Source organism: Salinivibrio sp. EAGSL, assembly GCF_013366455.1.
GTDB classification, from domain to species: Bacteria; Pseudomonadota; Gammaproteobacteria; order Enterobacterales; family Vibrionaceae; genus Salinivibrio; species Salinivibrio costicola.
Genome location: NZ_JABWMG010000022.1, coordinates 1 through 57582 on the forward strand (window position 1 = coordinate 1; position 57582 = coordinate 57582).

General features: G+C 50.7%; 52 protein-coding genes and 1 pseudogene. 23 read left to right on the forward strand and 30 right to left on the reverse strand.

Annotated features, from left to right (window positions below; genetic code table 11):
- From tuf to rpoC, 9 genes and pseudogenes are all read left to right on the forward strand, one after another.
- Window positions 1–211 (forward strand): annotated as a pseudogene (tuf, locus tag HLG76_RS12750) (elongation factor Tu); the annotation flags it as partial.
- 222 nt (window positions 212–433) lie between these two features.
- On the forward strand, window positions 434–805 hold the full coding sequence (gene secE, locus HLG76_RS12755) for a preprotein translocase subunit SecE (RefSeq protein WP_025744448.1): 372 nt from the start codon (window positions 434–436) through the stop codon (window positions 803–805).
- Between the two features lie 11 nt (window positions 806–816).
- Complete coding sequence (gene nusG / locus HLG76_RS12760) at window positions 817–1362, forward strand: transcription termination/antitermination protein NusG (protein ID WP_025744447.1); 546 nt, start codon at window positions 817–819, stop codon at window positions 1360–1362.
- Window positions 1363–1484: 122 nt separating this feature from the next.
- On the forward strand, window positions 1485–1913 hold the full coding sequence (rplK, locus tag HLG76_RS12765; RefSeq protein ID WP_025674743.1) for a 50S ribosomal protein L11: 429 nt from the start codon (window positions 1485–1487) through the stop codon (window positions 1911–1913).
- 4 nt (window positions 1914–1917) lie between these two features.
- The gene (rplA, locus tag HLG76_RS12770; RefSeq protein ID WP_175993791.1) at window positions 1918–2622 is read left to right on the forward strand and encodes a 50S ribosomal protein L1; all 705 of its coding nucleotides are present in this window, start codon (window positions 1918–1920) and stop codon (window positions 2620–2622) included.
- A 227-nt stretch (window positions 2623–2849) separates the two neighbouring features.
- Entirely contained in the window at window positions 2850–3338 is a 489-nt protein-coding gene (gene rplJ / locus HLG76_RS12775; protein WP_025744445.1) for a 50S ribosomal protein L10, read from the forward strand.
- Between the two features lie 57 nt (window positions 3339–3395).
- On the forward strand, window positions 3396–3764 hold the full coding sequence (gene rplL / locus HLG76_RS12780; protein ID WP_077669672.1) for a 50S ribosomal protein L7/L12: 369 nt from the start codon (window positions 3396–3398) through the stop codon (window positions 3762–3764).
- Between the two features lie 230 nt (window positions 3765–3994).
- On the forward strand, window positions 3995–8020 hold the full coding sequence (gene rpoB / locus HLG76_RS12785; protein ID WP_175993792.1) for a DNA-directed RNA polymerase subunit beta: 4026 nt from the start codon (window positions 3995–3997) through the stop codon (window positions 8018–8020).
- Window positions 8021–8103: 83 nt separating this feature from the next.
- Window positions 8104–12318 (forward strand): DNA-directed RNA polymerase subunit beta', encoded by a 4215-nt coding sequence (gene rpoC, locus HLG76_RS12790; RefSeq protein WP_077486505.1) that lies wholly within the window; start codon window positions 8104–8106, stop codon window positions 12316–12318.
- 143 nt (window positions 12319–12461) lie between these two features.
- Here rpoC and HLG76_RS12795 read toward each other — a convergent pair whose 3' ends face one another.
- The gene (locus tag HLG76_RS12795; protein WP_025744442.1) at window positions 12462–12947 is read right to left on the reverse strand and encodes an Rsd/AlgQ family anti-sigma factor; all 486 of its coding nucleotides are present in this window, start codon (window positions 12945–12947) and stop codon (window positions 12462–12464) included.
- A 144-nt stretch (window positions 12948–13091) separates the two neighbouring features.
- Here HLG76_RS12795 and nudC point away from each other — a divergent pair, with 144 nt between their 5' ends.
- Together nudC and hemE are read left to right on the forward strand one after the other, a co-directional pair.
- The gene (nudC, locus tag HLG76_RS12800; RefSeq protein WP_077669671.1) at window positions 13092–13862 is read left to right on the forward strand and encodes an NAD(+) diphosphatase; all 771 of its coding nucleotides are present in this window, start codon (window positions 13092–13094) and stop codon (window positions 13860–13862) included.
- Window positions 13863–14030: 168 nt separating this feature from the next.
- Entirely contained in the window at window positions 14031–15179 is a 1149-nt protein-coding gene (gene hemE / locus HLG76_RS12805; RefSeq protein WP_254877696.1) for a uroporphyrinogen decarboxylase, read from the forward strand.
- A gap of 31 nt (window positions 15180–15210) precedes the next feature.
- On the opposite strand, the gene HLG76_RS12810 is transcribed toward hemE, so the two are convergent.
- Window positions 15211–15825: a uracil-DNA glycosylase family protein gene (locus tag HLG76_RS12810; protein WP_077577035.1), complete on the reverse strand. Its 615-nt coding sequence runs from the start codon at window positions 15823–15825 to the stop codon at window positions 15211–15213.
- A complete protein-coding gene (locus HLG76_RS12815; protein WP_175993793.1) occupies window positions 15826–16731 on the reverse strand; it encodes a D-2-hydroxyacid dehydrogenase in 906 nt (301 codons plus the stop codon).
- 91 nt (window positions 16732–16822) lie between these two features.
- On the opposite strand from HLG76_RS12815, the gene HLG76_RS12820 reads away from it, so the two are divergent.
- A complete protein-coding gene (locus HLG76_RS12820) occupies window positions 16823–17413 on the forward strand; it encodes a YjaG family protein (RefSeq protein WP_077461884.1) in 591 nt (196 codons plus the stop codon).
- 58 nt (window positions 17414–17471) lie between these two features.
- Here the strand turns inward: HLG76_RS12820 and HLG76_RS12825 are convergent, their stop codons facing one another.
- Window positions 17472–18560, reverse strand: coding sequence for a CNNM domain-containing protein (locus tag HLG76_RS12825; RefSeq protein WP_021024120.1), 1089 nt, complete (start codon window positions 18558–18560; stop codon window positions 17472–17474).
- Window positions 18561–18783: 223 nt separating this feature from the next.
- Between HLG76_RS12825 and hupA the strand changes: the two genes are divergently transcribed.
- Both hupA and HLG76_RS12835 read left to right on the forward strand, forming a co-directional pair.
- A complete protein-coding gene (gene hupA, locus HLG76_RS12830; protein ID WP_021024119.1) occupies window positions 18784–19056 on the forward strand; it encodes a nucleoid-associated protein HU-alpha in 273 nt (90 codons plus the stop codon).
- 60 nt (window positions 19057–19116) lie between these two features.
- Entirely contained in the window at window positions 19117–19791 is a 675-nt protein-coding gene (locus HLG76_RS12835; RefSeq protein WP_077461886.1) for a DUF1481 domain-containing protein, read from the forward strand.
- A gap of 147 nt (window positions 19792–19938) precedes the next feature.
- On the opposite strand, the gene purD is transcribed toward HLG76_RS12835, so the two are convergent.
- Complete coding sequence (gene purD, locus HLG76_RS12840) at window positions 19939–21234, reverse strand: phosphoribosylamine--glycine ligase (protein WP_175993794.1); 1296 nt, start codon at window positions 21232–21234, stop codon at window positions 19939–19941.
- Window positions 21235–21255: 21 nt separating this feature from the next.
- Window positions 21256–22845, reverse strand: coding sequence for a bifunctional phosphoribosylaminoimidazolecarboxamide formyltransferase/IMP cyclohydrolase (purH, locus tag HLG76_RS12845; protein WP_077679095.1), 1590 nt, complete (start codon window positions 22843–22845; stop codon window positions 21256–21258).
- A 261-nt stretch (window positions 22846–23106) separates the two neighbouring features.
- Between purH and zntR the strand changes: the two genes are divergently transcribed.
- The gene (gene zntR, locus HLG76_RS12850) at window positions 23107–23541 is read left to right on the forward strand and encodes a Zn(2+)-responsive transcriptional regulator (protein WP_021024114.1); all 435 of its coding nucleotides are present in this window, start codon (window positions 23107–23109) and stop codon (window positions 23539–23541) included.
- Between the two features lie 89 nt (window positions 23542–23630).
- Here the strand turns inward: zntR and fis are convergent, their stop codons facing one another.
- From fis to HLG76_RS12895, 9 genes are all read right to left on the reverse strand, one after another.
- A complete protein-coding gene (fis, locus tag HLG76_RS12855) occupies window positions 23631–23927 on the reverse strand; it encodes a DNA-binding transcriptional regulator Fis (protein WP_021024113.1) in 297 nt (98 codons plus the stop codon).
- Between the two features lie 22 nt (window positions 23928–23949).
- Window positions 23950–24915: a tRNA dihydrouridine synthase DusB gene (gene dusB / locus HLG76_RS12860; RefSeq protein ID WP_175993795.1), complete on the reverse strand. Its 966-nt coding sequence runs from the start codon at window positions 24913–24915 to the stop codon at window positions 23950–23952.
- Window positions 24916–25144: 229 nt separating this feature from the next.
- Window positions 25145–26032, reverse strand: a complete 888-nt coding sequence (gene prmA / locus HLG76_RS12865; RefSeq protein ID WP_077677616.1) for a 50S ribosomal protein L11 methyltransferase — start codon at window positions 26030–26032, stop codon at window positions 25145–25147.
- A 127-nt stretch (window positions 26033–26159) separates the two neighbouring features.
- Window positions 26160–27503: an acetyl-CoA carboxylase biotin carboxylase subunit gene (accC, locus tag HLG76_RS12870; RefSeq protein ID WP_021024109.1), complete on the reverse strand. Its 1344-nt coding sequence runs from the start codon at window positions 27501–27503 to the stop codon at window positions 26160–26162.
- Between the two features lie 10 nt (window positions 27504–27513).
- Entirely contained in the window at window positions 27514–27975 is a 462-nt protein-coding gene (accB, locus tag HLG76_RS12875; protein ID WP_021024108.1) for an acetyl-CoA carboxylase biotin carboxyl carrier protein, read from the reverse strand.
- Between the two features lie 25 nt (window positions 27976–28000).
- Entirely contained in the window at window positions 28001–28456 is a 456-nt protein-coding gene (aroQ, locus tag HLG76_RS12880) for a type II 3-dehydroquinate dehydratase (RefSeq protein ID WP_077461892.1), read from the reverse strand.
- Window positions 28457–28726: 270 nt separating this feature from the next.
- On the reverse strand, window positions 28727–30676 hold the full coding sequence (acs, locus tag HLG76_RS12885; RefSeq protein ID WP_077577051.1) for an acetate--CoA ligase: 1950 nt from the start codon (window positions 30674–30676) through the stop codon (window positions 28727–28729).
- A 229-nt stretch (window positions 30677–30905) separates the two neighbouring features.
- On the reverse strand, window positions 30906–31529 hold the full coding sequence (locus HLG76_RS12890; protein WP_077577053.1) for a 3'-5' exonuclease: 624 nt from the start codon (window positions 31527–31529) through the stop codon (window positions 30906–30908).
- A 1-nt stretch (window position 31530) separates the two neighbouring features.
- Window positions 31531–33327, reverse strand: coding sequence for a DUF294 nucleotidyltransferase-like domain-containing protein (locus tag HLG76_RS12895; RefSeq protein ID WP_175993796.1), 1797 nt, complete (start codon window positions 33325–33327; stop codon window positions 31531–31533).
- Between the two features lie 197 nt (window positions 33328–33524).
- Between HLG76_RS12895 and HLG76_RS12900 the strand changes: the two genes are divergently transcribed.
- From HLG76_RS12900 to HLG76_RS12910, 3 genes are all read left to right on the forward strand, one after another.
- Window positions 33525–34700, forward strand: coding sequence for a 3-phenylpropionate MFS transporter (locus HLG76_RS12900; protein ID WP_021024103.1), 1176 nt, complete (start codon window positions 33525–33527; stop codon window positions 34698–34700).
- Between the two features lie 130 nt (window positions 34701–34830).
- Window positions 34831–38280: a hybrid sensor histidine kinase/response regulator gene (locus tag HLG76_RS12905; protein ID WP_175993797.1), complete on the forward strand. Its 3450-nt coding sequence runs from the start codon at window positions 34831–34833 to the stop codon at window positions 38278–38280.
- Window positions 38280–38504, forward strand: coding sequence for a hypothetical protein (locus tag HLG76_RS12910; RefSeq protein WP_077461897.1), 225 nt, complete (start codon window positions 38280–38282; stop codon window positions 38502–38504). Before HLG76_RS12905 ends, HLG76_RS12910 begins: the two co-directional genes overlap by 1 nt.
- A 58-nt stretch (window positions 38505–38562) precedes the next feature.
- Here the strand turns inward: HLG76_RS12910 and HLG76_RS12915 are convergent, their stop codons facing one another.
- The 8 genes from HLG76_RS12915 to HLG76_RS12950 form a co-directional block, all read right to left on the reverse strand.
- Window positions 38563–39075 carry a hypothetical protein gene (locus HLG76_RS12915; RefSeq protein WP_236719544.1) on the reverse strand — a complete coding sequence of 171 codons (513 nt, stop codon included), beginning with the start codon at window positions 39073–39075 and terminating at the stop codon, window positions 38563–38565.
- Between the two features lie 70 nt (window positions 39076–39145).
- Window positions 39146–40873: a sodium:solute symporter family protein gene (locus HLG76_RS12920; protein ID WP_077679091.1), complete on the reverse strand. Its 1728-nt coding sequence runs from the start codon at window positions 40871–40873 to the stop codon at window positions 39146–39148.
- 12 nt (window positions 40874–40885) lie between these two features.
- Complete coding sequence (locus tag HLG76_RS12925; protein ID WP_021024098.1) at window positions 40886–41152, reverse strand: DUF4212 domain-containing protein; 267 nt, start codon at window positions 41150–41152, stop codon at window positions 40886–40888.
- Window positions 41153–41332: 180 nt separating this feature from the next.
- Complete coding sequence (locus HLG76_RS12930; protein WP_021024097.1) at window positions 41333–41965, reverse strand: MarC family protein; 633 nt, start codon at window positions 41963–41965, stop codon at window positions 41333–41335.
- 35 nt (window positions 41966–42000) lie between these two features.
- The gene (locus HLG76_RS12935; RefSeq protein ID WP_175993804.1) at window positions 42001–42633 is read right to left on the reverse strand and encodes a response regulator transcription factor; all 633 of its coding nucleotides are present in this window, start codon (window positions 42631–42633) and stop codon (window positions 42001–42003) included.
- An 88-nt stretch (window positions 42634–42721) separates the two neighbouring features.
- On the reverse strand, window positions 42722–43237 hold the full coding sequence (locus HLG76_RS12940) for a thioredoxin fold domain-containing protein (RefSeq protein ID WP_175993798.1): 516 nt from the start codon (window positions 43235–43237) through the stop codon (window positions 42722–42724).
- Between the two features lie 133 nt (window positions 43238–43370).
- Window positions 43371–43514 (reverse strand): type B 50S ribosomal protein L36, encoded by a 144-nt coding sequence (gene ykgO, locus HLG76_RS12945; protein ID WP_077461903.1) that lies wholly within the window; start codon window positions 43512–43514, stop codon window positions 43371–43373.
- Complete coding sequence (locus HLG76_RS12950; RefSeq protein ID WP_021024093.1) at window positions 43511–43780, reverse strand: type B 50S ribosomal protein L31; 270 nt, start codon at window positions 43778–43780, stop codon at window positions 43511–43513. Before HLG76_RS12950 ends, ykgO begins: the two co-directional genes overlap by 4 nt.
- A 254-nt stretch (window positions 43781–44034) precedes the next feature.
- On the opposite strand from HLG76_RS12950, the gene HLG76_RS12955 reads away from it, so the two are divergent.
- Window positions 44035–45345, forward strand: a complete 1311-nt coding sequence (locus HLG76_RS12955) for an anaerobic C4-dicarboxylate transporter family protein (protein WP_077577070.1) — start codon at window positions 44035–44037, stop codon at window positions 45343–45345.
- Between the two features lie 75 nt (window positions 45346–45420).
- On the opposite strand, the gene aspA is transcribed toward HLG76_RS12955, so the two are convergent.
- Window positions 45421–46884: an aspartate ammonia-lyase gene (gene aspA / locus HLG76_RS12960; RefSeq protein WP_175993799.1), complete on the reverse strand. Its 1464-nt coding sequence runs from the start codon at window positions 46882–46884 to the stop codon at window positions 45421–45423.
- Between the two features lie 294 nt (window positions 46885–47178).
- On the opposite strand from aspA, the gene HLG76_RS12965 reads away from it, so the two are divergent.
- Complete coding sequence (locus HLG76_RS12965; RefSeq protein WP_021024090.1) at window positions 47179–47700, forward strand: FxsA family protein; 522 nt, start codon at window positions 47179–47181, stop codon at window positions 47698–47700.
- Between the two features lie 95 nt (window positions 47701–47795).
- Here HLG76_RS12965 and HLG76_RS12970 read toward each other — a convergent pair whose 3' ends face one another.
- The 4 genes from HLG76_RS12970 to HLG76_RS12985 are packed head-to-tail and all read right to left on the reverse strand — an operon-like array spanning window position 47796 to window position 52585.
- Complete coding sequence (locus tag HLG76_RS12970; protein WP_175993800.1) at window positions 47796–49754, reverse strand: acetoacetate--CoA ligase; 1959 nt, start codon at window positions 49752–49754, stop codon at window positions 47796–47798.
- A gap of 9 nt (window positions 49755–49763) precedes the next feature.
- Window positions 49764–50384, reverse strand: a complete 621-nt coding sequence (gene maiA / locus HLG76_RS12975; RefSeq protein ID WP_175993801.1) for a maleylacetoacetate isomerase — start codon at window positions 50382–50384, stop codon at window positions 49764–49766.
- Window positions 50385–50444: 60 nt separating this feature from the next.
- Window positions 50445–51431, reverse strand: a complete 987-nt coding sequence (locus tag HLG76_RS12980) for a fumarylacetoacetate hydrolase family protein (protein WP_175993802.1) — start codon at window positions 51429–51431, stop codon at window positions 50445–50447.
- 14 nt (window positions 51432–51445) lie between these two features.
- Complete coding sequence (locus tag HLG76_RS12985; protein WP_074214047.1) at window positions 51446–52585, reverse strand: homogentisate 1,2-dioxygenase; 1140 nt, start codon at window positions 52583–52585, stop codon at window positions 51446–51448.
- Between the two features lie 232 nt (window positions 52586–52817).
- On the opposite strand from HLG76_RS12985, the gene HLG76_RS12990 reads away from it, so the two are divergent.
- Window positions 52818–53306: a MarR family winged helix-turn-helix transcriptional regulator gene (locus HLG76_RS12990; protein ID WP_254877697.1), complete on the forward strand. Its 489-nt coding sequence runs from the start codon at window positions 52818–52820 to the stop codon at window positions 53304–53306.
- Here HLG76_RS12990 and HLG76_RS12995 read toward each other — a convergent pair.
- Entirely contained in the window at window positions 53276–54625 is a 1350-nt protein-coding gene (locus HLG76_RS12995; protein WP_077577082.1) for an MATE family efflux transporter, read from the reverse strand. The two genes, HLG76_RS12990 and HLG76_RS12995, sit on opposite strands and share 31 nt — an antisense overlap.
- A 219-nt stretch (window positions 54626–54844) precedes the next feature.
- On the opposite strand from HLG76_RS12995, the gene HLG76_RS13000 reads away from it, so the two are divergent.
- Both HLG76_RS13000 and groL read left to right on the forward strand, forming a co-directional pair.
- Window positions 54845–55135 carry a co-chaperone GroES gene (locus HLG76_RS13000; protein WP_021024083.1) on the forward strand — a complete coding sequence of 97 codons (291 nt, stop codon included), beginning with the start codon at window positions 54845–54847 and terminating at the stop codon, window positions 55133–55135.
- Between the two features lie 43 nt (window positions 55136–55178).
- A complete protein-coding gene (gene groL / locus HLG76_RS13005) occupies window positions 55179–56825 on the forward strand; it encodes a chaperonin GroEL (protein ID WP_021024082.1) in 1647 nt (548 codons plus the stop codon).
- A 77-nt stretch (window positions 56826–56902) separates the two neighbouring features.
- On the opposite strand, the gene HLG76_RS13010 is transcribed toward groL, so the two are convergent.
- Window positions 56903–57235, reverse strand: a complete 333-nt coding sequence (locus tag HLG76_RS13010) for an SMR family transporter (RefSeq protein ID WP_077461911.1) — start codon at window positions 57233–57235, stop codon at window positions 56903–56905.
- Window positions 57236–57582 lie beyond the last annotated feature (347 nt).

Consider the following 57582-nt stretch of genomic DNA (forward strand, 5'->3'; position numbering starts at 1 on the left):
AGGTTATCGTCCACAGTTCTACTTCCGTACAACTGACGTGACCGGTACTATCGAACTGCCAGAAGGCGTTGAGATGGTTATGCCTGGTGACAACATTAAGATGGTTGTAACGCTTATCGCGCCAATCGCGATGGATGAAGGCCTACGTTTCGCTATCCGTGAAGGTGGCCGTACTGTAGGCGCTGGTGTTGTTGCCAACATCGTTGAATAATGATTTGACGAAACACTAGTAAAAAGGGCATCATTTGATGCCCTTTTTCTGCGTTTGACACTCCTATTGGCGTAATTTTCGCCACTCATGGTCGGTCAGCGCGGACTTTAGTGATCGTATCACCCTCTAACGAGAGATAAGATCACCACGTGCCTTGCAGAATACTGACCGTATGCTGTTATAGGCACTGCCGTCTATGTAGACTTGTTACAGGTAGAATGTATGAAAGCGAACGCTGAGACCCAATCCGGTTCGATGGACATCCTCAAGTGGGGTGTTGTTTTTGTCCTATTGGCCGCAGCCGTGGTAGGGAATAGCCTGTACAGTGATGTGTCTGTAGTAGTGCGAGCTGCTGCTGTAGTGGTGCTGGTTGCCGCTGCTGGCGGTGTGGCTGCACTCACGATGAAAGGAAAAGCTGCGATCACGTTTGCACGCGAATCGCGTATGGAAGTGCGTAAAGTCATTTGGCCTACGCGCCAAGAGACTTTGCAAACCTCTCTCATCGTTCTGGCTGTTACTGTCGTTATGGCGCTCATCTTGTGGGGCGTTGACGGAATTATGGTCCGTCTAGTCCGCCTAATCACTGGCGTGTGAGGTAAAAGTACATGAGCGAAGCTCCCAAAAAACGTTGGTATGTGGTTCAGGCTTTCTCTGGTTTTGAAAGCCGTGTGGCGCAATCATTGCGCGAACATATCAAGATGCACGAAATGGAAGACTATTTCGGGGAAGTATTGGTGCCAACCGAAGAAGTGGTTGAAATGCGCCAAGGTCAACGTCGTAAAAGCGAACGTAAATTCTTCCCAGGTTATGTGCTCGTCCAAATGGTGATGAACGATGAGTCGTGGCACCTAGTACGTGGTGTGCCACGTGTGATGGGCTTTATCGGCGGCACCTCTGATCGCCCAGCTCCAATTTCTGATAAAGAAGCGGACTCTATCCTCAATCGCCTTGAAAAAGCGAGTGAGTCTCCGGTGCATAAAACCGTATTTGAAGCAGGTGAAGTGGTACGCGTTACTGAAGGCCCATTTGCAGACTTTAACGGCGTGGTTGAACAAGTCGACTACGATAAAAACCGCCTTAAAGTTTCAGTGTCTATCTTCGGCCGTGCAACACCGGTAGAGCTTGAATTTGGCCAGGTAGAAAAAACCTGATCAAAAAAGCACCGCTAACGGTTGGCAAGGGCGCGAAATTTGACTATAATTTCGCGCCCTTTTGTTAAACGGGAAGTCTGTCGCAAGATAGACGTTAGTACCCAAAATTAGGTAATTGAATAATGGCTAAGAAAGTACAAGCTTACATCAAGCTGCAGGTTGCAGCGGGTGCAGCTAACCCATCGCCACCGGTTGGTCCTGCTCTAGGTCAACACGGTGTGAACATCATGGAGTTCTGTAAAGCGTTTAACGCGAAGACTGAATCTATCGAGAAAGGTCTACCAACTCCTGTTGTTATCACTGTATATAGTGACCGTTCTTTCACCTTCGTAACCAAGACCCCACCAGCGGCGATTCTGCTTAAGAAAGCAGCCGGTGTTAAGTCTGGTTCAGGTCGTCCGAACACTGAAAAAGTGGGTACCGTTACTGACGCTCAGATCCAAGAGATCGCAGAAACCAAAGCGGCAGACATGACGGGTGCGGACGTCGAAGCGATGAAACGCTCCATTGCGGGTACTGCCCGTTCAATGGGCCTGAACGTAGAGGGTTAAGACAATGGCTAAAATGACTAAGCGCATGCGCGTAATCCGCGAAAAAGTTGATGTGACCAAAGAGTACGACATCAACGAAGCCGTTGCTCTACTTAAGGAACTGGCGACTGCAAAATTTGTTGAAAGTGTTGATGTTTCTGTCAACCTTGGCATCGATGCACGTAAATCAGACCAAAACGTTCGTGGTGCAACTGTACTGCCGAACGGTACTGGCCGTGAAATCCGTGTTGCAGTATTCACCCAAGGTGCGAATGCAGACGCTGCGAAAGAAGCGGGTGCAGATATCGTGGGTATGGAAGATCTTGCTGAGCAAGTGAAGAAAGGCGAAATGAACTTTGACGTTGTCGTCGCTTCACCAGACGCAATGCGCGTTGTTGGCCAGCTAGGTACTATCCTAGGTCCACGCGGCCTGATGCCAAACCCGAAAGTAGGTACTGTAACTCCTAACGTTGCTGAAGCGGTTAAGAACGCGAAAGCAGGTCAGGTTCGTTATCGTAACGATAAGAACGGTATCGTTCATACTACTATCGGTAAAGTAGACTTTGACGCTGACAGCCTAAAAGAGAACCTTGAAGCGCTGTTGGTTGCACTGAAGAAGGCGAAGCCAACTTCAGCAAAAGGTACTTTCATTAAGAAAGTTAGCCTGTCGACCACTATGGGTGCTGGTGTTTCATTAGACCAGAACTCTTTGGACGCAAGCGTTAACTAATTGCGACAAGCGAGCGAGTAGTTTATACTCTCTCGCTTGGCAATTTTATGGCTGAGTTTGCTGCGGCAAACTTCGTCCAAGACCGTAGGTGTTCATAGCGAACTTAATCTCTCCTACGTAGACGGTGCCAGAACATGATAGATTTTCGTCTTTCTTGGATCTGCACCGTAAAAGCTCTCTCTACGCTATGTGGGGAGTGGTGTTAAACAATCCAGGAGCAAATCCAAATGGCTTTAAACCTTCAAGACAAAAAAGCAATTGTTGCTGAAGTCAACGAAGCTGCCAGTGGTGCCCTGTCTGCAGTAGTTGCTGATTCTCGCGGTGTAACCGTGGATGCGATGACTTCTCTACGTAAACAAGCGCGTGAAGCGGGCGTTTTCATGAAAGTTGTTCGTAATACACTGGCTCGCCGTGCAGTTGAAGGCACAGACTACGAGTGTCTGAAAGACACTTTTGTTGGCCCAACTCTGATTGCGTTTTCTAACGAGCACCCAGGTGCTGCTGCGCGTCTTTTTAAAGACTTCGCTAAAGAAAACAACGAGTTTGAGGTTAAATCTGCTGCATTCGAAGGCGTGATCACTGACCCAGAGGTATTGGCGACACTGCCAACGTACGACGAAGCAATTGCACGCCTAATGATGGGCTTGAAAGAAGCTTCTGCCGGCAAGCTGGTTCGTACTATCGCCGCTGTTCGCGACCAAAAAGACGCGGCCTAATTGCCCGCTTAATCTGGTTGCTTAATCCTTTTATTGTTGACTTTAAAGAGAATTGTTATGTCTATCACTAACGAGCAAATCCTAGACGCAATTGCAGACATGTCTGTAATGCAAGTTGTTGAGCTTATCGAAGCTATGGAAGAAAAATTCGGCGTATCAGCTGCAGCAGCAGTTGTTGCTGGTGGTGCTGGCGAAGGCGCAGCGGCTGAAGAGCAAACCGAATTTGACGTTATCCTGAAAGAAGCTGGTGCGAACAAAGTATCAGTAATCAAAGCGGTACGTGGCGCAACTGGTCTAGGCCTGAAAGAAGCGAAAGCGCTTGTTGACGGCGCGCCAGCACCTCTGAAAGAAGGTGTTGAGAAAGAAGAAGCTGAAGCGCTTAAAGCTCAGCTAGAAGAAGCTGGTGCTTCTGTTGAAGTTAAGTAATTTATACTTAATTTCCTAGCCTGAAAGGGCATTGGCTGGTGGCTAGAAAGCCACCGGCCTTTTTGCGCTGTAGGGCAGTAGTGAAATTTCCACCCCGTTTTATCACTGCTGACCATGCAAAAAGATCAAAGCACGCGCTTTGATTTTCCTACACTAAACGGTGGTTGTTTAGTCACTGTCCTTGTTTTATCGGACAGTTTGGGTCACTTATCAGCGAGCTGAGGAACCCTATGGTTTACTCTTATACCGAGAAAAAGCGTATCCGTAAGGATTTTGGTAAGCGTCCTCAAGTTCTGGACGTGCCATACTTGCTGTCGATCCAGCTTGAATCTTTTAAGAACTTTATCGAGCAGGATCCAGAAGGGCAATACGGTCTTGAAGCTGCCTTTCGCTCTGTTTTTCCAATTCAGAGCTACAACGGCAATTCCGAGCTGCAATACGTTAGCTATCGTCTCGGTGAGCCAGTTTTCGATGTCAAAGAATGCCAAATTCGTGGCGTAACCTATTCGGCCCCACTGCGCGTGAAACTGCGCTTGGTGATGTTTGATAAGGAAGCCCCGGCTGGTACCGTAAAAGACATCAAAGAACAAGAAGTCTATATGGGCGAAATTCCGCTCATGACTGAAAATGGTACCTTTGTCATCAATGGTACTGAGAGGGTTATCGTATCCCAGCTGCACCGTAGTCCGGGCGTCTTTTTCGACAGCGATAAGGGTAAAACCCACTCCTCAGGAAAAGTGCTATATAACGCACGCGTGATCCCATACCGTGGTTCATGGTTGGATTTCGAATTTGATCCTAAGGATATCGTATACGTTCGTATCGATCGTCGTCGTAAGCTGCCGGCTTCTATTATTCTGCGTGCGCTGGAATATACAACTGAAGAGATCTTGGATCTATTCTTCGAAAAAGTCGTTTTCGAAGTGAAGGGCAAATCTCTGGTGATGGAGTTGGTGCCTGATCGTCTACGTGGCGAAACGGCAAATTTCGACATTGAAGCCAACGGTAAAGTTTACGTTGAGCAAGGCCGTCGAATTACCGCGCGTCATATCCGTCAGTTGACGAAAGATAACGTTGATCACATCGAAGTGCCGGTGGAGTATATTGCGGGCAAGATTTCTGCACGTGAATATATCAACCAGGAAACTGGCGAAGTGATTGTCTCGGCTAACCAAGAGTTAAGTCTGGAGACACTGGCGCAGTTGTCGCAAGCAGGTCACAAACGTATCGAAACCCTGTTCACTAATGACCTGGATCACGGCCCGTACATGTCAGATACCCTGCGTATCGACAATACAACGGATCGCTTGACGGCGTTAGTTGAAATTTACCGCATGATGCGTCCTGGTGAGCCACCAACGCGTGAAGCGGCAGAGCAACTGTTCGAAAGTCTGTTCTTCTCAGACGATCGCTACGACCTATCATCTGTGGGTCGTATGAAGTTTAACAGCTCTCTGGGTCGTGATGATCTGACTGGCCCAGGCGTTCTGAGCAAAGAAGACATTATCGAGGTGATGCGTAAACTCATCCATATCCGAAATGGTATTGGTGAAGTTGATGACATTGATCACCTGGGTAACCGCCGTATTCGCTCTGTGGGCGAAATGGCAGAAAACCAGTTCCGTGTAGGTCTAGTACGTGTAGAGCGTGCAGTAAAAGAGCGTTTGAGCTTGGGCGATCTCGACAGTGTGATGCCACAAGACTTAATTAACGCTAAGCCTATCTCTGCGGCAGTTAAAGAGTTCTTTGGCTCTTCACAGCTGTCACAGTTTATGGACCAAAACAACCCGTTGTCAGAAGTGACGCACAAACGTCGTATTTCTGCATTGGGTCCAGGCGGTCTGACGCGTGAGCGTGCAGGTTTCGAAGTGCGTGACGTTCATGCCACCCACTACGGTCGTCTGTGTCCGATTGAAACACCGGAAGGACCGAACATCGGTCTGATTAACTCACTGTCTGCCTTTGCACGTTGTAATGGCTACGGCTTCCTAGAAACACCTTACCGTAAAGTTGTTGACGGTAAAGTGACCGATCAAATTGATTATTTGTCAGCGATCGAAGAAGGTCACTACGTGATTGCGCAGGCGAACGCTGCGTTGAACGAAGATGGCTCCTTCACTGATGAACTGATCACCGCGCGTGAAACCGGTGAGTCAGGCTTGCACCCACGTGATCATGTCCAGTACATGGACGTTGCGACCAACCAGGTCGTATCGGTGGCAGCCTCACTGATCCCGTTCCTTGAGCATGATGATGCTAACCGTGCCTTGATGGGCGCGAACATGCAACGTCAGGCAGTGCCGACACTGCGCGCGCAAAAGCCGCTCGTGGGAACAGGTATCGAGCGTAATGTGGCGGTTGACTCGGGTGTGACAGCGGTAGCGAAACGCGGTGGTACCATTCAGTCGGTCGACGCATCACGTATCGTGGTGAAAGTGAATGAAGATGAGTTGGTATCAGGCGAAGCGGGTATCGACATCTACAGCTTGGTGAAATACACACGTTCAAACCAGAACACCTGTATTAACCAGCGTCCAACTGTGATGCCAGGCCATGAAGTCGCCAAAGGTGACGTCTTGGCTGACGGACCATCAACCGATTTGGGTGAGCTGGCACTCGGCCAGAACATGCGTATCGCGTTTATGCCGTGGAACGGTTATAACTTTGAGGATTCCATCCTTATTTCTGAGCGTGTGGCTCAGGAAGATCGTTTAACCACTATTCACATTCAAGAGCTTTCTTGTGTGGCGCGTGATACCAAGCTGGGCAGTGAAGAAATTACCGCGGATATTCCAAACGTGGGTGAAGCGGCACTGTCTAAGCTGGATGAATCTGGGGTTGTGTATATCGGAGCCGAAGTCAAAGGCGGCGATATCATGGTCGGTAAAGTGACGCCAAAAGGCGAAACACAACTGACGCCAGAGGAGAAGCTACTACGAGCAATCTTTGGCGAAAAAGCCTCTGACGTAAAAGATTCATCATTGCGTGTTCCTAATGGTGTATCTGGCACGGTTATCGATGTACAAGTCTTTACCCGCGATGGCGTTGAAAAAGACAAACGTGCACTCGAAATCGAAGAAATGCAGCTGAAAGAAGCCAAAAAAGACCTAACCGAGGAGTTCTCTATCCTTGAAGGTGGTCTGATGGCACGTGTTCGCACACTGCTTTCTCAAGCCGGTTACACTGATAGTCAATTAGCCAACATGGATCGTCAGACCATGTTGACGCAGACACTAGACGACGAAGCCCAGCAAACGCAGCTAGAGCAGCTTGCCGAGCAGTACGACGAAATCAAAGCTGACTTTGACAAGAAATTTGACACCAAACGTCGCAAGATCACCCAAGGTGATGACCTTGCGCCAGGCGTGTTGAAGATCGTTAAAGTGTACCTTGCGGTTAAACGTCGCATCCAGCCAGGTGATAAAATGGCTGGTCGTCACGGTAACAAAGGTGTTATCTCGAAGATCAACCCGATCGAAGATATGCCTTACGACGAATCTGGTGAACCCGTCGACTTAGTGCTGAACCCGTTGGGTGTACCTTCGCGTATGAACATCGGTCAGATCCTAGAAACACACTTGGGTCTGGCAGCGAAAGGGATTGGTGACAAGATCAACCGCATGCTCAAAGAGCAGCAAGAACTAGCGAAATTCCGTGAGTTCTTGCAGAAGGTTTACGATCTCGGTGATACCCGTCAGAAAGTGGACATTAGCCAACTGACTGACGAAGAAGTACGCACCTTAATCGGAAACCTGCGTGATGGTCTGCCGACAGCGTCTCCTGTCTTTGACGGTGCGCCTGAACCAATTGTTAAAGAACTACTGAAATTGGGTGATCTGCCTGAGTCTGGTCAGCTTGACCTGTACGATGGCCGCACTGGTGAGAAGTTTGAGCGTCCGGTAACCGTGGGTTACATGTATATGCTGAAACTGAACCACTTGGTTGACGACAAGATGCACGCCCGTTCAACCGGTTCTTACAGCTTGGTGACGCAGCAACCGTTGGGTGGTAAGGCACAGTTCGGTGGTCAGCGCTTCGGTGAGATGGAAGTTTGGGCTCTGGAAGCATACGGTGCTGCCTATACCCTACAAGAAATGCTCACCGTGAAGTCGGATGACGTTAATGGCCGTACTAAGATGTATAAAAACATCGTAGATGGCGACCATCGTATGGAGCCGGGCATGCCGGAATCTTTCAACGTATTGCTGAAAGAAATCCGCTCGTTGGGTATCAACATCGAGCTGGAAGACGAGTAAGCCTCGAGCTACTCTCTCCGGTAAGAATATGAAGGCGCTGCCTGTCAGCGCCTTTATGGGTCAACTCCTCACAGGAGCCGATTGTGAAAGACTTACTTAAGTTTCTGAAAGCACAACATAAGACCGAAGAATTTGACTCGATCAAAATCGGTCTTGCCTCACCGGACATGATTCGTTCATGGTCGTTTGGTGAAGTGAAAAAGCCAGAAACCATCAACTACCGTACCTTTAAGCCTGAACGTGACGGTTTGTTCTGTGCACGTATCTTTGGCCCGGTCAAAGACTATGAGTGTCTTTGTGGTAAGTATAAGCGCCTCAAGCACCGCGGCGTCATTTGTGAAAAATGTGGCGTTGAAGTCACTCAGACCAAAGTGCGCCGTGAGCGCATGGGTCACATTGAGCTTGCTTCTCCTGTTGCCCACATTTGGTTCCTGAAGTCGCTGCCATCGCGCATCGGCTTGTTGATGGACATGCCACTGCGTGACATCGAACGTGTGCTTTACTTTGAGTCGTATATTGTTATTGAACCAGGCATGACCAGCCTAGAGCGCGGTCAGATGATGTCTGAAGAACAATATTTAGACGCACTCGAAGAGTGGGGCGACGAATTTGACGCGCGCATGGGCGCAGAAGCAGTCAAAGCACTGCTAGCGAACATGGATCTGTCGGTTGAGACAGAGCAAATGCGTGAACAGCTCGAAGAGACGAACTCTGAGACCAAGCGTAAGAAGATCACCAAGCGTTTGAAGCTGGTTGAGTCCTTCTTACAATCAGGTAACAACCCTGAGTGGATGATTTTGACCGTGCTGCCCGTGTTGCCGCCCGATCTGCGTCCATTGGTCCCGTTGGATGGTGGTCGTTTTGCGACCTCGGATCTCAACGACCTGTACCGCCGTGTGATTAACCGTAACAACCGCTTGAAGCGTCTACTTGATCTTGCTGCGCCAGATATTATCGTGCGTAACGAAAAGCGTATGCTGCAAGAGTCTGTCGATGCCATGCTGGATAACGGCCGTCGTGGTCGCGCCATTACCGGCTCGAACAAGCGTCCGCTGAAATCACTGGCTGACATGATCAAAGGTAAGCAGGGGCGTTTCCGTCAGAACCTGCTGGGTAAACGTGTTGATTACTCTGGCCGTTCGGTGATTACCGTGGGTCCATACTTGCGTCTGCATCAGTGTGGTCTGCCAAAGAAAATGGCACTAGAGCTGTTTAAACCGTTTATCTACGGCAAGCTTGAGACTCGTGGTCTAGCGACCACTATCAAAGCCGCTAAGAAGATGGTTGAGCGCGAAGAAGCGGTCGTATGGGATATCTTGGATGATGTCATCCGTGAACACCCAGTGATGCTTAACCGTGCACCAACACTTCACCGTTTGGGTATCCAAGCGTTTGAACCTGTGCTTATCGAAGGTAAAGCGATCCAGCTGCACCCGTTGGTGTGTGCGGCGTATAACGCTGACTTCGATGGTGACCAAATGGCTGTTCACGTGCCGCTAACGCTGGAAGCTCAGCTCGAAGCGCGTGCGTTGATGATGTCAACCAACAACATTCTGTCGCCAGCGTCTGGTGACCCTATCATCGTTCCGTCGCAGGACGTGGTATTGGGTCTCTATTATATGACCCGTGAAAAGGTCAACGGCAAAGGCGAAGGCATGTACCTGGCTGGTCCAGGTGAAGCAGAAAAAGTATACCGTACCGGTCATGCTGAACTGCACAGCCGTGTAAAAGTACGTATCAAGCAAATCGACATCGATGAGATGGGTACACGCACGGAAAAAGTGTCCTTGGTGGATACCACCGTGGGCCGCGCCATGCTGTGGACCATTGTTCCTGACGGCTTGCCGTATGACTTGGTGAACCAGCCATTAGGTAAAAAGCAAATTTCTAACTTGCTAAACACCTGCTACCGCAAGCTGGGTCTGAAAGATACCGTTATCTTCGCTGACCAAATTATGTACACAGGTTTTGCGTATTCAGCGCTGTCGGGCACGTCTGTCGGTATCGACGACATGGTGATCCCACAAGCGAAGTACGACTTGATCGAAGCTGCTGAAGCTGAAGTCGCGGAAATTCAAGAGCAGTTCCAGTCAGGCCTAGTGACGGCCGGCGAGCGCTATAACAAAGTGATCGATATCTGGGCGGCCGCGAACGAACAAGTTGCCAAAGCGATGATGGATAACCTGTCTACCGAGACAGTGATTAACCGTGATGGCGAAGAAGAAACGCAAACATCGTTTAACAGCGTCTACATGATGGCTGACTCAGGTGCACGTGGTTCTGCCGCGCAGATCCGTCAGCTAGCGGGTATGCGTGGTCTGATGGCGAAGCCGGATGGCTCCATCATCGAAACGCCAATCACGGCGAACTTCCGTGAAGGTCTGAACGTACTTCAGTACTTTATTTCAACGCACGGTGCCCGTAAGGGTCTGGCGGATACGGCACTGAAGACCGCGAACTCAGGTTATCTGACGCGTCGCCTGGTCGATGTCGCGCAAGACGTGGTTGTGACCGAAACCGATTGTGGCACCCAAGGCGGTATCCACATGATGGCGGTTATCGAAGGTGGTGACGTTAAAGAAGCCCTGCGTGAGCGTGTTCTAGGCCGTGTTGTGGCAGAAGATGTGCTCAAGCCTGGCTCGGAAGAAGTCCTGGCACCACGCAACACGCTGTTGGACGAAAAATGGTGTGACATTCTTGAGCATCATTCCGTCGATAAAGTGAAAGTGCGTTCTGTTGTAACCTGTGAAACCGACTTTGGTTGTTGTGCCAACTGTTATGGTCGTGACCTGGCACGTGGTCACCTGGTTAATCACGGTGAGTCTGTCGGTGTTATCGCAGCACAGTCTATCGGTGAGCCTGGTACACAGCTGACCATGCGTACGTTCCACATCGGTGGTGCAGCATCGCGTGCAGCGGCAGAAAACAACATCCAGGTGAAGAACAAAGGTTCTATGCACCTGCACAATGCTAAATCTGTTACCAACAGCGACGGTAAGCTCGTGATTACCTCGCGTGCGACAGAAATGACCATTGTTGATGAGTTTGGCCGTACCAAAGAAAGCTACAAAGTGCCTTATGGTGCAATCCTTGGCAAGCAAGACGGCGAAGCCGTGGCAGCCGGTGACGTAGTCGCTAACTGGGACCCACACACCATGCCAATCATCACTGAGGTAGAAGGTAGCCTTCGCTTCGTGGATATGATTGATGGCGCGACCATGCAACGTCAAACTGACGAGCTAACGGGTCTGTCTTCTATCGTGGTCATGGATGCCTCAGAGCGTCCAACATCCGGTAAAGACAAGCGTCCTGCGGTGAAGCTGGTGGATGCGCAAGGTAATGATGTGATGGTGCCGGGTACTGATATGCCGGTTCAATACTTCTTGCCAGGTAAAGCCATCGTGCAACTAGATGACGGTGCGAGTGTTGGCATTGGTGACACCCTAGCGCGTATCCCGCAAGAAAGCGGCGGTACCAAGGATATCACCGGTGGTCTGCCTCGCGTTGCTGACCTGTTTGAAGCGCGTAAGCCGAAAGAGCCAGCGATTCTGGCAGAGATCACCGGTACGGTGTCCTTTGGTAAAGAAACCAAAGGCAAGCGTCGTCTGGTTATCACACCAGAAGAAGGTAAAGCGTACGAAGAGATGATTCCAAAGTGGCGTCAGCTCAACGTCTTCGAAGGTGAAAAAGTCGAGAAAGGTGATGTGATCGCAGATGGTCCAGAATCACCACACGACATCCTACGTCTGCGTGGTATCCATGCGGTGGCGGAATACATCACCAACGAAGTACAAGACGTTTACCGTCTGCAAGGCGTTAAGATCAACGATAAGCACATTGAGACGATTGTTCGTCAGATGCTGCGTAAGGTGACGATCAAGTCTGCAGGTGATACTGAGTTCTTGGAAGGCGAGCAGGTTGAATACTCTCGTGTCATGATTGCTAACCGTGATCTTGAAATCGAAGGTAAGCAGCCAGCTACATTTGGCCGTGATCTCTTGGGTATTACCAAAGCATCGTTGGCGACTGAGTCCTTTATCTCAGCGGCTTCGTTCCAAGAAACCACGCGTGTGCTGACAGAAGCCGCGGTGGCAGGTAAGCGTGATGACTTGCGCGGTCTGAAAGAAAACGTGATCGTGGGTCGTCTGATCCCAGCCGGTACTGGCTTCGCGTATCACAAAGACCGTCAAGCTAAGCGTGCAGAGCCAGAGCAGCCAGTCGCTCCTCAGGTCGATGCAGAGCAAGCATCACAAGACCTAGCGGCGTTGCTTAATGCGGGCTTGAACGACGATAGCTAAGCGAGTGAAATAATTAGCGCGATAAGCTAAGTCGAATAAAAAGGCATCTCTTCGGAGATGCCTTTTGTTTTTGTGTTCATTCAGCGCACAAAAAACGCCGCATCTCAAGAGGCGGCGTTTCTATTGATATTAGGTGATGCGTTTTAGGCGCCCGGCGGGTGAGCCAGACTGTCAGCAATCAATCGAATTAAAGTATCTTCCAACTCAAAACGTTGCTCAAGCCACTCACCAATTGCAGACATATCTTGGTCAAAATCGGTGGCGTCATAATCTTCGTCGTCCAAGTCTACCGCACTGAATTTATCATTAAAGTCTAACAGAGGGTCTGTCGTATCAACGATGCGATAATAAAGGTTATCGGTCTCTTTCGTCGCCGCGAACCCTGTTGACTGCCAACGCTCCATGACCATGTTGTAGATCTTGAAGTGGCCGGTCGAGATATAGTCGACAAGATGATCACAGAAATTATCGAGTTCTGCTTTTGTTGGCAGCGATTGTTTTTTTTTGGCGGCCACGCCGGCCACATTGTAATACTCCACCAATAATTGGCGGCGTAACTCAAGCCAGTAATCAATAACCTCGTCGTAACCGCTCCATTGGGCTTTGGTACGTTCAAGTTTTCTCAGCATGATCGGTGTCCTCGTGATCGATCAGCGAATGAATGGCACTATATAAGGCCGGCTGAAAATTAACGGGCTGCTCAATCCTTTGCATCACGTTATGAAACTAGATTGCCAGTATTCAAGTGTAGCTGCAAGGCTAAGGAAGTGACCATGTCTCAGAATCAAAAAGCCGTCTATGTATGTGTAGTTAGCAAGAGCAAACTTTGGCTGCCAGGTGGTCAATTGCCATGTATGCCCTTGTCGCAGCTGCCGTTTGCTGGTGGTGATACAGTGACTGTCGGTAACTATCAGCAGACACCGGTGGTGGGGATATTTAATTGTAACGTCATGCTTCCCGATGACGAGATGGCAGGCTTTCGGGACTTACTCCCCTATCTGTCAGCGGACTTATTTGCGTTAGTCGGGCGGGTCATCCAGCTCGATCATATGCGCCATCAGCAAGCATTTTGTGGTTGCTGTGGTCAGCGTACGGAATTTAACGCGCAGGCGGTAGCGATGTGGTGCTCAAGCTGCCAGCGTCATGATTATCCACGCGTATCGCCGTGTGTGATTGTTGCCGTGCGCGATGGTAAACGTTTGTTGCTTGCTCAGCACCCTCGTCATAAAACGGGCATGTATACCGTGATTGCGGGGTTTGTTGAGCCTGGCGAAACGCTCGAGCAATGTGTGGCGCGTGAGGTGAAAGAAGAAACGGGCCTATCGATAACCAATATTCGTTACATGGAAAGTCAGCCTTGGGCGTTTCCTTCTAATGTGATGATGGGGTTTCTCGCCGATTATGCCGGAGGGGATCTAAACCCCGACTATGAGGAGCTCACCGATGCACAATGGTTTGATATGGACCAGTTACCGTTAGTCGCACCAACAGGAACGATTGCTCGACGCTTGATTGAGGCCAGCTGCACCTTGACGCAGGCATAAAAAAACCCGGCCGTAGGGGAGCCGGGGTAAGATGCGAACATGTTGTCTTTTGTAGACCTATGTCTTTTGTAGATCTATTGTCTTTTGTAGATCTATTGTCGTTATAGAATGGTTTTACCATGCGGTTAAATCACCAGCAATCGTTCGTGGTCCTTGGGTGGCCGTTTTATGATCCTGTTAACAAAGCTTCGCTTTTGTTGCCATTTTACAGTGATACAATGGCGGCCACTTTTCGCACACAGGTTTAAACACAATGACCGAATTGAAAACGATCGTTATTTACGCGCCCTTTATAAGCAACCGGTAGATTGCACGCCCGTGTGGATGATGCGCCAAGCGGGTCGCTACCTTCCTGAATATCGAGAATTACGTGCGCAGGCGGGTGACTTTTTGTCGTTGTGTAAAAATGCTGAATTGGCCTGTGAAGTGACCATGCAGCCGTTGCGTCGCTTTGATTTGGATGCCGCTATCTTATTTTCAGATATTCTCACTATTCCTGATGCAATGGGATTAGGGCTGTACTTTGAAACGGGAGAAGGCCCCAAGTTTTCTCGTCCCATCACCTGTAAAGCGGATGTCGATAAAATCGGTATGCCTGACCCTGAGGGGGAATTGCAATACGTGATGAATGCGGTGCGTACTATCCGCAAAGAACTGGCGGGTGAAGTTCCCTTGATTGGCTTCTCTGGCAGTCCATGGACACTGGCAACTTACATGGTAGAAGGTGGCACCTCTAAAGCCTTTACCAAGATCAAAAAGATGATGTATGCCGAGCCGCAGACGTTACACGCCTTACTCGACAAGCTCGCCGACAGTGTGATTAGTTATCTAAACGCGCAGATTAAGGCGGGTGCGCAATCTGTCATGGTCTTTGATACCTGGGGTGGCGTGCTAACGCCGCGCGATTACAATGACTTCTCTTTGCAGTATATGCAGAAAATTGTCGACGGTCTGATCCGAGAGCATGACGGGCGCCGCGTGCCAGTGACCTTGTTTACTAAAAATGCGGGTATGTGGTTGGAACGCATTGCCGCGACCGGGTGTGATGGTGTTGGGCTTGATTGGACCATTAACATGGCTGATGCCAAAGCACGGATTGGCGACAATGTTGCTCTACAAGGTAATATGGATCCGTCGATGTTATATGCCAGCCCTGAGCGCATTCGCCAAGAAGTCTCGACGATTTTGGAAGGTTTCGGTGAAGGGACTGGCCATGTGTTTAACCTCGGCCATGGCATTCACTTGGATGTCCCACCTGAGAATGCAGGCGTCTTTATTGATGCGGTACATGAATTATCTAAGCCTTATCATCGCTAACGATCACGCTCGCCAATCGGCGAGCGTTTTTTTATTTTAGGCGACCCTTACAACGGGGAGCGTCTCGTAAAGCCTGCTGAACTCGGTGTCGCATTGCGGGCACTACCTGCTCTTCAAACCACGGATTGCGGCGTAGCCAACGTGTGTTTCTGGGAGAAGGATGAGGCAGCGAAAAGGCATGAGGCGCCCACTGTTGCCATTGCTTGACGGTCTCGGTCAGTGTCTTAGGCTTGTTGGCTAAGTAGTACTGCTGAGCATATTGACCAATCAGCAAGGTCACCGCAACGTTAGGGAGGTGTGCTTTGATTGCCTGGTGCCACACGGGGGCGCAGATACGCGCCGGCGGCAGATCGCCCGATTTACCTTTGCCGGGATAACAAAAGCCCATGGGCATGATGGCAAATAAATCTGGCTGGTAAAACTGCTCACGTGTGACCCCCAGCCATTCACGCAGGCGATCGCCACTAGGGTCGTTAAACGGCAGACCACTTTCATGCACCCGTCGCCCTGGCGCTTGACCGATAATCAGCACTCTAGAATCTGTACTCGCTTGGATAATTGGGTGGGGGCCGTTCGCCAGCCAGTGTTGGCATAAGTGGCACTCACGAGCGGTTACTAAGGCGGTCTCTAAATCGGAGAAAACCATTTAATACCCTTTGTTAAAATTGACCTGATGAGCCAGCGGCTTACCGGCATGCCAACGGCGATAATTGTCTGCAAAAAGGTCAAAAACTTGTTCGGGAAAACTAACGGCAGCAATATGTGGGGTAATGTGAACACGAGGATGCACCCAAAAAGGATGCGCTTGAGGTAGCGGCTCTTGTTGCATCACGTCCAATACGGCCAAGCGCAGCTTTTTCTCGTCCAGGGCCTTAATGAGCGCAGATTCATCGACCGTTGCGCCGCGACCGACATTAATAAACAAGAGGTCTTTTGCGTATTGCCAAAAATCAGCATTCACGCATCGGGCCGTCTCCGTTGTTGCGGGCAGTGTACTGACTAACACATCGACCTCGCTTAGCCGCTGACGCAGCGCAGTCAGCGTCATGGTGTGCTCAAACCCCTCGACAGCACGCCCATCTTGGTTGGTGCCCAGCACGTGCATCCCAAACGCATAAGCCACGGTGGCAATATGCTGACCAATGGCGCCCGTCCCCAGAATAGCCAGTGTTTTTCCACGTAACGACGTGTAGTCGTGCGGTTGCCAAAGACGTTGCGCTTGCTGGTCTGCATATTGAGTAATATGTCGTGTTTCGTTGAGCAAATAGCCGAAGACGTATTCGGCCATTAAGTCACCAAAAATGCCTCTCACATTGGTTAATTGATAGTGTCGATAAGGTGCGTTGATCAGGGCGTCGATACCGGCGAATGTTGATTGTAACCAGCGGAGCTGATCGCCATAGCATAATTGAGGTGCCGCCAGTGGCGGATCGGCGAGCCAGATAGTGGCTTGATCGGGGCGATCCACGACGGTGAGTTCAGGTAGTGTGGCGTTATGCAGTAACCGATGATAGGTCTCGGCATGCTCGCTGATAACGTAAACTTTATCCACAAAGGCTCCTTTTTATGCTGGGGGGAATCGAGTACACTGCCCTCATTGACCGAGGACGTTTGTCCTTCCCGCTATTAAAGATCAATTAGCTATGTTACGAAACCCTTTACAACTGCGTTTGGAAAAATGTGAGAATTGGCAACATATTAGTTTTATGGCTGCGCTGGTGGAGCGTATGGTGCCAAACTACGCGCTTTTCTGTGCGCAAACAGAATTTGCCGACCCGCAAGCGTTTCGCAATATTCTCGATGCGGTGTGGGAATCGCAAACGGTCAAAACGGCTAAAATTGACTTTGAGCGCCAATTAGAAAAGCTCGAGCCATTGATCCCTGTGGCTGATGACGATGCCATCTATCTGACGTATCCGGCGATTGATGCCTGTATTGCCTTGTCTCAGCTTCTTCACGCTTTGTTAGATCGTGATGAAATCTTGCCCATTACATTAAAAGTTTCTCAGCAGTCGGTCCTCAGTGTTGCCCAGCTTGAAGAAGCACAAACCGGTGAAACGGTAACCGATGACAATCAAAAGGCGTTTGAGGCGGTTTGTGAGGAATGGGATGCCCAGTGGGCAATCTTCCGTGTGCTGAAAAGTGCCGAAAGTCGTGATGTGGAGATGCTCAAAGGCATCCGGCAAGAGCTTCGAGAAGCTGGCGTGAGTAATCTAGGGTTGCGTGCTGAGTAAGCATGAGTTGTCAAAACGTTAGTAAGAACAGAAAGGCGGCCTAGGCCGCCTTTTCGAGTTATGACTCATCGGTATGTCGTTGTACCGGTGGCTCGTCATCGTCTTGGCTTTCAATCATATTATGCTGCTTCTTCCAGGCGTCCCAGCGCTGATAAGCCAGTTGCTGCATGTCCGTCACGGTGTCCGCCTCATCAATGATTTCTCTTCCGGTGAGATACTCAAAAATGTCTTCGAGCGTAATAATCCCTTGTACCGTGCCGTATTCGTCGACAATCATCGCCAATTGAGCGCGGCGAATCATCAAAATATCAAATGCTTGTAAGACCGTATTACCGGGTAAGATTACCGCGAGTGGGCGCATCAAGTTGCCTAACCGTGTTTGTCCTGCCCCTTCGGTTTTGACTTCATAGATATTGGATTTGTGGACAAACCCCAAAATATCGTCACGCTGCTCACCGTAGACAAGAGGACGTGAGAAGGGGCAATCGCCATGTTCCTTGAGAAAGGTGTTAACATCCATATCGGCGGGAACACGAAATAATACGGGACGTGGCGTCATAAGCTGAGTGGCAGGAAGATCGCGTAATTTAAGCATGTTATTGAGCATTTGCGTTTCATCTTCGCCCATTTCGCCACTTTCAGATGCCAGCATTGCCATCGCTGAAATTTCGTCACGCAGTTTGACATGCGTGGTATCTGCGCTCAGCCGCTTGGTGATTTGTTCGGACAGCCAAACAAACGGCGTTAATGCCCAGACCATCCACTTTAGAATGACGGCGGCACTGGGTGCCAGTTGAGGCCAGAAATTGGCGCCAATGGTTTTAGGAATGATTTCTGATAAAAGAAGAATCGCCAGTGTAAGAACAGCGGAGAATACCCCGACCCAAGCATCACCAAACACATGGGCAGCTTGCGCGCCTGCACCGGCGGCTCCAACTGTATGCGCAATGGTATTCAGTGTCAGAATGGATGCGAGTGGCCGATCAATATCTTTTTTAAGCGCGTTGAGCCGCTCTGCGGCTGGGTGACCTTGGTTTCTTAGATTGGCAATATAGCTCGGTGTGATGCTCAGCAAAATAGCTTCCAGTACTGAGCATATGAAAGACACACCAATTGAAAGCGAGATAAAAAGGATCAGAATGAGCATAAATTTCCGAAGTTAAAAGTCAGTCAACACTCTAAAGATCAGGCCATTGGCGGGCGTTTACAACCTTTCAACTGAGAAAAAACGCAACAAATTGTGAGTTCGCGCTCAGTTTGTGGTTAAAGAGCCTCCATACAGCCACACAGAGCGCCACAAACCTTTGCCAGCCGGGCTTCTTTTGAATTAGAGTGACTTCGTCTCTAAAAAACCTAGAAGGGAAGACATAATGAACAAGACCCAACTGATCGACCTGATCGCAGAAAAAGCAGAACTTTCAAAAGCACAAGCGAAAACCGCTTTGGAAGCGACTTTAGGCGGTATTGAAGGCGCTTTGAAAGAAGGCGAGCAGGTACAACTGATTGGCTTCGGTACGTTTAAATTGAACCACCGTGCAGCACGCACAGGTCGCAACCCACAAACGGGTCAAGAAATTCAAATTGCGGCAGCAAACGTACCTGCGTTTGTCGCGGGTAAAGCGTTAAAAGACGCGGTTAAATAAGCGTTACTGCTCATGTCGCCATAGCCTTCTCGCTATGGCGTTTTTGTATGTGGACTCGTGATGCGTTCTAAATTTTGGATAGTCGCGTTGATGGCCATCCTGGTTGGATGCTCAAGTGGGCAGCCTTCCAAGCCGGTCACGCATATGACCGCCGCTTCCGCCGGCGATTATCGCGCTGTTTACTGGTTGGATAGTCAGCAAGGGCAGGTGATTGGTTTAGCCGAGCAAGTGTGGCAGGGCGATTATGGTCGTTATCGTAGCGAGTATGTCTGGCGAGACGGCAGCTTGCGTGCAATCAAACGAGAGGGTACACAGCTGGCGGGCGCCGCATTAGCTCCCTTCTCTATCTATGTTCGATTTGATGCCAGTGGTGAGCCTGTCTTTCAGCGCTATCAGCAAGATGAAACCTTACTCCCCTTGAGTAGCGCGACATTGACCCGCCTTTATCAAGAAGCCAATCAAGTACAGCAGCAAGCAAAAACGCAGTTGTCACGTGATGTATCAGTGTGGCAAGCGCAGCGTCAGGGCGACCGTTGGGTCGATTGTCGTGGCGATACCCAGCGTTGGACATTTTCTGACACGATTGATCCCAGCGTGGTTTCGCAGATAAGTCAGCCCGGCACCTTTGTGGTAGCAGGTGGCGATTCAGGTATCCTACGCGATAACATCGACTTTCTTGTATATGTCGATAATAACAAAGCCTGTTTGCAGCGCCCTCGCTTACTTGACGAATAAAAGCTCGATGAATAGACGCTCGATGAACAAAACCCTATCGAAGCAAAAAAGCTCGTCGATACGTAAAAACCGCGGATATAAAAAATGCGCCTTGGTGGCGCATTTATCGGGTCTGGCTTGCTGGATGCGGCATGCCGCGATGTAACATTAAGTCGATAAATCGGCCTTTTCGCGAGATACCGCGCGGTGGGCGATGTCACTGCGATAAAAGCAGCCTGGCCAGTAAATCATAGCGGCAAGCGCGTCAGCGCCTTGTTTGGCGGCTGTTACCGTCTCTCCCAGTGCCGTTGCACAGAGTACACGCCCGCCAGATGTGACAATGTCGCCGTTGTTGAGCGCAGTACCGGCATGAAACACTTTGGCGGTATCGCTATCGGTAGGCAGCCCAGTAATACGATCGCCCTTACGATAGTCTCCTGGATAGCCACCTGCGGCTAAAACCACGCCGACGGCTGCACGTGGATCCCACTGAGAATCGACTTTATTGAGGCGTCCTTGCGTGCCAGCGAGGCAAAGCTCCACCAAGTCAGATTGCAAACGCATCATAATCGGTTGAGTTTCCGGATCGCCAAAGCGACAGTTAAACTCAATGACTTTTGGCGTCCCATCGGCGGCGATCATCAATCCTGCGTATAAAAAGCCGGTATAGGGCGCACCATCCGCATACATCCCTTTGACGGTGGGCATAATCACCTCGTCCATCACGCGTTGGTGAATGGCGTCGGTGACCACAGGGGCGGGCGAGTATGCACCCATACCGCCGGTGTTGAGGCCGGTATCGCCTTCACCTGCGCGTTTATGGTCTTGGCTGGTGGCCATTGGCAACACATGCTCACCATCCACCATGACGATAAAGCTTGCTTCTTCGCCTTGCAGAAATTCTTCGATGACCACGCGGTGGCCCGCTTCACCAAAGGCATTGCCCGAGAGCATATCGCGCACGGCCTCAGTCGCTTCTTGCTCGGTCATCGCCACAATGACCCCTTTGCCAGCGGCAAGGCCGTCGGCTTTGACCACAATGGGCGCGCCTTTTTCCGCGATGTAGGCCAGTGCAGGCTCCACCTTGGCAAAGGTTTGGTAGTCAGCGGTGGGAATGCCATGGCGCGCTAAAAAGTCTTTACTGAAGGCTTTAGACCCCTCAAGTTGCGCGGCCGCTTGGGTAGGACCAAAGATGGCCAAGCTGTGCTCACGGAAGGCATCGACCACGCCCAACACCAAGGGCGCTTCAGGACCGACGATGGTTAAATCAATCTGTTGCTCGCGGGCAAAGGCCAGCAACCCTTCAACGTCATCAGCTGCGATCGCAATGTTACTCAACTTGTTTTCATGCGCGGTGCCGGCGTTTCCCGGCGCGCAATATACGATCTCAACGTTGGATGATTGCGCGGCTTTCCACGCTAGCGCATGCTCGCGGCCACCGCCACCAATTACTAATACCTTCATGTGTTCTCCTTCATCGCCCACTTAGTGGCGGAAATGGCGCATACCGGTAAAGACCATCGCCATGCCATGCTCATTGGCGGCGGCAATCACTTCTTCATCACGCATCGAACCACCCGGCTGGATCACGCAGGTGATCCCAGCTTTTGCCGCAGCATCAATGCCGTCACGGAAAGGGAAGAAGGCATCAGAGGCCATTACACTACCGGCCACTTCGAGCTGCTCATCGGCCGCTTTGATGCCGGCTATTTTCGCCGAGTAGACGCGGCTCATTTGGCCGGCGCCGACGCCGATGGTCATGCTGTCTTTGGCATACACAATCGCGTTCGATTTTACGTATTTTGCCACTTTCCAGCAAAATAGGGCATCGCTTAGCTCTTTGTCTGTGGGCTGACGCTCAGTGACAATGCGCAAATCGTCTAAACCGACCATGCCTTGGTCGCGTGCTTGAACTAACAAGCCGCCATTGACGCGCTTGCTATCCCAACCTGTGGTGCGTGCTTGCCATTGGCCACACTCGAGAAGACGGACATTTTTCTTCGCCGCGACCACCGCTTTGGCGGCGTCACTGACGCGCGGCGCGATGATCACTTCGACAAATTGACGCTCAACAATGGCGTGTGCCGTGTCGCCGTCCAGCTCACGGTTAAAGGCAATAATGCCACCAAATGCTGAGGTAGGATCGGTTTGATAAGCGCGCTGATAGGCACTGAGTAAGTCTTCACCGATAGCAACGCCACAGGGGTTGGCGTGTTTTACAATCACGCAGGTAGGTTGTTCAAACTCTTTCACGCACTCTAATGCCGCATCGGTGTCAGCGATATTGTTATAAGACAGCGCCTTGCCCTGCAGTTGGGTAGCCGTGGCCACCGAGGCTTCTTGCGGGTGGGCTTCAGTATAAAAGGCGCCCGCCTGGTGGCTGTTCTCGCCATAGCGCATGTCTTGCTTTTTAACCCAATGTTGGGTCAGGGTGCGTGGGAATGGCGACTCTTGGCTGTCTTCTGCGTGATGATAGGCAGGCACTTGGGTACCAAAGTAATTCGCAATCATGGCATCGTAGGCCGCGGTGTGCTCAAACGCGGCAATCGCTAAATCAAAGCGCGTGGCATGTGTCAAAGACTGCTGGTGCTGATCCATCTCGGTGAGCACGCGATCATAGTCTTGGCTGTTTACCACAATGGTGACATCAGCATGGTTTTTCGCCGCTGAGCGCACCATGGTTGGGCCGCCGATATCGATATTCTCGATGGCTTGATCACGTGTGCAATCTGGGTTGGCAACGGTTTGTGCGAACGGGTAGAGGTTCACTACTACCATATCAATCGGTGCGATCTGATGCTGTTCCATCACCGCATCGTCTTGACCGCGCCGGCCCAAAATACCGCCGTGAATTTTCGGGTGGAGGGTTTTCACGCGGCCATCCATCATTTCGGGGAAGCCGGTATGCTCGGAGACTTCGGTGACCGCAAGGCCGTTTTCTGCGAGCAAACGGGCCGTGCCGCCGGTTGATAGCAGTTCGACACCGCGTTGGGCGAGCGCTTGGGCAAACTCGACCACACCGGTTTTATCAGACACGCTGAGTAACGCGCGACGAATAGGACGCAGATTTTCCATGGCTTAGCTCTCTTCACTGACAGATTGAATGCTTATCAAAGCCCACCATGGCTAACCACATAGGTAAACTTTATTAAACGGCCAATTGTCAAAGCGGCGCCATTCTATCTGATTTTATTTGCGCAATCGATTGCTATTTGCTGATGGCGACATTTTTATTGTTTTTGTCCAGCTGTCGTTGCTTGCTTTCATACAACGCTGGTCATAAGGGCCCGCCTTTGCTACAAAAAGAAAGTTCATCCAACATGAAAAGGAGCGGTGATGACCAAGTTGCTGCAAATAGGTGAGCTAGCCAAGCACTGTGGTGTCTCCACCGATACGCTGCGTTTTTATGAAAAGTCCGGTCTACTGGCCCCGAGTGCGCGTACAGAGGGTGGATACCGGCTTTATGCCGATGATGCCATTAGCCAAGTCATGTTCATTTTACGCGGCAAAGAAATGGGATTATCGCTTGATGAAATTCACGAGCTGTCTGACATTCGCGAAGAAGCGACGTTACACACCTGTGCAGAAGTGAAAGGGATCACCCAGCGGCGCCTGAATGAGGTCTCAGAGAAGATAGCTGCGCTTGAGCGGGTCAAGCATTCCCTTACACGTTTAAATGCCGCCTGCTGCGGTATGGACGACGATGACGCGACCCATTGCTCAATATTGGAAACCCTAGCAGACAGTGAAGATTCCAACTCATGCTGTTAAGGAAAGGTGCGTTGCACCATCAGAGAAAACAAAAACGGGCTAACCGATTGACGGCTAGCCCGTTTTATAACAGCCAAACCAATGATTGATTAGTTCATGCCGTATTTTTTCAGTTTCTTACGCAATGTACCGCGGTTGATGCCCATCATGGTGGCTGCGCGGGTTTGGTTACCGCGGGTGTATTGCATGATGGTATCCAGCAGTGGCTGCTCAACTTCTGCGAGGACAAGCTCATACAGATCGTTGACTTCCTGGCCATTCAATTGCGCGAGGTAGTTCTTCAAGGACGCTTTTACAGAGTCACGAAGTGGCTTTTGCGTAATTTGATCTTGTGAAGTTACAGTTGTTACTGTCAATGTTTCGGAAGTCAGGTTTTGTTCGAACATATTCTGTCAGCTCTTCTCGTATTTATGCAACGTTGTCGAAGTAGCCTTGCAGCGCATCGATCTGCTGTTGTGCATCTTCGATTGCGTTGAAGGTGCGGCGAAAGTCGCCAATTTGATCATGCTCTTTGAGGTACCAGCCCACGTGCTTTCGGGCAATACGTAATCCTTTGAGCTCCCCATAAAATTGATGAAGCTCTTGAACATGACCCAACAAAATCGTCCTAACCTCTTCTAATGAAGGGGCAGGCAAGTGCTCACCTGTGGTGAGATAGTGGTGGATTTCGCGAAAAATCCACGGGCGTCCCTGAGCAGGGCGACCAATCATTACGGCATCTGCCCCTGTATAGTCGAGAACATACTGGGCCTTTTCTGGTGAATCAATGTCGCCATTGGCTATCACCGGAATCGATACCGCTGCTTTCGCAGCTTTAATGCTGTCGTACTCTGCCTCACCTTTGTACATGCAGGCACGCGTGCGGCCATGCAGTGCAAGGGCTTGGATACCACAATCTTCCGCCATCCGGGCGATCGTTACACAGTTCTTATTGTCCGGATCCCAGCCTGTACGCGTTTTAAGCGTCACGGGAACATCCACCGCGTTTACCGTGGCTGTTAGGATTTGCTCAATCAGATCGGGTCGAGTTAGCAATGCAGAGCCTGCTAGCTTTTTATTGACCTTTTTCATTGGGCAACCCATGTTGATGTCAATCACTTGCGCCCCGTTCTCGACACAAAATCGCGCCGCATCAGCCATAAGCTCGGGTTCAGCCCCCGCGATTTGCACCGAGCGCAGACCGGATTCGTCAATATGAACCATGCGCTTTTGCGATTTGTTCGTCCGCCACAATGCTGGATTGGATGACATCATTTCACTGATAGCCATACCGGCACCATGCGCAAGGCATAGCTCACGAAATGGTCGGTCCGTCACGCCGGCCATTGGGGCGACGATCAAAGGGACATCCAGGGTGTAAGGTCCGATACGCAAAAGCTCTAAATCCTCTTCAGCCGCTCTGAGTCAGCAAGGGCGCGCATTTTACGCATTTTTGCTGCGTCTGAAAAGGACAATATTTGAGCATTGATGGCTTGATTTTTCTCGCACTTTTTGTATCAGCCGCGTTTCGCTGATTAATCAAGCATTTCAAGTAGCACGTCAACCATGGCTTACCGACAAACGTTACTTGTGCGGCAAGCTCATAGCGCGACGATCTGACCGATTAAGTGAGCAACTGGCCGCTTATCCGGCACCACTCTTCACGTTCGACGATCGGGTTAATATCGAGACGATCGCGATAGTGATTAGCAACGTCTTCGGCTTGAGAATCGAGAACGCCAGACATCGCTAGTTGACCATTTGGTTTGATCAGCCCTTTGATCACGCCAGAAAGCTCACGGAGTGGGCCAGCGAGAATATTGGCCACGACCACATCTGCTTTCAGATCGGCCGGTTGGTCTTTCGGGAGATACAGGTGCAGTTGATCGGCAACACCATTACGCTCAGCGTTGTCCTTGGAGGCGAGCAGGGCTTGGGGATCGATATCAATGCCAATGACCCGCTCAGCGCCCAGCTTGATAGCCGCAATGGCTAGAATGCCTGAGCCACAGCCAAAATCAATCACGGTTTTTCCGTTTAGATCCAAGCTATCAAGCCATTCCAAACAAAGGGCCGTGGTTGGGTGAGAGCCGGTGCCAAAGGCGAGTCCAGGATCCAGCATCACGTTGACTGCCGTGTCATCGGGGACCTCACACCAGGTCGGACAGATCCACAGCCGCTCGCCAAATTGAATCGGCTTAAAGTTATCCATCCATGCCCGTTCCCAGTCTTTGTCTTCGAGCTGCTCGATCTTGTGGGCAAAGTTGTCAGCCAGCAATGGGCTCGTGTTTAATACCGCTAATACGGTATCCATATCGGCTTGTGCATCATACAACGCCATGATGTCAGTTTCGCCCCACAAGCGGGTTTCGCCGGGTAAAGGCTCAAAAACCGGGGTGTCTTTGGCATCAAGGAAGGTCACAGACAACGCGCCGGCTTCTTCCATCAGTAGATCGCCAAGTGCTTCAGCATTGTCGGCATTGGCGTTCAGTTTTAATTGGATCCAAGGCATGGTGAATCTCGTGTCAGGATAAGGAATACTGAAGATGTTATCAGATCAACACTGTGCATGCTGCAAACAAAAAGCGGCCTACAAACATGCAGGCCGCTTTGCGTCTATTTATCGTTCTACGCTCTGGTCATGACAAGCCGAGCTTCTTCTCGAGGTAATGAATGTTGGCACCACCGCGTTGGAAGTGCTCGTCATTCATAATGTCGATCTGGAGTGGGATATTGGTTTTTATGCCGTCAATCACTGTCTCAGCGAGCGCATTTCTCATGCGAGCAATCGCAACGTCGCGGTTTTCCCCATAACAAATAAGCTTGCCGACCATGGAGTCGTAATGGGGAGGCACGTGATAGCCCGTATAGACATGGGACTCCCAGCGTACACCCATGCCACCTGGCGAATGAAAGCGTTGGATTTGTCCCGGGCTGGGGATAAAGCGCTCTGGATCTTCGGCGTTTATCCGGCACTCGACCGCATGACCACGAATCTGAATATCGTCTTGCGTAAACGACAGCGGCTGACCGGCAGCGATACGCAGTTGCTCTTTAACCAAATCGATACCCGTGACCATTTCTGTCACAGGGTGCTCAACTTGAATACGTGTATTCATCTCGATAAAGAAGAACTCGCCGTTTTCATACAAAAATTCAAAGGTGCCGGCGCCGCGATAGCCAATTTCAACACACGCGCGGCAGCAACGTTCACCAATAAACTTACGCATTTCTGCAGTGATCCCTGGTGCAGGGGCTTCTTCGACCACTTTTTGATGGCGGCGTTGCATTGAGCAATCGCGTTCACCGAGATGAATGGCACCACCTTGACCGTCTGCGAGTACCTGTACTTCAACATGACGTGGGTTTTCAAGGAATTTTTCCATGTAAACCATGTCGTTGCTGAACGCGGATTTTGCTTCAGAACGCGTCATGGCAATGGCGTCAATCAGTTCCGATTCGGCACGAACCACACGCATACCACGGCCACCGCCGCCGCCAGACGCTTTGATAATGACGGGATACCCGATACGCTTGGCGATCGCTTTGTTTTTCTCTTGATCGCTACCCAGAGGGCCATCTGAACCTGGCACACAGGGTACGCCCGCTTTTTTCATCGATTCGATCGCGGAGACTTTGTCCCCCATCAGACGAATGGTTTCTGCTCTTGGGCCAACAAACACAAACCCTGAGCGTTCGACTTGCTCGGCGAAATCGGCATTTTCTGATAAGAAGCCGTAGCCAGGATGAATGGCAACAGCACCGGTGATTTCAGCGGCACTGATAATGCGAGGAATGTTCAAGTAGCTTTGATTGCTTGGCGCGGGGCCAATACAGACGGTTTCGTCGGCTAACAAGACATGCTTAAGATCGCGATCTGCGGTGGAATGCACCGCCACGGTTTTAATGCCGAGCTCTTTACAAGCACGCAAAATTCGCAGTGCAATTTCACCACGGTTAGCAATTACAATTTTATCTAACATGCGCCCTCGCTTATTCGATGATCACGAGTGGTTCGTCGAATTCAATGGGCTGGCCGTCTTCACACAGAATCGCTTTCACCACCCCGCTCTTATCGGCTTGGATTTGGTTCATCATTTTCATGGCTTCAACGATACACAAGGCGTCGCCTTCTTTCACTTGGCTGCCGACTTCGACAAATGCTGCCGACTCTGGGCTCGGTGCACGGTAGAAGGTGCCAACCATGGGTGACAGAACCTGATGGCCAGTCGGTTTAGGTGCGCTTGCTGGCTCTGCGGCAGAAGCCTCGGGGGCAGGCGCGGGTGCAGCCGGTGCTGCGTATTGTGGTGCGTACTGTGGCGCAGCCATTTGGGCTGGCGCTGCGGGTGCTGAGCGGCTGATTCGTACTGACTCTTCACCTTCGGCAATCTCGAGTTCGGAGATGCCCGATTCTTCGACAAGTTCGATCAGTTTTTTAATCTTGCGGATATCCATGATACGTCTCTTCTTATGTTTTGTTTTACTGGGCCGCAAACGCGAGGTGGCGTGCGGCAGCTGTTAAGGCGAATTCGTAACCATCAGCCCCTAAGCCACTGATCACGCCGACCGCTTTATCCGACAAATAGGAATGATGTCGGAAGGGTTCGCGGGCGTGAACATTAGATAAATGCACTTCAATAAAGGGAATGTTGACCCCGAGCAGTGCATCGCGTAATGCAACCGAGGTGTGCGTCAAAGCGGCTGGGTTAATAATAATAAAATCCACGCTTTCCATCGCTTGGTGGATTTTATCAATGAGGCTAGCTTCACTGTTGGATTGAAAGTGCTCAAGGGTCAATGCCAACCCTGTGGCTTGAGCCTCTAACGCGGCCATGATTTGCGCGAGGGTCTGAGAGCCATAGTGTTCAGGCTCACGGCGTCCGAGCAAGTTAAGGTTCGGGCCGTTTAAGACTAAAATGTGGTTTCTTGTCGGCATCTTGAGGCTTACTTCTCCTATTCGCTAACATCGTGTCAGCTTAGTGTGAATTCCTGCTGGTACGCATGCTGTGATGGTACGCTACATGCGATTTTATCCTTTGTGATAGCAATTATAGAGAATTCACCGCAAATCGCAGCAAAATACTGGTCTAATCAGCACACTTCGTCCTGTTGGTGTTGAAAAAATGCGCGCTAAAGCAGGTTTAGCGGCAAGAATAAAAAAGCCGCCCGTGGGCGGCAAAGGTTGCTAAGCAATCTTTCGTGAGGGTTACACCACACTCTCTTTTTCTGCAATAAGCTTATCCACCACACTCGGGTCGGCAAGGGTAGACGTATCTCCCAAGCTTCCGGTTTCGCCTGTGGCAATTTTACGCAGAATTCGGCGCATGATTTTACCGGAACGTGTTTTAGGGAGCGCATCGGTCCAATGAATGAAATCTGGCGTGGCGATCGGTCCGATTTCTTTTCGCACCCATTCTTTCACTTCTTTATGCAACTCGGCGCTCGGCACTTCACCGGCGTTGAGGGTGATATAGGCATAAATGGCTTGGCCTTTGATATCATGAGGTACCCCGACAATTGCCGCTTCAGCAATCTTATTGAATGCCACCAAAGCGGATTCGACTTCGGCGGTGCCCATTCGGTGCCCGGATATATTGAGTACATCATCAACCCGGCCGGTGATCCAGTAATAACCGTCTTGATCGCGGCGCGCGCCGTCACCGGTAAAATACATGCCTTTGAAGGTCGAGAAGTAAGTCTGCTCGAAGCGATCGTGGTCACCAAATACGGTCCGCATTTGACCGGGCCATGAGTCCAGCATCACCAAGTTACCCTCTGTCGCGCCATCAAGAAGATTGCCCATGTTGTCCACCAGCGCTGGCTGAACACCAAAGAAAGGACGCGTCGCTGAGCCCGGTTTAAGTGGTGTGGCGCCAGGGAGGGGCGTAATCAAAATCCCACCCGTCTCTGTTTGCCACCAAGTATCGACAATTGGGCAGGCTTGATTACCGATGGTGCTGTGATACCACTCCCAGGCCTCGGGGTTAATGGGCTCGCCGACCGATCCCATGATCCGTAGCGAATTACGTTGGGTGCCGGCAACGGCTTCATTGCCTTTGGCCATCAGTGCGCGAATCGCGGTGGGAGCGGTGTAGAGGATATTGACCTGGTGCTTATCGACCACTTCACTCATTCGCGCCGTGGTCGGGTAGGTGGGAACACCTTCGAATAAAAGGGTTTTTGCCCCGTTCGCGAGCGGGCCATACACCAGATAGCTGTGACCGGTAATCCAGCCGACATCGGCGGTACACCAGAACACCTCGCCGTCTTGATAATCGAAAACGTATTTAAAGGTCATTGCGGCGTAAACCAAGTATCCACCTGTGGTGTGGAGAACGCCTTTGGGGGTGCCGGTGGAGCCAGAGGTGTAGAGAATGAAAAGGGGATCTTCAGCCTGCATTTCTTCTGCGGGGCAATCCACCGATGCGTTTTCCGTGACCTCATGCCACCAAACATCGCGGTGATGATGCCAATCAATGTCGCCACCTGTGCGCTGGTAGACCACCACTTTTTCGATTGACTTCACGTTGGGGTGGGTTAGCGCTTCATCGACATTTTGCTTTAACGGGACGGCACGGCCACCGCGTACCCCTTCATCCGCAGTTACCACCACTTTCGCGTTCGAGTCAATGATGCGGCCTGCAAGCGCTTCAGGGGAGAAGCCACCGAATACGACGGTATGCACCGCCCCAATGCGCGCACAAGCGAGCATCGCGATGGCCGCTTCCATGACCATCGGCATATACAAGCAAACCACATCGCCTTTTTTAACCCCTTGCGCTTTTAGGGCGTTAGCAAAGCGACCCACGTGCTCGTAAAGGGCTTGGTAAGTCAGGGTCGCATCGTCGTTGGGATCATCGCCTTCCCAAATCAACGCGATTTGATCGCCTTTGTCTTTTAGGTGGCGATCAATACAGTTAGCCGCCACGTTGAGTGTGCCATCTTCAAACCAGCGAATATCGACATGCCCCGTATCAAAGGACGTGTGCTTGACGTTGCTGTAAGGTTTTATCCAATCAATTATCTGGCCTTGTTCTCGCCAAAATCCCTCAGGGTCGGTAATTGATTGCTGATAGAGAGCTTGATATTTGGCCTCATCAGCGTGTGCCTTTTGTGCAATTGAAGGCATGACGGGATATACGTGACTATCGCTCATCCTGTTTCTCCTCGTGTCCGCGATGCTCCGCGCGGCGCTTCCATGTCGTGAGATGTCAGGCGTTACCGCGGCCTGGCAAACGTAAACCATGCAGTAAAGGTGTGACAGATAAGGCTATCCGGCAATTAGACTTTAGGATGAGCCCCTTGATTTTTAAGTGGATTGTGGTGTTGTCGGGCCAGTTACTGGGCGCTGGATCGCACTTTTATTGCGATTCAAGGGCGCGGGATTACCGAGATTGAGGGATTGGCATCTCGCCTTGCGTCAGGCGAACATAAATCAGGGCCGCTGCTAAGGCATCGTCTAAAGCATCATGGCGAGCAGGAAGGGGAATCTCTAGATGGCGACTGATCGCTTCCATGCTGATGTCATGATAAGCATTAGGGAGTAAGCGCTCTAATTTGCGTTGATAAATGTCGCTGACTTCAATCAGTGGGTTGGGCAGCGGGAAACCAAGATATTGACGGGCATAGCGATCCAAAATGCTTTTGTCGTAGCGGATATGGTAGCCAACTAAAGGATGATTACCGATGAAGTGGATCAGTGAGGTCATGGCCTGCTTGGCACTGACACCATGGACAAGATCTTGATGACGCAATTGATGAATGCGCACGGAGCCGGCGCTTAAACTTTCGGGTGCGGCAAGGGTGAGTGTCAGCGATTGACTGGTCAGAATACGGTTGCCTTTGATCGGTGTCGCCGCAATCGTAACTAACTCGGCATGAGCTGGGTCAAGGCTGGTGGTTTCACAATCCAGTGATATCAGGGTACGTTTATCTGGCGGTAAAAAGAGCGCGCGATAAGGAGAGTGGCGCAACCGATAGCGATGCCAATAGCGAGCCAGCTGGTTCACGTTAATCCCTCACATGATAGTGGAACGCGAGGGATTGTTTAAACTTTTTCACCACGTGCAACCCGTGGCGCAATAGATCGCGTTCACTCGACGGTAAGTCGGCCACATCCAGGCGGTTACTTTGCTGCTCACCACGAAGTTGTTGGCGTAGACGAAGACGAATGAACAGTTTTAGCGCCTCTGACAGGTTTGCTGCCGTTTCGTCGGCCAGTGTGCCTAACTGGGCCAGTTGCGCGAGCCTCTCAAAGGTATTGGTCTCGGTGATCCCTTTTTCTAAGCTCATGGTGCGAACACCGTGGACGATCGGGAAAATGCCGCCTTTTTTAATATCTAGCCCTTCTTTACTGCTTTTAAGCGAGCCAAACACGGTCAAAGGAACCCGGAAGGCCAGCGCGGGACGCACAAAGGTATTAAGCGCCAACATATTGTCACTTAACGCCTCGTGAAGTGGTGTTTGGATCGCATTAATCAAGCTGAGATCCCCAGCAATCGCCTGGCTATCGGCTAAGATGGCCAAATCCATCACGCTTTGTTCATTGGCACTTTGGACGAGGTTGCGCACGGTTTGTTGCCATTGCGAGGCGGTTTTTACCCATTTGGGGTTGCTGACCATCACATTGCCGGGGCAGGGCGGGTAGCCCAGTTGATAAAGCGTGTGTGAAAAGGCCGCCATGACTTGCTGACAATCCGGCCAGTCCAGGTCATCGGCGAGAATAAGCGCATTATCTTGATCGGTTTTAAGTACTTGCTCGCCCCGTCCTTCTGAGCCCATCACCACCATGCAGCACTGGTTTTGATAGTTCTCGGGCACCAACAAGCGAAAGGCTTTTTCCATGATTTGTTCATTCACGGTGGCGATGAGTTGCATCACAAAGCGGGTATGGATGCCGTTGTTAAATAGGGTATGCACCAGTTTGCTCTGGCTATTGGCGGCGATAACTAACTCATCAATGGTTTGGGCGCGCGCAATTTGCAAGTTGAGCACGTGTGAGTGGGTTGAAAATAGGCTCAGCACTTGCGGCAGGTCAAGCATCCCCGCGGTTTGCCCTTGCTGGTCGACCACACGCACACGCTTCACGCGCTGGCGCGTCATACTGATCATGGCATGAAAAAGAAAGTCACCGCGTTCAACACTGACCACAGGGCGCGTGGCCACCTCGCCAACGTGGGCGGATTGATCATAGTCATCGAGTACCAAAGCGTGTAATAAGTTCGTCCGGGTAATAATCCCGCAGTCTCCATCATCAAACGTTACCAAAGCACAGTCACAGCGTTCGGCTTTCATTTGCGCGGTCGCGGCTTTTATCGTCAGCGTTGGGGAAATACATAACGCAGGTTGAATATTGCTATCATCAATCCTGGTGAGCATAAATTCGGCGAGGTTTTGTTGCTGACGTGCCTGGACCATTAACGCTTGTCGGCGTTGTAAGTTGGTCTCAAAGTAATCGCGGAAGTCTTGATTACTATGGTAGATCGCAAGAAACACCTCGGCCGGTAGTAGGTGGCAAAGCGTATCTTCTAAGGCGCGGTATTGATGTTTGGCGGTGCCGTGCACGAGCGCGGGGACGTCAAATAAATCCTCAGACGTATAGTGAGAAAACACTTCTTTGCCGTCTTCTGAGACTTCTTCGACACTGCCTTTAATAATGATAAACAGCTGCTCACCCGTATCACCTGCATGGATCAGGCTGTCGCCGCGCCGAAAATAGCCAACATCCAGCGCTTGTCGACATTGTTTGGCTTGTGCGGGCGTTAGGCAATCAAACGGTGGCTGCGAGGTGTCAAAAGGTTCAGGCATAATCGCACTCCTCACTATGATAGCCTCAGTGTGTCTTAGCCCTCGCGATCCTGCTAGCCGACTTTAGTCTAGCCAGTTACGACGGTTTCATCGACGAGATCAATGTTTTGCCATCAATAAGCGCCGCTTGTGTCTTTTTTTCCCGTCCTATTACTGCGACACTTAGCGCCGTATGTCTCTTAATATGAAGTAATGATATGGCATTAACCCAATGTTCCCCCTTTCGTTGGTTGTCAGAATATTTTGGCGGCTTCTTTTTTTCGTATGGCGTGTATTTGCCGTTTTGGGCGATATGGTTTGAGTCTCTAGGCCTTAATTCGGGCGTGATCGGGACCTTGATTGGGCTTGGTTTTGCTACCCGGTGTGTCGCCAACTTAGTGTTTACTCCGCGCGTGCAACAGGTTGAGGCTTTGTTGCCGGCTCTGCGGGCGTTGACCTTGATGGCGTTAGTGACCTGTGCATTGCATCCCATGATGGGTGCCAATGTGTGGTGGCTGGCTTTCGTCACTGTGTTGTTTAATTTAGCCATTGGTCCAGCGGTGCCCTTGTCTGATGCATTAGCGAACTATTACGCGCGTCATCGGTATATCGACTATGGTCGTACACGTCTTTGGGGGTCGATTGCCTTTATTGTCGGTTCGAGCTTAACGGGCTGGTTGGTGACCGAGCAATCGGCGGCAATTATTCCTTGGGTGGCAATCGGTGGCTTATCGGCATGTTTACTGCTGACCTTGCGTCGTCCTACCATCATGCCACAAAGCGAGCATGATATGACAGGCAGCAAAGTGTCGATGCGTCAGCTATTCCGTGATCGTCAGGTCATTGTATTTTTGTTGATCGCCTCTTTGTTGCAGGGCAGTCATGCCGCCTATTACAGCTTTAGTGCGATTTATTGGAAGCAGGCCGGTTACAGCGAGAGTATCGTCGGTTATTTATGGAGCTTGGGCGTCGTATCAGAAGTGGCCGTATTTGCTCTCGGCGCTCGGCTTTTTAGCGGTTGGTCGTCCAAGTCGTTATTCCAATTGGCTGCGTTAGGCGTATTGATCCGTTGGGGGATAACAGGCACCACCACCGCAGCCATTCCCGTTGTGTTGGTTCAGTTACTTCATGGCGTCACCTTTGCCGGTGCGCACTTGGGGGCCATGCAGTATATTCAGCGTGAATGCGGAACGCGGTTGGTCGCTGCACAAGCTGCTTATAACGCGTTGCCGATGGGCGCGGTGGTCGCGGCTCTTACTACTACAAGTGGGTGGATTTATGCGGTTTCGCCATCGGGAACCTTTTACGCAATGGCGCTGCTTGCGTTGCCTGTTTTTGTGCTCCCATTACGTGAGCCCGAATTTCGACGCGCCAAGCATGCCAGTGTGCAATAAACGGCTTACCGGCTTGCAATAAAGTTAGCTAGAGCGCCCACAAAGCCAGCATTGCATGATTGAGTGGGCGCCGTTGCCGTGGTACACCCAGCCAAAGGATTTGGCACATTATGGCGTCAGGAAGGGAGTCATGACACAAGGCTGGGTAATTGTCTCTGTTTCACTGCTCTATATGGGGGCATTATTTGCCATTGCCTGGTATGGCGATCGCCAGCCGCGCTGGCTTCACAAATGGCGGCCTTGGATTTATAGCCTTTCCATTGCCGTTTATTGCACCTCTTGGACCTTTTTTGGCACCGTCGGCCAAGCGTCCAGCTCTCCATGGTCCTTTTTGCCGATTTACCTTGCGCCGATGTTGGTGTTCACCCTCGGATGGCGCTTTCTCGCTCGTCTCATTCTGATTGCCAAACGCGAACATATCACTTCGATCGCTGACTTTATTGCGGCGCGATATGGCAAGTCTCAGGGACTGGCTGTGATGGTGACGCTGATCGCTGTGGTGGGGGTGCTCCCTTATATTGCGTTGCAACTACGCGGCATTGCCATGGGGCTTGACGTGCTCTCGCCAGAAATGGGGCGGAGTGTTGGTTTAGAACAAACGCAAATTGCGTGGTTGGTGTGTGTCGTTCTCGCCGTTTTTACGGTGTTATTTGGTACTCGACACATTGATAGCACCGAACATCATCGCGGTATGATGATGGCAGTGGCGTTTGAATCTGTCATTAAGCTGGTGGCTTTTCTCGGGGTTGGCGTGTTTGTTGTTGCGCTGTTATTCCAAGCGCCGACGTTGCCAATAACGCTTGAAGCATCAGGTGTTATCGGTGAGCCCGATGTCGGTAGTTTAATCATTCACACCTTTTTAACGGGCGCCGCGATTATTTGTCTGCCGCGCCAGTTTCATACCATGGTGGTGGAAAACACGCGTGCAAGCGATTTGAACATGGCACGTAAAGTCTTCCCAACCTATCTACTCCTGATGCTAATTTTTGTCCTTCCCATGGCTTATGCCGGGCAAGCGTTATTGCCCGGTACACCGGCGGATACCTATGTGATCCGCTTGCCCTTATCTGTGGGCGCGGAAGGCATGGCATTACTGGCGTTTATGGGCGGTGCTTCGGCAGCCAGTGGCATGGTGATTGTTTCTACCATTGCGCTGGCCATTATGGTCTCCAATGATCTTGTTATGCCGCTGCTGTTACGGCGTATGAAAATGGCCTCTCGCAATTTCGCGCAATTTTCTGGTTTATTACTCAACGTCCGTCGCGCGCTGATTTTCTTGATTTTGATTGCCGCCTGGGGCTTCTATCATTTGATTTTAACCGTCCCAACCTTGTCAGAAATTGGCTTTCTGTCTTTTGCTGCCATCGCGCAATTTGCACCTGCCATGGTTGGCGCCTTGTATTGGCGGCAAGGAAATAAAAAAGGGGTGTACGCTGGGCTGACAGTCGGATTTTCGCTTTGGTTGGTGACCATGATGGTCCAAACTGGGATGCTGGCAGGGGATGGGCAATCCAATATGCTTATCTGGCTGATTACGCCACCATCATTACCTCCACTCGCCGGGCTTAATATCATTGATTGGGGGTTGGCCTTTAGCGTATTGATGAATGCCGTCAGCTTTATCTTTGTGTCTTTATTAACACGACCGTCACTGAGTGAGCGCTTGCAAGCCGCCGCATTTGTCGGCATGCCATTACCCGAAAACGATGGTGCGCGCTTGTATCAAAGCCGAGTCACGGTCGCAGAGCTTGAGATGCTGGCGTCACGTTTCGTGGGGCGTCGACGCATGCGCCAGGCTTTTAGCCAATTTGCTGAGCAGCGCGGTGAGGAGTTAATGCCACAGCAACAGGCCAGCGCCCCTTTAATTCGTCATACCGAGCGTGTGCTGGCGGGCGTGTTTGGATCGTCATCCGCTCGGCTGGTGCTGTCTTCTGCACTACAAGGTCGAAATATGCAGCTGGAGGAAATTGCCACCATCGTGGATGAAGCCTCTGAGTTGTTTGATTTTTCTCGCGGTCTTTTGCAAGGCGCCATTGAGCATATCAATCAAGGGATATCGGTGGTGGATAAACAATTACGGCTAGTGGCGTGGAATCAGCGTTATATCGATATGTTCCAATTTCCACCTGGGCTTATTCAAGTCGGACGACCGGTCGCGGACTTAATCCGGTTCAATGCTCAGCGGGGATTGTGTGGGCCGGGCGATCCGGAGGATCATGTGAGCAAACGGGTGATGCACTTAACGCGGCGAAAGCCGCATACGTCCTCGCGTGTTCATCCCGACGGGCGCGTGATTGAATTGCAAGGTAACCCGATGCCGGGCGGGGGCTTTGTCATGACCTTTACCGATATCACCGCGTTCCGCGATGCCGAAGCCGCGCTCAAACAGTCAAACGAAACCTTGGAAGCGCGTGTGACTGAGCGAACCCAGGAATTGGAGCGCTTGAATAGCCGTTTAATCGACGCCACCCGTAAAGCGGAATCCGCCTCGCAGTCAAAAAGCCGTTTTTTAGCCGCAGTGAGTCACGACTTAATGCAACCGCTCAATGCGGCGCGCTTGTTTGCCTCATCACTGAGTGAAATGGCGGTCAACCGTGAAACAGAAACCGCCGCGCAGCATATCGAAAGTGCGCTCGAAAGTGCTGAGGTATTGATTGGAGACTTATTGGATATTTCTCGTCTTGAATCGGGCAAGATGAAAGCCCGGATTGAATCCTTTCCATTGAGTGAAGTCTTTGATGCGCTTGAAGCGGAATTTGGGGTGTTAGCACACCGACAAGGCCTCGATTTTCATGTCTGCCGCAGCCGGGCCATTGTCCGCTCTGATAAAACCCTCCTTAGGCGAGTATTGCAAAACTTCTTAACCAATGCCTTTCGCTACAACCCAGACGGACGGGTGTTATTTGGCGTGCGCCGTACCGGCCATGATTATCGAATCGAGGTTTGGGATGATGGGGATGGGATCCCGTTGGCTCGCCAGCAAGATATTTTTCAAGAGTTCACTCGGATTGAGCGCCAAGGTGCAGAGCAGGGGCTGGGACTGGGGTTGGCTATCGCGAAAGGCATTAGCCAAATCTTGTCTCAACCGTTGGGACTGAAGTCATGGCCAGGCAAGGGGACTGTTTTTTCCATCACTGTTGATGGCAGTGATATCCGCCAAGTGAATGCTATTCCGAAAGGCGCCACACCAACGCTGCACAGCGCCCAGGTGTTGGAAGGGTGCCGAGTATTATGCGTTGATAATGAACAAGATATTTTGACCGGAATGACCCAGCTTTTATCACGTTGGGGCTGTGATGTGCGGTGCGCGCAAGATGTTGGCGAGGCCATGCAGCAAATCAGTGAACAATGGCAACCTGAATTTGTGCTGAGTGACTATCATTTAGCCAACCAACAAACGGGCCTACAAGTATTACAGCAATGCCAGCTAAAGTTGGGCGCTTGTTTTCATGGCGTAATGATCAGCGCTGACCGCAGTACTGAAACACAACAGGCGGTAACTGGGCTAGGCTTTACGTATCTGTCTAAGCCCGTGAAGCCGCTGAAGCTACGGACCCTATTACAACAGCGAGGAAAATAATGACGCCGTTTGCATTCGCGCGCCTTGAAACCGATATCGGTACCGTCAAGGTCGAAGGACGATTTGATCCTATTGATGGTCATATTGAAGTCGATGAACTTGCTCACTTGGATGGCGACGGATGGGCCGATGTGAACCACTGGCTTGCTGAACAAGCTTATGAACACAAAATCGCTGTGATTATTGCCGCGATTCGACCTGCCGTGATGTCGCTGAATAGCTAGTGCCTCCCTTCGCTGGGGTCATCATCGTATCATCAATTATGACGCATTTTGTCGTCGGCTATGATGCGTCTTGGGCTTGCTGGTGTTCGGTGTAAAAGGTCTTGTGCTCGATAAACGTAGCAGGCGTTTGTGCAAAATAATGGCTACCCGCCATGCTCACTGCGACGCGGATTTGTGCATCATTACTCTTTGGTGCTGGCAGTGATACGAGCCAGTGGGTACCTTTATTACCGGTGGCTTGCATTGCTTGGGGCGAGGTCTGTGCCAGGCCAATACGAACACCTTCTAAAGGCAACTCACTGATCAGCCGCAACGTCAGCTGATTATCCTCGATCCCTTGTGACTCCAGTTTGAGTTTCATATCACCATTTTCGAGCTGACAAAATCCGCTGGTATAGCGACAGTTGGAACGGACAGCAAGCGGGTAGCTTTTCCCCGGTTGGGCCGCCTTGGGCGCTTCAGACACACTGGCATCGACCGCAAAATAGGCTATCACTGCGAGCACCGGCGCGACTAGCATCGCGATAACTACATGCTTGTTGGTTAATAAACGCGTTATCGTTGACATCATGCCTCTCCTTGGCTGGACATAATCGGTCGTTTAAAAGCCCCCGAAGGGGCTTGGATAGTTTAACATTGTATCAGTGTGATTGCGCATCACCCGCACCCGATGGCATGCGAACGTGTTCGACTAAGTCTTGCACCTCTTGCGGTGTTTCCTTCGTCATGCGTGACACAATGATAGCGACAACAAAGTTGCAGACTGCCCCGACTGCACCAAAGGCATTGGGTTCAATCCCTAAGATCCAGTTGCTGCCTAAGCCTTCAAAGTAGGTCCAATCAGCGACAAACAGAATCCCTTTATGTTGGAAGACATAGAACAGGGTGACACTGATCCCCGCTACCATACCCGCAATTGCGCCCTCTTTATTGATGGTTTTGGTGAAGATCCCCATCATCAGTACCGGGAATATCGATGACGCGGCCAAACCAAAGGCAAGTGCCACTGTCCCGGCCGCAAAGCCTGGTGGATTGAGCCCCAAGTATCCAGCGCCGGCAATCGCTAATGCCATGGATATCCGGCTCGCCATCAGCTCGCCTTTTTCACTGATATTCGGATTGACGACCCCTTTAATCAGATCATGGGATATCGCGGACGATATAGCCAATAATAACCCGGCTGCGGTCGATAAAGCGGCCGCCAGGCCACCGGCGGCAATCAAGGCGATCACCCAGTTAGGCAGTTTGGCGATTTCGGGATTGGCCAGGACAATAATATCGCGGTCAACGCGTAATTCGTTGGTTTCCGGATCCGACGTGTACTGAATTTTTTGATCGCCGTTTTTATCATCAAAACCAAGTAGCCCGGTTTTTTCCCAGTTTTTGAACCAGTCTGGACGCTCGTCATAGACAAGATTGTCGCCATTAGGCAGATTCACAGTGTCCATTAAGTTCAAGCGCGCCATTGCCGCGACCGCAGGTGCTGAGGTGTACAAAATCGCGATAAAGAACAGCGCCCAACCCGCAGAAGCCCGAGCATCACGTACCTTAGGCACGGTAAAGAAACGGATAATGACGTGGGGTAAGCCAGCAGTACCAATCATCAGTGACATGGTGTAGGCAAACATATTGAGCGTACTGCCACGCACTGCGGTGGTGTATTCCACAAAGCCAAGTTCGGTGACCACCTGATCCAGTCGATCGAGCAGATACTGATCGGTGCCCGCCATGGTGCTACCGAGACCCAGTTGTGGGAACGGATTACCAGTCAAGTTAAGGGAAATAAAGATTGCGGGAATGGTGTAAGCTAAAATGAGTACGCAATATTGAGCAATTTGGGTGTAAGTAATGCCTTTCATCCCGCCCATCACGGAATACATAAAGACGATCACCATACCGATTAATAGCCCGGTGGAGTAATCCACTTCTAAAAAGCGACCAAAAGCCACCCCAACCCCTTTCATCTGACCGATAACATACGTCACTGAGGCGATGATTAAGCAGATGACAGCGACGATACGTGCGGTTTTTGAATAAAAGCGCTCACCGACAAACTCTGGCACGGTAAATTTGCCAAACTTACGGAGATAAGGCGCGAGCAGCAATGCAAGAAGCACGAAGCCGCCAGTCCAACCCATTAAAAACACCGAACCGCCATAACCCATAAAGGCAATTAAGCCGGCCATTGAAATAAAGGAAGCGGCTGACATCCAGTCTGCAGCGGTGGCCATCCCGTTTGCGATGGGGTTGACCCCGCCGCCCGCGACGTAAAACTCCTTGGTGGAGCCTGCGCGTGCCCAAATTGCAATCCCGATGTAGAGTGCGAATGTGAACCCGACAACAATATAAGTAATGGTTCTTAAATCCATGTGTTTATCCTCTTACTCGTCGTCAACACCGAACTCGCGATCGAGTTTGCGCATTTGTTTGGTATACACAAAAATGATGCCGAGGAAGGTATAAATCGATCCCTGCTGAGCAAACCAGAATCCTAATTTGTAGCCGCCAATTTGAATGGTATTGAGAGCATCAACGAATAAGATCCCGCAGCCAAATGAGACCACAAACCAGACAATCAGTAAGCTGATCATCAGTTTTACGTTTCTGTCCCAGTAGGCTTTTGCGTGTTCCTTGCTTTGAAACGCCATCGCCTTCTCCTTGTTTATTACGTTAATGGAATGTTACGTAATGACGATAGCAGGGGTTAGGCAAAGCGACATTGCAACTTTAGTCGAGCTTAGTTGTAGGCAATCGCAGGAAAAATCAGGTGTTTTGTGAGGTAGGTTGGGCTGGCTCCGTGTGAGCCAGCCAAGGCTTTCGCCAAAGGTCTAACTTAAGTGGTAAAACTTTTGGACCCCTTCGAGTAAATTAGCCACTGCCACCGAGGCGAGAATCAGCCCCATTACGCGACTGATAATAGAAGCGCCCACATTACCAATCACCTTGTGAATCACATTGGCCCCGAGGAGTAAAGCCAAGGTCGCGAGCAGAACTAAAAACATCACTCCCGCGGTGATCGCTTGTTCAGCAATGGCATAGCGGTTGTTATCGGTGAGCATCACAATGGCCATCATGGCGCCAGGGGAGGCAATGGAAGGCACAGCCAACGGATAAACGGCCGTTGCCGCTATCTCGGCTTTATCCACGTTTTCGCTCAGCATTTTGGCCTCTTGGCTGGGTTTGCCTTCGCCGAAAATCATGGTCAGAGCAAAAAGAAGGAGTACTAAACCGCCCGCGGCTTGAAATGCAGGCAGTGGAATTTGCATCGCTTCTAACAAAATCTGACCAATAATGAGAAAGAAAAGCAAAATCGCAAAGGAAATAGTGACGGCTTTAATGGCAACGCGGCGTTTTTGTTTCGCCGTCATATGGCTGGTTTGCGAGAGATAAATGGGCACGCTACCGATAGGATCGATCACGGCCCATAAGATCACGAATTGTGTAGCCAGAATACTTAGCATGGGCGCTCCATAATAGGGTCGAGGGCGCTAGCGTATCAAAGTTCTATATTGGATTGCTGCAATAAAATCACTGCTTGCGTACGATTTTTCACCCCGAGCTTGCGGAAAATAGCCGTCATATGCGCTTTGATAGTGGCTTCGGAAACGGCGAGATCGTAAGCGATTTGTTTATTAAGCAGACCGTCACAGAGCATCCGCAACACCTTATACTGCTGCGGTGTCAGCGCAGCGAGTTTGCTAGATAGGCACTCGCTGTCATCCTCCTCGCCGAGATCATCAGGAAAACAAGGCGTTCCCTCGAGTACCTGGGTTAATGATTGTACCAAAGCACGCATATCGCTGGACTTAGGGATAAAGCCAAACGCACCATGTGAATGCACTTGACGGATCACATTGCGTTCTTCGCTGGCAGAGACGACGACAATGGGCAGGTTAGGATATTGGTTGCGCAGCTCAATCAGACCGGACATGCCGTTAGCGCCGGGCATTTTGAGGTCGAGTAGGACTAAATCGACGTCAGCATCTCGTGCGAGTATTTTATGCAAGCTATTTAAGCTATCTGCTTCCAACAGGTTGGCACCGCTTATCGCCATATGCACAGATTGAAATAAGGCATTTCGAAATAGTGGATGATCATCAGCAATAACGATGGTGTGTTGCGCTTCCATAATGCGGCTATCTTTCCCTTCAGTTTCTTTCAACCTATCACCCGATGCAGGGCTTATCAATTTTGTAACAAGAGAACTAAGAGATTGATCATTCCTTGTTTTTTACTGACGGCATAAGTGCATGTTCATTGAGGTGAGCGAGAAATGCCTCAGGAGGTAAAAAGCCGGTTATACGCGCCGCTTGATCTCGTTCCCCCGTGGGAAGCCAAAAATCGAGAGTCGGTAAGCCTGCCACCGCTTGGCTACGCATCAAGGCAAAATCTTCCGGACGGTTTTCACTCAGGTTTACTTTAATTCGGCGCATAGTACTAAGTGACTTAGCCACTGCCGGATCAGTGAATGTCTTTTGCGCAAACTGTTTGCATGGAATGCACCAGTCGGCGTAATAGTCGACAAAGGCGACTTGTTGATTGGTAGCGGCTTTGGCAAGTTCAGCCTCAAGCGCGGCTTGGCTATTAACGGTCACAAAGGTTGGCGCCGTGACGGTATGCGATGTTGTCGCAGGGACGGTAGCTTGTTGCGAGCGAACAATATAAAGCGCACTGGCGCCTAATGCGGCAACCAACAATCCAGCAGTCAATGCGACACGGCGACGCTGTCTCATATGTTTTCCTTTTCACGCTAATAGGATGAGTATACACACATACCATGACTTGCTTAGAAAAAGGAAATGACGACATCAAGATGTTTGTCCGCAGAGACGCACTGCCCCATCAGTGGCAGTGCGTCGCCGACGCTTAGGCGCGTTTTTTCGCGCGCCCTTGTACGGCTTTAAAACGCGGATTCGTTTTGCAAATGACAAACATGCGTCCGCGGCGACGGATAACCTGGCAATCAGGGTGACGCTGGCGGGCGCTTTTCAGTGAGTTCAATACCTTCATGACGACGCCTTTTGACTGCGACCAATTTGGCCAAACTTGCGCGCAAAGTTGGCGGCGCGCCCCTCTTTATTGGCAGCGCGTTGTTTACCTGTGTACACCGGATGTGAAGCGCTCGAGATATCCAACGGGTAGTAAGGATAGGTTTTGCCATCTTGCCACTCAATGGTGCGTGATGTTTGCAAGGTTGATCCGATTATAAAATAGGCGTCAACGCTGGTGTCATGAAAAACGACAGGGCGGTACTCGGGATGGATATTAGCTTGCATAATGACTCCTCATTAATTGTTATGATATAACATAACAATTAAAAGCAGAAAAGAAAAGCTTGCCTAGTGTCTAGGTTAAAGATCTCAATTTCCGAACTTTTTGTTGTCAGTTCGCGAAAAGTGTTACTTTTTCTTACTTGAATCAACATACGCGTTACGGGGCCTGGTTAGACTTTGGCCATGGTGCTGGGCGCGTTTGCTCTCGTGTGTGAACGCGACGTAGTGGGAAAGTCTATCCAAAGTAGGAGAAAATTATGTTTTTGGTTGAGTTATTAGTGGTACTCAGCTGCATCTTAGTGGGTGCCCGTATCGGCGGCATCGGTTTAGGTGTGATGGGCGGGCTTGGACTCTTAGTGTTGAGCTTTGTGTTCGGGTTGCAACCGACGCATCCTCCGATTGATGTTTTATTAATGATCATGGCGGTAGTTGCCGCTGCCGCGACCATGCAAGCGGCAGGGGGCCTCGATTTTTTAATTAAAATTGCCAGTGGCATTCTGCGCAAAAATCCACGTCATATTACTTTTGTTGCACCTTTAGTGACGTATGTCTTTACCATGATGGCAGGGACGGGACACGTGGCGTACTCGGTGTTGCCAGTTATTGCCGAAGTGAGCCGCAAAAGCGGGATTCGTCCTGCCCGCCCACTCGGTATGGCGGTGATTGCCTCACAGTTTGCGATTGTGGCCAGCCCGATTGCCGCTGCTGTGGTTGCATGTGTCGCCTTTTTAGAACCGCAAGGCATCACACTGACAGATGTTCTATCAGTGACCATTCCTAGCACCTTTATCGGTTTGGCGCTGGCGTGTGTGATCGTGAATAAACTGGGCAAAGAGCTTAAAGACGATCCTGAATATCAACGTCGTCTGCAAGATCCCGCGTTTCGCCGGGAAATGGAAGCTGACCTCGCGGTTGAAGATATCGAAGTCACCCCTGAGGCGAAAAAATCGGTTGCATTGTTCTTATTCGGTGCGTTAGCCGTGGTCATCATGGGGGCTTTCCCTGCTTTGCGTCCGGCATTTGATGGTGAGCCAATGGGCATGGCCCACACCATTGAAATCGTCATGTTGTCGGTTGCTGCGTTAATTATTCTGACTTGTAAACCAGACGGTAATGCGATTAGCCAAGGCTCAGTATTCCATGCTGGGATGCGTGCCATCGTTGCTATCTTTGGTATTGCTTGGTTAGGGGATACCTTGGTTGCCGGCCATCTAGATATGGTCAAAGACGCGGTATCTGGCTTGGTTGAAGTGGCGCCCTGGACATTTGCTTTTGCCTTATTTGCCCTATCAGTGATGGTGAATAGTCAAGGTGCAACGACGGCGGTGCTTGTTCCAGTAGCGATTTCGCTTGGCTTACCTCCTTCGATGATCATTGCCACCTTTGTTGCGGTAAATGGTTATTTCTTCGTCCCGAATTATGGTCCGATTATCGCTTCAATTGATTTTGACCGCACCGGTACCACGCGGATTGGTAAGTATGTGTTCAACCATAGCTTTATGTTGCCAGGCTTACTGAGCATGGTCTTTAGTATTGCATGTGGTTTGTTGATTACCCAGGTGTTGTAGCGGCTGTTTCACCGGCATGAAAAAGGGCGCTATAAGCGCCCTTTGTTGTTTTATGGTTGTTGTGATTTTGACCGACTAAGCGTTAAAGCGTTTACCGCGGTATTTGGGGTGCATGAGGTTCTCAACGGAGAAAATCTCATCAAGCTCAGACTCTGTCATCAAACCACGCTCGAGTATCACCTCTTTAACACTTTTACCGGTTTCCGCACAAATCTTGCCGACAATATCGCCTTCGTGATGACCGATAAAGGGGTTGAGATAGGTGATAATCCCAATCGAGTTATGCACGTAGTGCTCGCACACTTCTTGGTTAACCGTAATCCCGCTTACACACTTCTCACCCAAGTTCCGGCAGCCATTCGCCAGGATGGAAATAGACTCAAACAGTGCCTGCCCAATTACGGGCTCCATCACGTTAAGCTGAAGTTGGCCGGCTTCGGCAGCAAAGGTGATGGTAGTGTCGTTCCCCATGACTCGATAACAAACCTGATTGACTACTTCAGGGATCACCGGGTTGACCTTGGCAGGCATGATGGATGAACCGGCTTGCATTTCAGGCAAGTTAATTTCATTCAGTCCTGCACGAGGGCCAGAAGAAAGTAGGCGTAAATCATTACAGATCTTCGATAGTTTCACCGCCAGGCGTTTTAGCGCGCCATGCACCATGACATAGGACCCACAGTCTGAGGTGGCTTCAATCAAATCTTCTGCCGGGATACAAGGTAAACCAGTAATCTCTGCGAGGCGTTTCACCGCCAGTTGCTGGTAACCTTCTGCAGCATTCAACTTCGTCCCGATCGCGGTGGCGCCTAAGTTCACTTCTAAAAGCAGGGCCGCCGTATATTTGATGTTTTTAATCTCTTCACGCAGCAGTACAGAGAAGGCTTTGAACTCTTGTCCCACTGTCATTGGCACCGCATCTTGCAGCTGGGTACGGCCCATTTTTATGACATGAGCGTACGTGTCTGCTTTGACATCGAATTCTTTTTGTAAGTAATCAATCGCATCCATCAGTTTGAGAATGCTGTTATATACCGCAATTCGAAATCCGGTTGGATACGCACAGTTAGTGGATTGGCTCTTGTTGACGTGATCGTTAGGGTTAATCACATCATAATCGCCTTTCTCGTGCCCCATCAGTTCAAGCGCAAGGTTGGCAATTACCTCGTTGGCGTTCATGTTTACCGAGGTGCCTGCGCCGCCTTGAAAGACATCCGAGGGGAACTGATCCATGCATTTGCCGGTTTCCAACATCTGGTCACAGGCTTTGATGATGTAATCACCGACGTCAGCAGGGATCACGCCAAGTTCTTGGTTGGCCATTGCGGCGGCCTTTTTGGTGTAAACCATGCCGCGTACGAAATCTGGGATATCAGAAATACGGATGCTTGAAATAGTGAAGTTCTCAATCGCGCGCAAGGTATGAATGCCATAATACGCATCTGCAGGCACCGCTCGTTGGCCGAGTAAGTCCTCTTCCAAGCGGGTGGCAGTGGTTTGCGTAGGGGTATCATTGGGGGTAATAATCGTCTGAGACATGCGTTGGCCTTAACATCAAGTTATTATAATGATTAAAACGTCGCCACAAATATTGCTGTAGAATCCATTCCTCAGAGATTTTGGCTGGATGTATCGTCTATTACATCGTTTCAACCCATATTACAGCACATGATGCGGTTGAAATGGCTGACTTCCGTCACAGCTGTAACATGATGACTAAACAAAATGCGCTTTCTTGCGCTGGGATTCAAGCAGTAAATACAGGATCCCGGTTCGGCTTTTGCCTTATTTTGATGTTAGGATGAAACGTCAATTTTTAGCGCGAGGTGAACCGTGTTTCCAGTCTTACTACTGCTATTTATTCTGGTCCCAGTGATCGAAATTGGCCTATTTATTCAGGTCGGCGGCTGGCTGGGCTTGTGGCCGACCTTGGCGTTGGTTCTGATCACGGCATTTGTCGGTGCGTCTTTGGTCCGTAATCAGGGGTTGATGACGCTGGCCTCGGTGCAGGACAGACTCAATCGCGGTGAGTTACCGGCGCAGCAAATCCTTGAAGGCGTGATGCTTGCGGTAGCAGGTGTCTTGCTGTTGACGCCAGGCTTTATGACCGATGCGATGGGGATGTTGGTGCTGCTACCAGCACCGCGTGCGGCGCTCGCCAAACAAGTGATGAAACGGGTCACTGTGTCTCAAGCGGGCTTTGGCCAAGGCGGCTTCCACCAAGGAGGTAATACGCAAGGCCCCTTTGGTGACGATCCTTTCCGTCGTGGCGGGCGCGATGACGATGGCAACACCTTTGAAGGTGAGTACGAGCGTAAAGACGATGACGACGATGACAATCATCGCCTAAGATAACGTTTACGTTGTAAAAAACATCGACAAAAATGGCCGCACACTGCGGCCATTTTTAGTTTTTTGCGGACCTTATGGGCCTATTGCACTATTGTCATTTATTCAGCGAGCTCAGGGCGTTGGCGATATTGGTCGAGTGATGCTGGGTTATCCAGTGCGCTTAACTGTGCCACGTCTTGGCCATGGACCACATCGCGCACCGCCAACTCAGCCAGTTTGCCTGACTTGGTGCGCGGAATATCGCTCACCTCGGCAATCACCGTGGGAACATGACGCGGTGTACACTGGGTGCGGATGGTTTTTTTGATGGCTTGCTTGATTGGCTCATCCAGTGTCACGCCGGCGGCGAGTTTGACGAATAGCACCACGCGGACATCATTTTGCCATTGCTGACCAATGACCACTGAATCGATGATCTCGCTAAGCTGATTTACATGGCGATAGATTTCCGCGGTACCAATTCGCACCCCGCCTGGGTTTAATACCGCATCAGACCGACCATAAAACACCATGCCACCTTGTGCGGTCAGGCGCACATAGTCACCATGGAACCAGATGTCATCAATCTTGTTCCAGTAGGCATTGTGATAGCGACTGCCATCGGTATCGTGCCAAAAGCCAACCGGCTGGTTGGGGAAGCTATTACAACACACCAGCTCACCTTTTTGCTCTTCAACCGCTTGGTCTTGGGCGTTAAACACTTGTACATCGAGCGCCAAGCCCCGCTTTTGGCTTTCACCGCGATAAACCGGTGATAGTGGGCTGCCAAGAACAAAACAGCCACAAATGTCGGTGCCACCCGCAATCGAGCTTAATTGCAGATCAGACTTTATTTTTTGATAGACATAATCAAACTGCTCGGGCGCAAGTACCGAGCCGGTCGAACATAGGACGCGTAGCGACGTCAGCGAGTAATCGTCTTTCGGCGCTACGCCTTGTTTTTCCAATGCCTCTAAGTATTTGGCTGCGGTGCCAAAAAGGGTGAGCCGGTGCTGCTCGGCCAGTCGCCAAAGTACCCCCGCATCGGGATAAAACGGCGAGCCATCATAGAGCACCAAGGTCGCGCCGCTTGCTAAAGCGCTGACTTGCCAATTCCACATCATCCAGCCGCAGGTGGTGAAATAGAAAAAGCGATCGCCGGGGCGCACATCCGAATGGAGCTGATGCTCTTTCAAATGATTGAGCAATATCCCCCCTACCGAATGAATAATGCACTTGGGCTTACCCGTGGTGCCGGAAGAGTAAAGCACAAAGAGTGGGGCATTGAACGCCATGCGGGTAAAGCGAAGCGGCGGCATGTCCTTGACTAATAAGTCCTGCCAGTTATCCACGCCAGCAGGTAAAGAAGGTCGCTCGCCATCAAAAGGGATCACCACTAGGCGTTCAATGGCCGGTACGTTACCCACCACCTGCTGTGCTTTATTCAGGCAGTCATAGGTTTTGCCGTTATAGTGGTAATGATCGGTGGTAAACAGCACTTTGGGCTCGGTTTGGCCAAAACGGTCTAACACACTGTCGACGCCAAAATCCGGTGAGGTTGAGGTCCAAATCGCGCCCAGTGCCGCGGTGGCAAGCATCGCAATCACGGTTTCAGGCAGGTTAGGTAAATAGCCAGCAACCACATCGCCCGGCTGAACGCCTTGCATATCTAGGTAGTGACGGATGGCCGCGACCTGATCGACGAGCTCACGCCAAGTGAGGGTTCGTGCTACCTCATGCTCACCGCTAAAAATCATCGCCGGTTGGTCGGCATATTGCTCTGCGTGCTTGAGCAGGTTTTCGGCATAGTTCAGACGTGCGGTGGGAAACCAGTGGCTATCTCGATTGGGGTGCTCGGGATCGATATCGCACACTCTCTCGCCCGGATCGCCGATCACGCCGGCAAATTGCCATAACTGTTGCCAAAAATCGCCGCTTTGACGTACTGACCATGCATAGAGATCGTCATAACCACTCAGCTGGGTGTCGTGAGTCTGATTCACGGCACGGATAAACGCGGCGAGTAACGTGTGGGTTTGACGTTCCTTATCCGGCGCCCACAACAATCCGTCTTTCATGTCCTCTCCTTAGCCCTTATCAGGGTGTGCCTGTATAAATGCATCCAGCGTTTGGCATTGTGATTCAATGCGTGTCAGGGTTGGGTAGGCCGTTAAATCAAACGCAAATCGGCGTGCATTAAACAGCTGCGCAACCAAACAAATATCGGCCAAATTGGGCGCTTCTCCGCCGATAAAGGGGCTGTCTAGTCCTTGTAGTTTGGCTTCCAAGCCATCGAACCCTTGGTTTAGCCAATGGTGATACCAAGTGATTTTGTCATCATCACTGTGGCCAAAGGGGCCGGTTAAGTATTGCAGAACCCGCAAGTTATTGAGTGGATGCACATCACAGGCAATATCGAGTGCCAGTGAGCGGCACTGGGCCTTTTGCACTGGATCATCGGGGAGTAGTTTGACCTGCGGATAGCGCTCATCGAGGTATTCGATAATGGCCAGTGATTGGCTCAAGGTGACATCGCCATCGACCAAGGTAGGCACTAAACCGGCGGGATTGAGTGAACGATAGGCGTCACTGTGCTGATGTTTATCCAGAAGGGACACGGTTTCTCGTTGGTAGGTAAGGCCTTTAAGGCCAAGGGCGATGCGGACGCGGTAGGCCGCGGTCGACTTACTGTAATCATAAAGCAGCATACAAGCTCCTAGACGGCGTCAACGTCAAGCGCGCCTAGAGGTACTAGGCGCGCATAAACGTTACTCTGCGATGTAACGGGTCACAGTTTGCTCAATGGCGCCGAAAATAGACGCATCTTGGCTGTCGCGCATATCGATGGTGACGCTATCGCCAAAGGTCATGAACGGGGTTTTTGCCTCGCCTTGGTCGATAATTTCCAGCATGCGCTTTTCGGCTAAGCAGCAAGAGCCTTTACTGCGATCGGTATTGGACACCGTGCCGGAGCCAATAATGGTCCCGGTACTGACATGACGGCTTTTCGCCACATGGGCGACCAATTCGGCAAAATCAAAGGTCATATCGACACCGGCGTCGGGCGAGCCAAACCATTCGCCGTTGAAGGTGACATGCATCGGCAAGTGGACTTTATGGTCGCGCCAGTGATCGCCAAGCTCATCGGGGGTAACCGCCACCGGCGAAAAAGCAGAGGCGGGCTTGGATTGGAAAAAACCGAACCCTTTGGCAAGCTCGCCGGGGATCAGGTTGCGCAGAGAGACATCGTTGACCAGCATCAGTAATTTAATGTGTTGGCCGGCTTTGTCAGCGCTTAGGTGCATGGGGACATCATCGGTGACGACGGCTAGCTCGGCTTCAAAGTCACAGCCCCACGCATCATCCACTAATTCAATCTCATCACGCGGACCAAGAAAGCCATCAGACATGCCTTGATACATCAAAGGATCGGTCCAAAAACTCTCAGGCATTTGTGCGCCGCGTGCTTTGCGCACCAGTTCAACGTGGTTAACGTAGGCGCTACCATCCGCCCACTGAAAGGCGCGGGGCAGCGGTGAATCGCAGACACTTGGGTCAAAGGCAAAAGACTCACTGACTTGGTTGTCGTTAAGCGCGTCATAGCGCTGAGTCAGTTTGGGCGCAAGGGTCGTCCAATTATCGAGTGCCGCTTGTAGTGTGGGCGCAATATCGTCGGCGTGGACGGCGCGAGTAAGGTCGCGAGAGACCAAAATCAATTTGCCATCACGTCCGTGTTTGAGTGAAGCCAGTTTCATTGCTTTCTCCTTCGCTATTCTGCGTCACTTGGCGTGCGCCAAGAGTAGACATAATCGGTCAGTTCGGTGGCTTTCGCCGCGTCGCCCATATCAAGTGGCATGCGGGTATCGATCATCACCGCCACTTCATCGGTCTCTTTTTTCTGATGCTTTTTGCCCGCGGCAAAGGCTTTTGGGTGAGGTCCATGTGGGAAGCCACAAGGGTGTAAGGTCACCATACCGGCATCAATGTTATCGCGGCTGAAAAAGTCACCTTGGTGATAGAAAAGCACTTCATCATAGTCATCGTTATTGTGGTAAAAAGGCACCTTCAGTGCGCCAGGATCCGACTCGATCGGGCGGGGGACAAAGGTACAAATCACAAAACCTTGCGCGACAAAGGTGGTGTGCGCGGATGGCGGCAAGTGATAACGATGGCTCATTAGTGGGCGGATATCTCGCCAGTTAAGCCGGAATACGGTGAGGTTGCCCTTCCAGCCTACGGCATCGAGTGGATTATAAGGATAAGTGACACGGTTGAGCTGTTGGCGCGATTTGATCATCACCTGCCAGCTTTCGCTATCGGATTGCTGGGCTTTAAAGCTATCGTCAATACGTGCATGTTCTAACACCGCGGGGTCAAACACCGCATGCTCGCCGACAATGCCTCGTTCGGCGCTCATGTAGGAGCCATGTGTCGCTTCAATCATCAGCAAAGTAGTGGCCTCATCCGGCACCAGTCGCCAGCTGGTGGCGCGAGGAATAATCAAGTAATCGCCTTTGCTGTAGCGCAAGTGGCCGTAATCGCAATACAGCGAGCCTTCGCCCTGATGGACGAATAAGCAATCGTCGCCATCGCTGTTGCGCACCAGATAAGACATGGCGGTATCGGTGCGCCATAAGCGAACCTGAACATTGGCATTGGATAACAGCACGGGGGCATCCATTGGCGACGTGCCTTGCGTTTCAACTCGGTTGGTGTCAAAAGCATGCGGTCGCAATGGGCCTTCCCACTCACTCCAGCCCGTCGGGGGATGGCGGTGATACATATGACTGGCCGGGCCAAAAAAGCCTTCCTTGCCACATTCGCGCTCGTAGGTTCCTTCGGGAAAGTCGCAGTGGGCTTGACGTGAGGCGTCCCCCTCACGAATGGGGAATGAAAACCACTTTCGCATATCTCGCTCCTTGTGCTGGGCGGCCGTGGTCACCGGTACGGCCAAATAGTTTCAAAAGAAACAATCTATCCGTTTATACTAGCGAGCAGATAAGATAAAAAGCAACGTACTGTTAACAAATATTTTACCTTATCTGTTCAGTATTTTTGCCGCCTAAAAACCGTAAGTGTAAACAAAGCACTACCTTTGCATCTTATCGACGCCTCTCGTAAAGTAAGGTATATGATTTCAATTGAAACTAACTGATATGACCGTTCCGCACCTAGCCCTTGACAGTTTTTTGCCCTACAAATTAGTTCACACCGCAGAGCTGGTTGCCGATAGTCTTGCGGCACGTTATGAAGCAGAGTTTGGATTGTCGCGTCCAGAATGGCGCGTGCTGGCCTCTTTGGGCGCACGGGATGGCGTGATGGCGAAAGATTTAGCCGCAGAAACGCGGTTGGATAAAGTGAGAGTGTCGCGCTTGCTTACCCGTTTAGAGCAGCATCAGTTGGTAGAGCGACGCGCGTGTCAAGGTGATCAGCGCGCCGCGTTAGTCCATTTGACCGACAAAGGCCGCACCCATTATCAGACCATTATTCCCAAGGTGTTGGAGTGGGAAAAAGCCATGCTTGAGGGACTCAGTGCGGCGCAGTATCAAGCCTTATATCAGGCATTAGATGCCTTGCAGCACCGAGTGTATCACTTGGATCAGACCGGCAGTGACGAAGCCAGTGTTTGACGGCGCAACACCACGGCATACAGGTACGCCATAATACCGGCCAGTAGATTGGCAACAGCGATTCCCGCAAACAGGCCATGGGTGCCGTTGACCATGCCGCCCAGCCACGCACAGGGCACTAAGAAAACAAACAAACGGACTAGGTTGCAGGCGAACGAATGCAGCGAACGCTTCATGGCATTCAGGCCGCCGACCAATAACATCAAGGTGCCTTGTAAGCCGTAACTGGCCGGGACCACCATCAAATAGTGGGCAATTTCTTGTTGAACCCGCACATCGTCACTGAACACATCCGCAATCAGATCGATAAAAGGCCACAGCGATAAGTACAAGGCAAATTGGAACAAGATGGCAAAGCGCATCGCACTGAACAGCGCCTGAAAGGCCCGCTGATGGTATTGGGCGCCAAAGTTTTGCGACATTAAGGGCGTAAGCGAAGACGTCATTGCCATCATCACTATCAATAAAATCGCTTCAATCCGTTGCGCGGCGCCATAGGCGGCAACGCTTTCGGTGCCTTGTGAGGCGAGCATCATCATTAATATGGCAGCTGCTGCGGGGTTGAGCGCATTGGTCATTCCAGCAGGCATGCCAATTTTAAGAATTTGACTCACATCGGTGCCGATCTGTTGCCATTGCGGCGCAATCAGTAGCTGCTCTCGTCGAGTGAGTACGATAAGTGCAGCGAGCATGGCTCCGGCCCAGCTCAAGGCACTGGCGATAGCGGCACCTTGCACGCCTAGTTCAGGGAAAGGGCCTAAACCAAAAATTAGCAAGGGGTCGAGAACGCCATTAATCAGCCCAGAGACCATCATGATTTTGGCTGGGGTTTTGGTATCACCTGTGGCACGAATGGCGGCATTACCTGCCATCGGTACCACCAATAAAGGAATCGTGAGGTACCATATCTGCATATATTCATGGATCAGTGGAAGTAAATCTTTACTGGCGCCTAATGCAGAAAAAACGGGAACAATGGTGGCAGCACCCAACCAGCCAACCAACATCACGAGCAACAAGGCCAATAATAATCCGTGGGTTGATACACGCGCCGCATCTTGGTGATCTCCTTGGCCGAGTAAACGTCCGACAAGTGCTGCAATACCGACTCCTAACCCGAGAGTGATGGAGTTCACCGCAAAGGTGATAGGAAAGGTAAAACTCACCGCTGCCAACGCCTCTGTCCCTAGTTGCGAGATAAAAAAGGTATCGACCACGTTGAACATGATGATCGCAAACAGGCCGAACACCATTGGAATCGTCATTTTGCGCAAGGTTTGATTAATTGGAGCAGAAAGCAACCCGTGTTTATCGTTCATAGTCTCTGATCGCTGAGTTGGGACGGCTTACCCTAGCGGATCCGCATAAGGTGAGAAAGTTACGTGTCTAAAAAAAACAAAAAAATTGCTGTAAAGCCCTTGGGAAAGAAAAAGTCCGTCCCCACATAGGGAGAGACATCAGGTACCGGACGCATGTACGGCCTGTGTGCATACTTACTTCATCAAACGGAACATCATTACTAATTCAGGAGACGACCGATGAACATTCGTCCACTACATGATCGCGTTATCGTTGAGCGCCAAGAAGCTGAGTCTAAATCAGCGGGCGGCATCGTGTTAACTGGTTCTGCTGCAGAAAAATCTACCCGCGGTAAAGTACTGGCGGTAGGTAAAGGCCGTATTCTTGAAAACGGCAGTGTGCAGCCGTTGGACGTTCAAGTGGGTGACACTGTTATCTTCTCTGAAGGCTTTGGTACCAAAACCGAAAAGATCGAGGGTCAAGAGGTTTTGATCTTGTCTGAAAGCGACATTATGGCAATCGTTGAGTAATTCATTTCACCTCCAATCAATAACGTAAGAAAGGAATAAAAACATGGCTGCTAAAGACGTTAAATTTAGTGACGACGCACGTGCGAAAATGCTCGAAGGTGTGAATGTTCTGGCGGATGCCGTTCGCGTCACACTGGGCCCTAAAGGCCGTAACGTAGTGCTCGACAAATCATTCGGTGCACCAACCATCACTAAAGATGGTGTTTCTGTTGCGCGTGAAATTGAGCTGGAAGACAAATTCCAGAACATGGGCGCGCAAATGGTGAAAGAAGTCGCTTCACAAGCCAATGATGCGGCGGGTGACGGCACGACCACAGCGACCGTATTGGCGCAGTCTATTATTAGCGAAGGCCTAAAAGCAGTTGCTGCGGGCATGAACCCAATGGATCTGAAACGTGGTATCGACAAAGCTGTCGTTGCCGCGGTGGAAGAGCTGAAAAATCTGTCTGCACCTTGCACCAGCAACAATGCTATTGAGCAAGTGGGAACTATCTCGGCAAACTCTGACCACACTGTTGGTAAGCTTATCGCACAAGCAATGGACAAAGTGGGCCGTGACGGTGTGATCACTGTTGAAGAAGGGCAGTCACTGCAAGACGAACTGAGCGTTGTGGAAGGCATGCAGTTCGACCGCGGTTACTTGTCTCCGTACTTCATTAACAACCAAGAAGCCGGTAATGTTGAACTGGATAACCCATTTATCCTACTGATCGACAAAAAAGTCTCTAACATTCGCGAACTACTGCCAACCCTTGAAGCGGTTTCTAAAGCGTCTCGTCCGCTGCTGATCATTGCAGAAGATCTTGAAGGTGAAGCGCTGGCCACCTTGGTGGTAAACAATATGCGCGGCATTGTCAAAGTGGCAGCAGTGAAAGCACCTGGTTTTGGTGATCGTCGTAAGGCGATGCTACAAGACATCGCGACCCTGACTGCAGGTACTGTCGTGTCTGAAGAGATCGGTATGGATCTTGAGAAAGTGACACTAGAAGACCTTGGCCAAGCCAAGCGTGTCACCATTACTAAAGACAACACCACAATTGTTGATGGTATTGGTGAAGAAGCGGCGATCGAAGGTCGTGTTGCTCAAATTCGTCAACAAATCGAAGACGCGACGTCTGACTACGACAAAGAAAAACTGCAAGAGCGCGTTGCCAAACTGGCTGGCGGTGTTGCGGTGATTAAAGTCGGTGCAGCGACCGAAGTTGAAATGAAAGAGAAGAAAGATCGCGTTGAAGACGCATTGCACGCAACCCGTGCTGCGGTTGAAGAAGGCGTGGTTGCCGGTGGTGGCGTTGCGCTTATTCGTGCTGCAAGCAAAGTCGGTGAGCTAAAAGGCGATAACGAAGAGCAAAATGTCGGTATCCGTGTGGCGCTACGTGCGATGGAATCACCACTGCGTCAAATCGCCACTAACGCAGGTGACGAAGATTCAGTGGTTGCGAACAACGTGAAAGCGGGTGAAAACCACTTTGGCTACAACGCATCAACTGGTGAATATGGTGACATGATTGAAATGGGTATCCTGGATCCAACCAAAGTGACGCGTAGTGCGCTTCAGTTTGCGGCATCCGTGGCTGGCCTGATGATCACCACCGAAGCCATGATTACTGATCTGCCACAAAAAGATGGCGGCGCTGATATGGGTGCTGCTGGAATGGGCGGTATGGGAGGAATGGGCGGCATGATGTAATCTGCCTCTCCTCCTTAAAGAAAAAACCCAGCTTCGGCTGGGTTTTTTCGTTCTCGGGCTGACGCTAATAACGCGACTCAGTGCGGAGACGCAGATGAAAAAATATTCATCACTGCTACACCCGAGACAATCAGTACCATGCCGATAATCGCCGCTGTATCGAGTTTTTGGTCAAAGACAAGCCAGCCAATTAAAGCAATCAATGTTACGCCAGCACCTGCCCAAATTGCATAAGCGATACCAACCGGTATAGCGCGTAGTGTCAGCGCGAGTAAATAGAAAGAAAAACTGTACCCCACTACGACTAACACCGAAGGGACGAGCTTTGAAAAGCCGTCGCTGTTTTTGAGTGACGCCGTTGCAATCACTTCTGCCACAATCGCAAACCCCAGAAAAAGCCAGTGCTTCATATCGATGACTCCCAAGTGAGAAACAGGCCGACTATGCTACCAGCCCCTTTTCATGATGTATGCCTCATTTTTTCTAGAGAAAGGTGAAAATTTCGACTATGTTAATAAATCCAAACAAAAGCAAGCCTTGCCTGAACGTTAAAATAGACAAAAAAAGCGACTTAGTATGTTTTTTGTGCGGGTGAGTTTTTTTTGCAAAAAGGGGTTGCGGTAAAAACTGAGATCTCTATACTGCGCTTCCTGTCGACGGGGCAACGAGACGCAAGTCACGAAATGCCGACCACGAATCGACACGCTCTTTAACAATTTGACCTATGCAATCTGTGTGGGCACTCGTTGAGAATAGA

Coding starts and splice junctions, on each gene's coding strand:
- aspA (WP_175993799.1), bottom strand. CDS start 46,884: ATGTCTCAGACGATTATTACCCCCAATGATACCCCTACGCAAACCACT.
- HLG76_RS12820 (WP_077461884.1), top strand. CDS start 16,823: ATGTTACGAAACCCTTTACAACTGCGTTTGGAAAAATGTGAGAATTGG.
- prmA (WP_077677616.1), bottom strand. CDS start 26,032: ATGCCTTGGATCCAATTAAAACTGAACGCCAATGCCGACAATGCTGAA.
- HLG76_RS12980 (WP_175993802.1), bottom strand. CDS start 51,431: ATGAAACTGGCTTCACTCAAACACGGACGTGATGGCAAATTGATTTTG.
- HLG76_RS12910 (WP_077461897.1), top strand. CDS start 38,280: ATGACGCCGTTTGCATTCGCGCGCCTTGAAACCGATATCGGTACCGTC.
- hupA (WP_021024119.1), top strand. CDS start 18,784: ATGAACAAGACCCAACTGATCGACCTGATCGCAGAAAAAGCAGAACTT.
- HLG76_RS12905 (WP_175993797.1), top strand. CDS start 34,831: ATGACACAAGGCTGGGTAATTGTCTCTGTTTCACTGCTCTATATGGGG.
- purH (WP_077679095.1), bottom strand. CDS start 22,845: ATGGAAAATCTGCGTCCTATTCGTCGCGCGTTACTCAGCGTGTCTGAT.
- HLG76_RS12950 (WP_021024093.1), bottom strand. CDS start 43,780: ATGCAAGCTAATATCCATCCCGAGTACCGCCCTGTCGTTTTTCATGAC.
- HLG76_RS12920 (WP_077679091.1), bottom strand. CDS start 40,873: ATGGATTTAAGAACCATTACTTATATTGTTGTCGGGTTCACATTCGCA.
- HLG76_RS12795 (WP_025744442.1), bottom strand. CDS start 12,947: ATGCTGAGAAAACTTGAACGTACCAAAGCCCAATGGAGCGGTTACGAC.
- HLG76_RS12825 (WP_021024120.1), bottom strand. CDS start 18,560: ATGCTCATTCTGATCCTTTTTATCTCGCTTTCAATTGGTGTGTCTTTC.
- accC (WP_021024109.1), bottom strand. CDS start 27,503: ATGTTAGATAAAATTGTAATTGCTAACCGTGGTGAAATTGCACTGCGA.
- HLG76_RS13010 (WP_077461911.1), bottom strand. CDS start 57,235: ATGAAGCACTGGCTTTTTCTGGGGTTTGCGATTGTGGCAGAAGTGATT.
- accB (WP_021024108.1), bottom strand. CDS start 27,975: ATGGATATCCGCAAGATTAAAAAACTGATCGAACTTGTCGAAGAATCG.
- aroQ (WP_077461892.1), bottom strand. CDS start 28,456: ATGCCGACAAGAAACCACATTTTAGTCTTAAACGGCCCGAACCTTAAC.
- zntR (WP_021024114.1), top strand. CDS start 23,107: ATGACCAAGTTGCTGCAAATAGGTGAGCTAGCCAAGCACTGTGGTGTC.
- maiA (WP_175993801.1), bottom strand. CDS start 50,384: ATGCTGCTTTATGATTACAGTAAGTCGACCGCGGCCTACCGCGTCCGC.
- HLG76_RS13000 (WP_021024083.1), top strand. CDS start 54,845: ATGAACATTCGTCCACTACATGATCGCGTTATCGTTGAGCGCCAAGAA.
- HLG76_RS12970 (WP_175993800.1), bottom strand. CDS start 49,754: ATGAAAGACGGATTGTTGTGGGCGCCGGATAAGGAACGTCAAACCCAC.
- HLG76_RS12895 (WP_175993796.1), bottom strand. CDS start 33,327: ATGCCTGAACCTTTTGACACCTCGCAGCCACCGTTTGATTGCCTAACG.
- hemE (WP_254877696.1), top strand. CDS start 14,031: ATGATCCTGTTAACAAAGCTTCGCTTTTGTTGCCATTTTACAGTGATA.
- HLG76_RS12900 (WP_021024103.1), top strand. CDS start 33,525: ATGGCATTAACCCAATGTTCCCCCTTTCGTTGGTTGTCAGAATATTTT.
- HLG76_RS12955 (WP_077577070.1), top strand. CDS start 44,035: ATGTTTTTGGTTGAGTTATTAGTGGTACTCAGCTGCATCTTAGTGGGT.
- ykgO (WP_077461903.1), bottom strand. CDS start 43,514: ATGAAGGTATTGAACTCACTGAAAAGCGCCCGCCAGCGTCACCCTGAT.
- HLG76_RS12940 (WP_175993798.1), bottom strand. CDS start 43,237: ATGAGACAGCGTCGCCGTGTCGCATTGACTGCTGGATTGTTGGTTGCC.
- nusG (WP_025744447.1), top strand. CDS start 817: ATGAGCGAAGCTCCCAAAAAACGTTGGTATGTGGTTCAGGCTTTCTCT.
- acs (WP_077577051.1), bottom strand. CDS start 30,676: ATGAGCGATAGTCACGTATATCCCGTCATGCCTTCAATTGCACAAAAG.
- secE (WP_025744448.1), top strand. CDS start 434: ATGAAAGCGAACGCTGAGACCCAATCCGGTTCGATGGACATCCTCAAG.
- rplJ (WP_025744445.1), top strand. CDS start 2,850: ATGGCTTTAAACCTTCAAGACAAAAAAGCAATTGTTGCTGAAGTCAAC.
- purD (WP_175993794.1), bottom strand. CDS start 21,234: ATGAAGGTATTAGTAATTGGTGGCGGTGGCCGCGAGCATGCGCTAGCG.
- HLG76_RS12985 (WP_074214047.1), bottom strand. CDS start 52,585: ATGCGAAAGTGGTTTTCATTCCCCATTCGTGAGGGGGACGCCTCACGT.
- fis (WP_021024113.1), bottom strand. CDS start 23,927: ATGTTCGAACAAAACCTGACTTCCGAAACATTGACAGTAACAACTGTA.
- HLG76_RS12915 (WP_236719544.1), bottom strand. CDS start 39,075: ATGATGTCAACGATAACGCGTTTATTAACCAACAAGCATGTAGTTATC.
- HLG76_RS12835 (WP_077461886.1), top strand. CDS start 19,117: ATGCGTTCTAAATTTTGGATAGTCGCGTTGATGGCCATCCTGGTTGGA.
- HLG76_RS12995 (WP_077577082.1), bottom strand. CDS start 54,625: ATGAACGATAAACACGGGTTGCTTTCTGCTCCAATTAATCAAACCTTG.
- nudC (WP_077669671.1), top strand. CDS start 13,092: ATGTCTCAGAATCAAAAAGCCGTCTATGTATGTGTAGTTAGCAAGAGC.
- rplA (WP_175993791.1), top strand. CDS start 1,918: ATGGCTAAAATGACTAAGCGCATGCGCGTAATCCGCGAAAAAGTTGAT.
- HLG76_RS12810 (WP_077577035.1), bottom strand. CDS start 15,825: ATGGTTTTCTCCGATTTAGAGACCGCCTTAGTAACCGCTCGTGAGTGC.
- rplL (WP_077669672.1), top strand. CDS start 3,396: ATGTCTATCACTAACGAGCAAATCCTAGACGCAATTGCAGACATGTCT.
- HLG76_RS12930 (WP_021024097.1), bottom strand. CDS start 41,965: ATGCTAAGTATTCTGGCTACACAATTCGTGATCTTATGGGCCGTGATC.
- groL (WP_021024082.1), top strand. CDS start 55,179: ATGGCTGCTAAAGACGTTAAATTTAGTGACGACGCACGTGCGAAAATG.
- HLG76_RS12935 (WP_175993804.1), bottom strand. CDS start 42,633: ATGGAAGCGCAACACACCATCGTTATTGCTGATGATCATCCACTATTT.
- HLG76_RS12925 (WP_021024098.1), bottom strand. CDS start 41,152: ATGGCGTTTCAAAGCAAGGAACACGCAAAAGCCTACTGGGACAGAAAC.
- rpoB (WP_175993792.1), top strand. CDS start 3,995: ATGGTTTACTCTTATACCGAGAAAAAGCGTATCCGTAAGGATTTTGGT.
- rplK (WP_025674743.1), top strand. CDS start 1,485: ATGGCTAAGAAAGTACAAGCTTACATCAAGCTGCAGGTTGCAGCGGGT.